This is a genomic window from Burkholderia arboris (assembly GCF_038723655.1).
Lineage (GTDB): Bacteria > Pseudomonadota > Gammaproteobacteria > Burkholderiales > Burkholderiaceae > Burkholderia > Burkholderia arboris.
In genome coordinates this window covers 1,190,621-1,246,425 of the sequence record NZ_CP109822.1, presented here as the reverse complement: position 1 = coordinate 1,246,425, position 55,805 = coordinate 1,190,621, and the positions used below count along the sequence as shown (strand labels likewise).

The 55,805-nt window shown below is 65.2% G+C and carries 56 protein-coding genes (1 of these 56 cut by a window edge); 19 read left to right on the top strand and 37 right to left on the bottom strand.

Annotated elements, in window-relative coordinates; translation table 11 throughout:
- Positions 1-59: 59 nt before the first annotated feature.
- Positions 60-398, top strand: a complete 339-nt coding sequence (locus tag OHZ10_RS22985) for a type II toxin-antitoxin system RelE/ParE family toxin (RefSeq protein ID WP_059237391.1) — start codon at positions 60-62, stop codon at positions 396-398.
- Between the two features lie 3 nt (positions 399-401).
- On the top strand, positions 402-701 hold the full coding sequence (locus tag OHZ10_RS22980) for an addiction module antidote protein (RefSeq protein WP_009692881.1): 300 nt from the start codon (positions 402-404) through the stop codon (positions 699-701).
- Between the two features lie 48 nt (positions 702-749).
- Here the strand turns inward: OHZ10_RS22980 and OHZ10_RS22975 are convergent, their stop codons facing one another.
- The 5 genes from OHZ10_RS22975 to andAc form a co-directional block, all read right to left on the bottom strand.
- Positions 750-2,036 carry a DUF445 domain-containing protein gene (locus OHZ10_RS22975; RefSeq protein WP_342705851.1) on the bottom strand — a complete coding sequence of 429 codons (1,287 nt, stop codon included), beginning with the start codon at positions 2,034-2,036 and terminating at the stop codon, positions 750-752.
- A 107-nt stretch (positions 2,037-2,143) separates the two neighbouring features.
- The gene (gene andAa, locus OHZ10_RS22970; RefSeq protein WP_342705850.1) at positions 2,144-3,364 is read right to left on the bottom strand and encodes an anthranilate 1,2-dioxygenase system ferredoxin--NAD(+) reductase; all 1,221 of its coding nucleotides are present in this window, start codon (positions 3,362-3,364) and stop codon (positions 2,144-2,146) included.
- Positions 3,354-3,680, bottom strand: coding sequence for an anthranilate 1,2-dioxygenase ferredoxin subunit AndAb (andAb, locus tag OHZ10_RS22965; RefSeq protein ID WP_059237394.1), 327 nt, complete (start codon positions 3,678-3,680; stop codon positions 3,354-3,356). Before andAb ends, andAa begins: the two co-directional genes overlap by 11 nt.
- Positions 3,681-3,697: 17 nt before the next feature.
- Entirely contained in the window at positions 3,698-4,174 is a 477-nt protein-coding gene (gene andAd / locus OHZ10_RS22960; protein ID WP_059237395.1) for an anthranilate 1,2-dioxygenase small subunit AndAd, read from the bottom strand.
- 14 nt (positions 4,175-4,188) lie between these two features.
- A complete protein-coding gene (gene andAc / locus OHZ10_RS22955) occupies positions 4,189-5,460 on the bottom strand; it encodes an anthranilate 1,2-dioxygenase large subunit AndAc (RefSeq protein WP_342705849.1) in 1,272 nt (423 codons plus the stop codon).
- Positions 5,461-5,673: 213 nt separating this feature from the next.
- Between andAc and andR the strand changes: the two genes are divergently transcribed.
- Entirely contained in the window at positions 5,674-6,633 is a 960-nt protein-coding gene (gene andR, locus OHZ10_RS22950; protein ID WP_059237396.1) for an anthranilate 1,2-dioxygenase regulatory protein AndR, read from the top strand.
- Between the two features lie 157 nt (positions 6,634-6,790).
- On the opposite strand, the gene OHZ10_RS22945 is transcribed toward andR, so the two are convergent.
- Entirely contained in the window at positions 6,791-7,681 is an 891-nt protein-coding gene (locus OHZ10_RS22945) for a LysR family transcriptional regulator (protein ID WP_059237397.1), read from the bottom strand.
- 91 nt (positions 7,682-7,772) lie between these two features.
- Between OHZ10_RS22945 and OHZ10_RS22940 the strand changes: the two genes are divergently transcribed.
- Genes OHZ10_RS22940 through catC form a run of 3 tightly spaced genes read left to right on the top strand, consistent with a single transcriptional unit; the run spans position 7,773 to position 10,175 of the window.
- The gene (locus OHZ10_RS22940) at positions 7,773-8,906 is read left to right on the top strand and encodes a muconate/chloromuconate family cycloisomerase (protein WP_059237398.1); all 1,134 of its coding nucleotides are present in this window, start codon (positions 7,773-7,775) and stop codon (positions 8,904-8,906) included.
- Between the two features lie 32 nt (positions 8,907-8,938).
- Positions 8,939-9,841, top strand: coding sequence for a catechol 1,2-dioxygenase (catA, locus tag OHZ10_RS22935; protein ID WP_059237399.1), 903 nt, complete (start codon positions 8,939-8,941; stop codon positions 9,839-9,841).
- 43 nt (positions 9,842-9,884) lie between these two features.
- Positions 9,885-10,175: a muconolactone Delta-isomerase gene (gene catC / locus OHZ10_RS22930; RefSeq protein WP_059237400.1), complete on the top strand. Its 291-nt coding sequence runs from the start codon at positions 9,885-9,887 to the stop codon at positions 10,173-10,175.
- Positions 10,176-10,315: 140 nt separating this feature from the next.
- On the opposite strand, the gene OHZ10_RS22925 is transcribed toward catC, so the two are convergent.
- Positions 10,316-11,095 carry an NAD(P)H-dependent oxidoreductase gene (locus tag OHZ10_RS22925; protein WP_174993103.1) on the bottom strand — a complete coding sequence of 260 codons (780 nt, stop codon included), beginning with the start codon at positions 11,093-11,095 and terminating at the stop codon, positions 10,316-10,318.
- An 86-nt stretch (positions 11,096-11,181) separates the two neighbouring features.
- On the opposite strand from OHZ10_RS22925, the gene OHZ10_RS22920 reads away from it, so the two are divergent.
- Together OHZ10_RS22920 and OHZ10_RS22915 are read left to right on the top strand one after the other, a co-directional pair.
- On the top strand, positions 11,182-12,075 hold the full coding sequence (locus OHZ10_RS22920) for a LysR family transcriptional regulator (RefSeq protein WP_059237402.1): 894 nt from the start codon (positions 11,182-11,184) through the stop codon (positions 12,073-12,075).
- Positions 12,076-12,239: 164 nt separating this feature from the next.
- A complete protein-coding gene (locus OHZ10_RS22915) occupies positions 12,240-12,644 on the top strand; it encodes a DUF2471 family protein (RefSeq protein ID WP_059237403.1) in 405 nt (134 codons plus the stop codon).
- A gap of 192 nt (positions 12,645-12,836) precedes the next feature.
- On the opposite strand, the gene OHZ10_RS22910 is transcribed toward OHZ10_RS22915, so the two are convergent.
- Positions 12,837-14,870, bottom strand: a complete 2,034-nt coding sequence (locus OHZ10_RS22910) for an NADPH-dependent 2,4-dienoyl-CoA reductase (RefSeq protein WP_059237404.1) — start codon at positions 14,868-14,870, stop codon at positions 12,837-12,839.
- 75 nt (positions 14,871-14,945) lie between these two features.
- On the opposite strand from OHZ10_RS22910, the gene OHZ10_RS22905 reads away from it, so the two are divergent.
- Positions 14,946-16,028, top strand: a complete 1,083-nt coding sequence (locus OHZ10_RS22905) for an AraC family transcriptional regulator (protein WP_342705847.1) — start codon at positions 14,946-14,948, stop codon at positions 16,026-16,028.
- A 24-nt stretch (positions 16,029-16,052) separates the two neighbouring features.
- Here the strand turns inward: OHZ10_RS22905 and OHZ10_RS22900 are convergent, their stop codons facing one another.
- The 3 genes from OHZ10_RS22900 to OHZ10_RS22890 all read right to left on the bottom strand — a co-directional run bounded on the left by OHZ10_RS22900 (position 16,053) and on the right by OHZ10_RS22890 (position 18,344).
- A complete protein-coding gene (locus OHZ10_RS22900) occupies positions 16,053-16,502 on the bottom strand; it encodes an aconitase X swivel domain-containing protein (RefSeq protein WP_059237406.1) in 450 nt (149 codons plus the stop codon).
- On the bottom strand, positions 16,495-17,742 hold the full coding sequence (locus tag OHZ10_RS22895; protein ID WP_342705846.1) for an aconitase X: 1,248 nt from the start codon (positions 17,740-17,742) through the stop codon (positions 16,495-16,497). Before OHZ10_RS22895 ends, OHZ10_RS22900 begins: the two co-directional genes overlap by 8 nt.
- A 173-nt stretch (positions 17,743-17,915) precedes the next feature.
- Positions 17,916-18,344, bottom strand: a complete 429-nt coding sequence (locus OHZ10_RS22890; protein ID WP_059237408.1) for a MarR family winged helix-turn-helix transcriptional regulator — start codon at positions 18,342-18,344, stop codon at positions 17,916-17,918.
- Between the two features lie 93 nt (positions 18,345-18,437).
- Between OHZ10_RS22890 and OHZ10_RS22885 the strand changes: the two genes are divergently transcribed.
- The 5 genes from OHZ10_RS22885 to OHZ10_RS22865 all read left to right on the top strand — a co-directional run bounded on the left by OHZ10_RS22885 (position 18,438) and on the right by OHZ10_RS22865 (position 24,071).
- Complete coding sequence (locus OHZ10_RS22885) at positions 18,438-19,358, top strand: LysR family transcriptional regulator (RefSeq protein WP_342705845.1); 921 nt, start codon at positions 18,438-18,440, stop codon at positions 19,356-19,358.
- Between the two features lie 81 nt (positions 19,359-19,439).
- Positions 19,440-19,871 carry a MarR family winged helix-turn-helix transcriptional regulator gene (locus tag OHZ10_RS22880; protein ID WP_342705844.1) on the top strand — a complete coding sequence of 144 codons (432 nt, stop codon included), beginning with the start codon at positions 19,440-19,442 and terminating at the stop codon, positions 19,869-19,871.
- A gap of 64 nt (positions 19,872-19,935) precedes the next feature.
- Positions 19,936-21,030 (top strand): HlyD family secretion protein, encoded by a 1,095-nt coding sequence (locus OHZ10_RS22875; protein ID WP_059237411.1) that lies wholly within the window; start codon positions 19,936-19,938, stop codon positions 21,028-21,030.
- Positions 21,031-21,043: 13 nt separating this feature from the next.
- Complete coding sequence (locus OHZ10_RS22870) at positions 21,044-22,618, top strand: DHA2 family efflux MFS transporter permease subunit (protein ID WP_342705843.1); 1,575 nt, start codon at positions 21,044-21,046, stop codon at positions 22,616-22,618.
- Positions 22,619-22,634: 16 nt separating this feature from the next.
- Complete coding sequence (locus OHZ10_RS22865; RefSeq protein ID WP_342705842.1) at positions 22,635-24,071, top strand: efflux transporter outer membrane subunit; 1,437 nt, start codon at positions 22,635-22,637, stop codon at positions 24,069-24,071.
- Between the two features lie 82 nt (positions 24,072-24,153).
- Here OHZ10_RS22865 and OHZ10_RS22860 read toward each other — a convergent pair whose 3' ends face one another.
- Positions 24,154-24,660, bottom strand: a complete 507-nt coding sequence (locus OHZ10_RS22860) for a hypothetical protein (protein ID WP_174993098.1) — start codon at positions 24,658-24,660, stop codon at positions 24,154-24,156.
- Between the two features lie 500 nt (positions 24,661-25,160).
- On the opposite strand from OHZ10_RS22860, the gene OHZ10_RS22855 reads away from it, so the two are divergent.
- Positions 25,161-26,006 (top strand): M24 family metallopeptidase, encoded by an 846-nt coding sequence (locus OHZ10_RS22855; protein WP_063805276.1) that lies wholly within the window; start codon positions 25,161-25,163, stop codon positions 26,004-26,006.
- Positions 26,007-26,034: 28 nt separating this feature from the next.
- On the opposite strand, the gene OHZ10_RS22850 is transcribed toward OHZ10_RS22855, so the two are convergent.
- Positions 26,035-26,928 (bottom strand): LysR substrate-binding domain-containing protein, encoded by an 894-nt coding sequence (locus OHZ10_RS22850; RefSeq protein WP_059237416.1) that lies wholly within the window; start codon positions 26,926-26,928, stop codon positions 26,035-26,037.
- Entirely contained in the window at positions 26,925-27,188 is a 264-nt protein-coding gene (locus OHZ10_RS22845) for a hypothetical protein (RefSeq protein WP_342706021.1), read from the bottom strand. Before OHZ10_RS22845 ends, OHZ10_RS22850 begins: the two co-directional genes overlap by 4 nt.
- Positions 27,189-27,524: 336 nt before the next feature.
- Here OHZ10_RS22845 and OHZ10_RS22840 point away from each other — a divergent pair, with 336 nt between their 5' ends.
- Positions 27,525-27,980, top strand: a complete 456-nt coding sequence (locus OHZ10_RS22840) for a carboxymuconolactone decarboxylase family protein (protein ID WP_342705841.1) — start codon at positions 27,525-27,527, stop codon at positions 27,978-27,980.
- Here the strand turns inward: OHZ10_RS22840 and OHZ10_RS22835 are convergent.
- The 14 genes from OHZ10_RS22835 to OHZ10_RS22770 all read right to left on the bottom strand — a co-directional run bounded on the left by OHZ10_RS22835 (position 27,931) and on the right by OHZ10_RS22770 (position 42,279).
- The gene (locus OHZ10_RS22835; protein WP_063805261.1) at positions 27,931-28,833 is read right to left on the bottom strand and encodes a LysR family transcriptional regulator; all 903 of its coding nucleotides are present in this window, start codon (positions 28,831-28,833) and stop codon (positions 27,931-27,933) included. The two genes, OHZ10_RS22840 and OHZ10_RS22835, sit on opposite strands and share 50 nt — an antisense overlap.
- A gap of 205 nt (positions 28,834-29,038) precedes the next feature.
- On the bottom strand, positions 29,039-29,266 hold the full coding sequence (locus tag OHZ10_RS22830; RefSeq protein ID WP_011355943.1) for a hypothetical protein: 228 nt from the start codon (positions 29,264-29,266) through the stop codon (positions 29,039-29,041).
- Positions 29,267-29,309: 43 nt separating this feature from the next.
- Complete coding sequence (locus tag OHZ10_RS22825) at positions 29,310-29,570, bottom strand: hypothetical protein (RefSeq protein WP_155627214.1); 261 nt, start codon at positions 29,568-29,570, stop codon at positions 29,310-29,312.
- Between the two features lie 848 nt (positions 29,571-30,418).
- Positions 30,419-31,042 (bottom strand): LysE family transporter, encoded by a 624-nt coding sequence (locus OHZ10_RS22820; RefSeq protein ID WP_174993094.1) that lies wholly within the window; start codon positions 31,040-31,042, stop codon positions 30,419-30,421.
- Positions 31,043-31,188: 146 nt separating this feature from the next.
- A complete protein-coding gene (yfcF, locus tag OHZ10_RS22815) occupies positions 31,189-31,821 on the bottom strand; it encodes a glutathione transferase (protein WP_081051937.1) in 633 nt (210 codons plus the stop codon).
- A 144-nt stretch (positions 31,822-31,965) separates the two neighbouring features.
- Entirely contained in the window at positions 31,966-32,376 is a 411-nt protein-coding gene (locus tag OHZ10_RS22810) for a TIGR02594 family protein (RefSeq protein ID WP_059237421.1), read from the bottom strand.
- A 278-nt stretch (positions 32,377-32,654) separates the two neighbouring features.
- Entirely contained in the window at positions 32,655-33,008 is a 354-nt protein-coding gene (locus OHZ10_RS22805) for a hypothetical protein (protein WP_342705840.1), read from the bottom strand.
- A 1,601-nt stretch (positions 33,009-34,609) separates the two neighbouring features.
- Complete coding sequence (locus tag OHZ10_RS22800; protein ID WP_174993092.1) at positions 34,610-35,413, bottom strand: hypothetical protein; 804 nt, start codon at positions 35,411-35,413, stop codon at positions 34,610-34,612.
- Between the two features lie 303 nt (positions 35,414-35,716).
- A complete protein-coding gene (locus OHZ10_RS22795; protein ID WP_174993057.1) occupies positions 35,717-36,127 on the bottom strand; it encodes a hypothetical protein in 411 nt (136 codons plus the stop codon).
- Positions 36,128-36,593: 466 nt separating this feature from the next.
- On the bottom strand, positions 36,594-38,456 hold the full coding sequence (locus tag OHZ10_RS22790; RefSeq protein WP_342705839.1) for a methyl-accepting chemotaxis protein: 1,863 nt from the start codon (positions 38,454-38,456) through the stop codon (positions 36,594-36,596).
- Positions 38,457-38,625: 169 nt separating this feature from the next.
- Positions 38,626-39,294 (bottom strand): OmpA/MotB family protein, encoded by a 669-nt coding sequence (locus OHZ10_RS22785; protein WP_174993088.1) that lies wholly within the window; start codon positions 39,292-39,294, stop codon positions 38,626-38,628.
- A gap of 57 nt (positions 39,295-39,351) precedes the next feature.
- Positions 39,352-40,116 carry a flagellar motor protein gene (locus OHZ10_RS22780; protein WP_059237425.1) on the bottom strand — a complete coding sequence of 255 codons (765 nt, stop codon included), beginning with the start codon at positions 40,114-40,116 and terminating at the stop codon, positions 39,352-39,354.
- A gap of 13 nt (positions 40,117-40,129) precedes the next feature.
- A complete protein-coding gene (locus tag OHZ10_RS22775; RefSeq protein WP_059237426.1) occupies positions 40,130-41,380 on the bottom strand; it encodes a Crp/Fnr family transcriptional regulator in 1,251 nt (416 codons plus the stop codon).
- 236 nt (positions 41,381-41,616) lie between these two features.
- Entirely contained in the window at positions 41,617-42,279 is a 663-nt protein-coding gene (locus OHZ10_RS22770; protein WP_059237427.1) for a glutathione S-transferase family protein, read from the bottom strand.
- Between the two features lie 288 nt (positions 42,280-42,567).
- Here OHZ10_RS22770 and OHZ10_RS22765 point away from each other — a divergent pair, with 288 nt between their 5' ends.
- Positions 42,568-43,923 (top strand): polyhydroxyalkanoate depolymerase, encoded by a 1,356-nt coding sequence (locus OHZ10_RS22765; protein WP_342705838.1) that lies wholly within the window; start codon positions 42,568-42,570, stop codon positions 43,921-43,923.
- A 108-nt stretch (positions 43,924-44,031) separates the two neighbouring features.
- Here OHZ10_RS22765 and OHZ10_RS22760 read toward each other — a convergent pair whose 3' ends face one another.
- The 8 genes from OHZ10_RS22760 to OHZ10_RS22725 all read right to left on the bottom strand — a co-directional run bounded on the left by OHZ10_RS22760 (position 44,032) and on the right by OHZ10_RS22725 (position 51,197).
- Positions 44,032-44,499, bottom strand: coding sequence for a hypothetical protein (locus OHZ10_RS22760; RefSeq protein WP_342705837.1), 468 nt, complete (start codon positions 44,497-44,499; stop codon positions 44,032-44,034).
- Between the two features lie 62 nt (positions 44,500-44,561).
- Positions 44,562-44,699, bottom strand: coding sequence for an HHHH-motif protein (locus OHZ10_RS22755; protein WP_174993086.1), 138 nt, complete (start codon positions 44,697-44,699; stop codon positions 44,562-44,564).
- A gap of 295 nt (positions 44,700-44,994) precedes the next feature.
- On the bottom strand, positions 44,995-45,429 hold the full coding sequence (locus OHZ10_RS22750) for a cupin domain-containing protein (protein ID WP_174993085.1): 435 nt from the start codon (positions 45,427-45,429) through the stop codon (positions 44,995-44,997).
- Between the two features lie 79 nt (positions 45,430-45,508).
- Positions 45,509-46,504: an ABC transporter permease gene (locus tag OHZ10_RS22745; RefSeq protein WP_342705836.1), complete on the bottom strand. Its 996-nt coding sequence runs from the start codon at positions 46,502-46,504 to the stop codon at positions 45,509-45,511.
- Between the two features lies 1 nt (position 46,505).
- Entirely contained in the window at positions 46,506-47,483 is a 978-nt protein-coding gene (locus OHZ10_RS22740; protein ID WP_342705835.1) for an ABC transporter permease, read from the bottom strand.
- Positions 47,484-47,516: 33 nt separating this feature from the next.
- On the bottom strand, positions 47,517-49,073 hold the full coding sequence (locus OHZ10_RS22735) for a sugar ABC transporter ATP-binding protein (protein ID WP_342705834.1): 1,557 nt from the start codon (positions 49,071-49,073) through the stop codon (positions 47,517-47,519).
- A gap of 50 nt (positions 49,074-49,123) precedes the next feature.
- A complete protein-coding gene (locus tag OHZ10_RS22730; RefSeq protein ID WP_174993083.1) occupies positions 49,124-50,152 on the bottom strand; it encodes an ABC transporter substrate-binding protein in 1,029 nt (342 codons plus the stop codon).
- A gap of 127 nt (positions 50,153-50,279) precedes the next feature.
- Positions 50,280-51,197 carry an aldose 1-epimerase gene (locus tag OHZ10_RS22725; protein ID WP_059237433.1) on the bottom strand — a complete coding sequence of 306 codons (918 nt, stop codon included), beginning with the start codon at positions 51,195-51,197 and terminating at the stop codon, positions 50,280-50,282.
- 317 nt (positions 51,198-51,514) lie between these two features.
- On the opposite strand from OHZ10_RS22725, the gene OHZ10_RS22720 reads away from it, so the two are divergent.
- Both OHZ10_RS22720 and OHZ10_RS22715 read left to right on the top strand, forming a co-directional pair.
- Positions 51,515-52,555 carry a LacI family DNA-binding transcriptional regulator gene (locus tag OHZ10_RS22720; protein WP_059237434.1) on the top strand — a complete coding sequence of 347 codons (1,041 nt, stop codon included), beginning with the start codon at positions 51,515-51,517 and terminating at the stop codon, positions 52,553-52,555.
- 392 nt (positions 52,556-52,947) lie between these two features.
- Positions 52,948-55,269, top strand: coding sequence for a PA14 domain-containing protein (locus OHZ10_RS22715; RefSeq protein WP_342705833.1), 2,322 nt, complete (start codon positions 52,948-52,950; stop codon positions 55,267-55,269).
- Between the two features lie 71 nt (positions 55,270-55,340).
- On the opposite strand, the gene OHZ10_RS22710 is transcribed toward OHZ10_RS22715, so the two are convergent.
- Positions 55,341-55,805: the 3' portion of an ABC transporter ATP-binding protein gene (locus tag OHZ10_RS22710; protein ID WP_174993080.1), read on the bottom strand. Its footprint extends 303 nt past the window's final position; 465 of the gene's 768 nt are visible here — the last part of the coding sequence; its start codon lies beyond the right edge, outside the window — the gene reads right to left on this strand; its stop codon occupies positions 55,341-55,343.

Genomic DNA, 55,805 nt, shown 5'->3' with positions numbered 1-55,805 from the left:
GGCGGCCCTACCGTAGCAGCCACGAAACAACCCGCCACCCGCCTCCTCGCATGTGAACCATGGTTGACATACTGCAATCGGTGCCCTACAGTGCGCCTACGTTCAGCGTCCGGACCACCGCCGTCTTCGACGCCTGGTTTGCCGGCCTGTCCGATCGCATCGCCAGGCGCCGCATCCAGGCGCGCATCGACCGCCTCTCGATGGGCAATCCGGGCGACTGGAAATCCGCCGGCTCGCCCATCGTCGAAATGCGCATCGATCACGGGCCCGGCTATCGCGTCTACTACGTCCGGCGTGGAATGCGCTGGGTGATCCTGCTCTGCGGCGGCGATAAATCGACGCAACAGGCCGACATCCGCGCCGCACACGCGATGCTTGCGCACCTCGACATGGAGTGATCGATGGACAAGATCAAGACCCGGCCGTGGGATTCGGCCGAACACCTGAAAACCGAAGACGACATGGCCGACTACTTCGACGCGTGCCTGCAGGAGGCCGGCGACGATCCAGCCTTCATCGCGCACGCGCTAGGCGTGATCGCCCGTGCACGCGGCATGTCGCAGGTCGCGCGCGATGCGGGGCTGTCGCGCGAAGGGCTGTACAAGGCGCTGTCGCACGACGGCAACCCGAGCTTCGGCACGATCCTGAAGGTCATCAAGGCGCTCGGCCTGCAGCTGCACGGCTCGAAAGCGCACGCGTGATGCACGCGTGGCCGGTGTCGCTCGCAGCGCGCGATGCCTCCGGCCGCGTCAATGCAGCCAGCCGGCCGCCCAGCGCGGCACCAGCGACACCAGATACAGCCCGAGCCCGATCAGCCCGCCGACCAGCGTACCGTTGATGCGGATGTATTGCAGATCCTTGCCGATGTTCAGCTCGATTTGACGCGACATCTCTCGCGCATCCCAGTTGCGCACCGTGTCGCGAATATGGCGCATCAGGAAATCGGCGAAATCCGGCGCCATCTCGTGTACGGCGCGCTCGACGTGTTCGTTCAGCGACGCGCGCAGTGCCGGGCTCTCGGCGAGCCGCGCGCCGAGCCAGCCGCCGAGCGTCGCGGCCTGCCGGTGCAGCGCCGAATCGGTACGCGCGAGATCGGCCTTCAGCCACGCGCGCAACTGGTCCCACAGGTCGCGCACATATTCGTTGAATGCATCGCCGTCGCGGATATAGCGCCTGATCTCCTCGCCCTTCGCGATGAATGCGGGATCGTGCTTCAGCCGCTCGGTCAGCCGCACGACCGTCCGGTCGAAACGTTGCCGCAACTCGTGCTCGGGGTCGGCCGCCACGCCTTCGAGCACACGGCTCACCGCGCTCGCGAGCATCCGCGCGCCGTTCTCGCCGAACCACTGCGTCGGCATGATCTTCTCGACCTTCGGATACTGCGTCTTCAGCCAATCGACGATGAAGCCCGCGATCACCTCGCGGTTCTCTTCCTTGTCGAGCACGTCGACCACCTGTTCGATCGCGTCGTCGAGCAGCACCTGGTGGCGGCCGTCCTTCGTCAGCGTGTCGAGAATCGCGCCGGCCGATTGCGACAGGTCGACCCGGTCGATCACCGCGCGAAACGCATCGTGCACGAACGACTGGATCCGCGCGTCGTCGGTCATGTCGAGCGCGAAGCTCATCAGCTTCGTCACGTAGCCGCCGAGCGCATCGGTGTTCGCGGGTTCGCCGAGCCATGCGCCGAGTTTCCGCGCGGGATCGTGCTGGCGGATCTGCGCGGCGAGCGCGTCGGGACCGAGGAATTTCTCGCGCACGAACACCGCGAGGTTGTCGGCGATCTTGTCCTTGTTCTTCGGAATGATCTCGGTATGGCGCGACACGAACGGGATCGGCACGCGGCGGAACAGCGCGACGACCGCGAACCAGTCGGCGAGCGCGCCGACCATTGCGGCTTCGGCCACGGCCTTGACGCCGTCGACCCACGGGCCGCGCGGCAGCAGGATCGTCGTGACGAACACCGCGACGGCGGCCAGCAGCAGCCACAGGGCGCGGCGCTTGCTGCGTTTCAGTTCGAGAGCTTTGTCGGGCGTCATGGAGGACCGGCGGATCGGCGATGCCGCTAATATCCCCGATTTCGCCGCGGCCGACAAACGCGCAGGCGGAGTCGGGATGCACGGCGCACGCGCCGCGCATCCCGTTGCTACATGAACGACTTCAGGTTCACCGCCGGATCGGCCAGCTTCACCGGATCGGGCACCGCCCCTGCCGCGATCAGGCGGCGCGACGCGCCGATGTCGCGCCCGAGGTTCGCCGCGGCCACCGCGACGATCCTGCCGTCGCCGCCGAGCCCGAACACCGTGAATGGCCCGCTCGCCGGATCGCCGCGCACGACGATCGTGCGTTCGCTGCCGAACAGCCCGAGCATCTGCAGGTTGCAATCGTACTGATCGGACCACAGCCACGGCAGCTCGGCATAGGTGTCGTCGGCGCCGAGCAGGTTCGCGGCCGCGACGGCCGGCTGGTTTTCGGCCACCTGCCACGACTCGATCCGCACGTGACGCCCGAGCAGCGGATTGAAGTGCATCGTCACCTCGCCCGCCGCGAAGATCGCCGGATCGGCCGTGCGGCAGCCCGCATCGACGCGGATCCCGTTGTCGACGTCGAGCCCGGCCGCCTGCGCCAGCTCGATGTTCGGCACCACGCCGATACCGACCACGACGATGTCGGCCTGCACGTCACCGCGATCGGTCTCGACGATCGCGCCGCCGCCCGGTGCGCGACGGATCGCGCTGGGCAGCGTCGCCATCTGGAACACCACGCCGCGCGCATCGTGCAACTGGCGCGCATATGCGCCAACCACGTCCGGCAACGCACGCTGCAGCAAACGCGGCGCCGGATCGATCACCGTCACGTCGCAACCAAGCTGGCGTGCCGCCGCCGCGACCTCCAGCCCGATGAAACCGCCGCCGAGCACCGCCACGCGACGACCCGGAGCAAGTTGCGCACGCAATGCACGCGCATCGTCCACCGTGCGGACGTAGTGCGGCACGACGCCTTCGTCGATTGCACCGCCGAACGTGCGCACGCGCGAACCCGTCGCGAGCACGAGCCGTGCGTACGGCAACGTCGTGCCGTCGTCGAGCCGCACCCGCTGCGCAGCACGTTCGATCGCATCGACGCGCGTACCGAGCCGCAGCTCGATGCGTTGCGCGTCGTACCACGCCGCATCGCGCACGAACGCGCGCTGCTCGCCGCCGTCCGTCAGCAGCGCGTCCTTCGACAGCGCGGGCCGGTCGTACGGCAGTACGCGCTCCGCGCCGATCATCACGATGCGCGCCGCCGCGTCGCGTTCGCGCAGCGCTTCGGCCGTGCGCCGCGCCGCGTGGCCGGCGCCGACGATCACGAACGGATCAGCCGACATTGACTTCCACCTGGCCGTCGACGATCCGGATCGGATAGGTCCGCACCGGCTCCGTGATCGGCGCGCATTTCGGCGCACCGGTGCGGATGTCGATCAGCCCCTGATGCAGCGGACATTCGACACAGCCGTCCTCCACGTAGCCTTCAGACAGCCGCGCATGGCCGTGCGTACAGAGGTCGTGCATCGCAAACAGTTCGTCGCCGATCCGGAATATGGCGATCGGCTTCTGGCCGGCGACGCGCGCCGCCGGTTCGTCCTCGGAGAATTCGTCGAAAGCGCCGAGCGGATGCCACTCGGCCAGCGTTGCTTCGGTCATGTCTGTTCCTTGCTTCGTCAGATCGGCGTCGCGAGCAGCGTCTGCACGCGCGACGTGTCGTAGATCACCCGCTTGGTCTTGTAGCGCAGCCCGTCGGGCGTGCGCACGACCGTGTCGTAGTACTTGCCGGCCTGATACACGTTCGATTCGCCGTTGCTGCGCGTCTGCACGACGACGTAGTTGCTCTCGGTATCGATCTCGCCGTCGCGCTCGGCGACGATCGTCAGGCCCGACGTCATGTGCCGGTACGTGTGCTCTTCGTAGATGTTCGCGTGCCGCAGCGACACCACGCGGTCGCGCAGCATCCGCTGGTTCGTGCAGTGGACGATCCCGACCGGCAGCCCGAGATCGGCGTTTTCCTTCGGCACGATTTCGTACAGGCAGTCCTCGGTGAACATCTCCGGCCAGTGTTCGAGCCGGTCGTTGTCGAGGTGCCCGATATAGCGGTTCTGGAGCATGTAAATCTCGAACCACGTCTTCATGTCTTCCGTCATTTTTCGCTCCCGCCTCAATAGCCCATCAGCTTCTGGTAGCCGACCCAGAACTTGCGGATCAGGCTCTCGGTGATCACCGTGTCCTGCTGGTCCGGATTGCCGCGCGACATCTCGATCACCGACGTCGCATCGGCATCGCGCACCGTGCCGCGCTGCACGAGCTCGGTTGCTTCCGTGTCTTCCATCGAGATGTAGCCGGCCGGCCCGACGAGGTTCGCCTGCTTGATGCGCAGCGCGCGCAGTTCGGGCGTGTCGTCCGCGTAACCGAAGAAGTGGAAGATCAGCTCGAAGTTGTCGGGGCCTTTCGGCAGGATCTGCCGTGCGACCAGCGTGTTGTGGATCTGCTGGATCACGAGCTGCGGGAAGATCGGCTGGATATGGTTCGTGCAATCCTCGTCGTATTCCGACACGAGATCGAGGATCGATTCGTCCTCGAGGTGGAAGCCCTCGTCGAACGAACGGATGTTCTGCTGCTTGTACGCGGCCGACGTGTCGTCGTTCGTCTTCGTCACCGTGATGATGCTGTGCAGGCCGTGGTTTGCATCCGGAATCGAGCGCGCCTTCATCCCGACGCGGAAGATGTTGAAGGTCGTATGGAACAGGTGCAGCATGCTCGCGTGATACGGGTCCTTCACGTTCTCCATGTACAGCTTCCAGTTCGACTTCGAATACTGGCGCGTACAACCGAGATACTCGATCGGCTTGTGGAAAATGCGGTCGATCCACGGGCGCATCTGCTCGCCGAGATACTCGGGCAGCGGCGCGACCTCGTCGCTGAAGCTCGCGAACACGAGCCCGCGATAGCTGTCGACGCGCAGCTGGCGCAGCCCGTGCTGCTTCGGGTCGAAGTCGGCCGGCATCCCGGTCATCCCCTTCTGGCCGCGCCGGAACGGCACGCCGAGCAGGTTGCCCTGGTTGTCGAAGCTCCACTGGTGATACACGCACGTATGCGAGCTCGCGTTGCCGCGCGACTTGCGGCACACCTGCGCGCCGCGGTGCGCGCAGCGGTTCACCCACGCCGAGAGCGTGCCGTCCTCGGTGCGCGTGACGACCACCGGCGTGTCGCCGACGAACGTGCTCTTGAAGTCGCCGGCCTTCGGGATTTCGGCTTCGAGCGCGACGAAGTTCCACGTCGGCCCGCGGAAAATGCGTTCCTGCTCGCGATCGTAGACCGCACGCGAGCTGAACACCTTGTATGGCACGCGCGAGCCGTCGTCGTGCGGAAAGGTCACGTCGGATACGTCGCCGCGTGCGGCGAAAACGACGGGCGATTCTGTCTGCTCCATGTCGGACTCCTTGTCGATCCGTTGCGTTGAATGCATGGAGCCGATTTTTGAAAAGCTAATATTCGCCGTCTATCCGGAAAGTGCGATTGCGGCGGTGCAATATCCACTTTCGGCGGATTTCTGCGCTAGCATGGCGGCACACGCGACCCGGCGCACGATCGCGACCCATTCGTCGGATCGAAGCGCACGTCGCCCATACCAAGGCTGAGGCCCATGTCCCCAACGTCGTTCGAGCCGCTCGCGCTGCGCGCGCACCGGCTGTTCGAATCCCGCGATCTCGACGAGACGCGCGAGCGCATCTCGCGCGTGATGCAGCCGCATGCACTGCTGCCGAACGGCCGCGTGCACGGTGCGTCGCACATGGATTTCGTCAGGCTCGGCGGGCTCGGGATCGGCGCGATCGCGTTCGGCGACGCGATGCGCGTGCAGGTCGACGCGGTCGACGGCTATTACCTGCTGATGTTCTGCCTGTCCGGGCATGCCGACGTACGCGCGATGGGGCGGCAACTCGGCGTCGACGGCCAGACCGGCGTGCTGTGCGCCCCAGGCGAGCCCTTCGACGCGGTGCTGTCCGCCGACTGCGAGCAGTTCGTGCTGCGCATCGACGCGGCAACCGTCGGTTCGCTGACCGGCGACCCGCGCGCGACCCTCGACCCCGTGCTGCACATCAGCGACGCCGCACTCGCCGCGTGGCGCCAGCAGTTGATGCTCGTCGCACGGTCGCCCGAACTGCTCGAACGGGCGAATGCGAACCCGCGTGTCGCGTCGCAGCTCGAGCACTTGCTGATCGACCTGCTGATCGAAGGCCATCCGCCATCGGTGCTGCAAGCGTCGCACCGCGACCCGGCGCCGGGCTTCGTGCGACGCGCGCAGGAGTTCGTGAACGCGCACTACGCGCAGCCGCTGCAGCTCGCCGATATCGTCCAGGCCGCCAACGTGCCCGAACGGACGCTGCGCGACGCATTCCTGCAATTCCGCGGGATGAGCCCGATGCAATACCTGCGCGCGACACGGCTCGACCATGCGCGAGAGTTGCTGCGCGGCACGGCGTCCGACCGGCGGATCGCCGATGTCGCGCTCGATTGCGGGTTTACGCACCTCGGGCGGTTCGCGATCGCGTATCGGGAAAAATTCGGCGAATCGCCGTCGGAAACGCTCGACGGGAAGCGGTAGCCGTTACCGTTCGCCTGGCACGCCGCGCGACGGCTTGCCGGCCGGCTGCGACGGAAGCCGGAACGGTATGTCATCGCGCCACCCTCGCCGAATTCGGCGGTGCGCGCGGAAACAGACCGTTAGTTGCGATTTATTGCGTCGACGTCGGCCGTTACCGCTACGCCGCCGGCACGATCATCTCCCGCGCAATCGCGCAGAACGCCGCCGTAGCCGCGCTTTCGCCATGCAGCCGGCGGCTCATGATGATCGGCGACGTCGCGGCCGGCTCCGGCAGCCGCCGGTAGACGACGCCCCTCACCCGCACGCCCTCCACGCTCTCCGGCACCAGCGACACGCCCACCTGCGCGGCGACGAGCCCGAGCGCCGTCTGCAGCTCGCGCACCTCGTGAACGGCCGCCGGCACGACCGCGCCGTCGCGCAGTGCCGACAGTTGCTGGTCGGCGAAGCTCGGTCGCGGTGTGCTCGGGTAGACGATCATCGTCTCGTTCGCGATATCCGCGAGCGTCAGCGGCCGGTCCGGATCGGCGAGCGGATGCCCGACCGGCAGCGCCGCGATCAGCTTTTCCTCGATCAGCGCCTCGCGCACCAGTTGATCGTCGTCGAAGCGCAGCCGGCCGAACCCGACGTCGATCCGCCCGCCCTTCAGCGCGCCGAGCTGTTCGAGCGTGAACATTTCGATCAGCGACAGCTCGACGTCCGGCTGCGCCTCGCGAAACGCGCGGATCACGTCCGGCAGCGCACCATACAGCGTCGACGGCACGAAACCGATCACGATCCGCTCCGACAGCTGCGCGAGCCGCCGCGTCAGCGGGCCGAGCTCGTCGGCCTGGTCGACGAGGCGCTTCGCCTGCGCATAGAACACGCGCCCCGCATCGGTCAGTTTCAGCGGCCGCGCGCCGCGCTCGAACAGCGGCAAGCCGATCTCGTCCTCGATCGCCTGGAGCTGGCGGCTCAGCGGCGGCTGCGTCATGTGCAGCCGCTCCGCCGCCCGCGTGATGTTCATTTCCTCGGCAACGGCGATGAAGTAGCGGAGCTGACGCAATTCCATTTCATGCCCCAAAGGTATGGAAGTAGTCGGAAAGAGTGTTGGACGACGCGGTGCGGGAATTCCTACCATGTGCACCAACAGGAGGAATCGCATGATAGCAACTGCCGCCACCATCGAACGCATCGAGACGATCCTCGTCGACGTGCCGACGATCAGGCCCCACAAATTGTCGGTCGCGACGATGAATTGCCAGACCCTCGTGCTGGTCCGTGTTCGATGCACGGACGGTATCGAAGGCGTCGGCGAGGCGACGACCATCGGCGGTCTCGCGTACGGCGAGGAGAGCCCCGAAAGCATCAAGGTCAACATCGACACGTACTTTGCGCCGCTGCTGCAGGGCATGGACGCGACGCGTCCGGGCGCCGCGCTGGCGCGCGCGCGCAAGCTGTTCCAGGGCAACCGTTTCGCGAAGTGCGCAATCGAAACTGCGCTGTTCGACGCGCAGGCGCAGCGTCTGGGCGTGCCGCTGTCGGAGCTGTTCGGCGGCCGCCGGGTCGATGCGGTCGATGTCGCGTGGACGCTCGCGAGCGGCGATACGCAGCGCGACATCGCGGAAGCCGAAGCGATGCTCGAAGCCCGCCGCCATCGCGCGTTCAAGCTGAAGATCGGTTCGAACGCAGTCGCCGACGACGTCGCACACGTGGTCGCGATCAAGCGCGCGCTCGGCGAGCGCGGCGACGTGCGGGTCGACGTGAATCAGGCATGGAGCGAAACCGATGCGATCTGGGCCGGCGCGCGACTGGCGGAAGCCGGCGTGAGCCTCGTCGAGCAGCCGATCGCCGCGACCAACCGCGCGGGGCTCAAGCGCCTCACGCAGCTCGCGCAGGTGCCGATCATGGCGGACGAAGCGCTGCACGGCCCCGTCGATGCATTCGCGCTCGCGCAGGACCGCGCGGCCGACGTGTTCGCGGTGAAGATCGCGCAATCGGGCGGCCTGCAGGGCGCGGCGAGCGTCGCGTCGATCGCGGCGGCGGCCGGCATCGAGCTGTACGGCGGCACGATGCTCGAAGGCGCGGCCGGCACGATGGCGTCCGCGCAACTGTTCAGCACGTTCGACTCGCTGAAATGGGGCACCGAACTGTTCGGCCCGCTGCTGCTCACCGAGGAAATCCTCGTCGAGCCGCTGCGTTACGAGGATTTCAAGCTGCATCTGCCGGCGACGCCCGGCCTCGGCATCACCTTCGACTGGGCCCGCATCGAACGGATGCGACGCGACGCCCGCTGATCCCCACACGACAACCGAAACCGGAGACACAGATGAACAAGCAAGCCATCGACGCACTGCTGAAGACCTTCGACGACGCCGCAGAGAAACCCGGCAACCCGCGCGTGCGCGCGATCGTCAACCGGATCGTGCAGGACATCTGCTACACGATCGAGGACTTCGACGTGCAGCCGAGCGAATTCTGGACGGCGCTGAACTACCTGAACGAAGCCGGCCGCGAATTCGGGCTGATCGCCGCGGGCCTCGGCCTCGAGCGCTTCCTCGACGTGCGGATGGACGAAGCCGAGGAAAAGGCCGGCATCCAGGGCGGCACGCCGCGCACGATCGAAGGGCCGCTGTATGTCGCCGGCGCACCGGAATCGGTCGGCCATGCGCGTCTCGACGACGGCACCGATCCGGGCCAGACGCTGATCATGCGCGGCCAGGTGCTCGGCCAGGACGGCGCACCGATCGCGAATGCGCTCGTCGAGGTGTGGCACGCGAACCACCTGGGCAACTACTCGTACTTCGACCAGTCGCAGCCCGCGTTCAACCTGCGCCGCTCGATCCGCACCGACGCCGACGGCCGCTACAGCTTCCGCAGCGTGCTGCCGGTCGGCTACAGCGTGCCGCCGGGCAGCAAGACCGAGCAACTGCTCGACCAGCTCGGCCGTCATGGCCATCGCCCGGCGCACATTCACTTCTTCGTTTCGGCGGACGGTTATCGTAAGCTGACGACGCAGATCAACATCGACGGCGATCCGCATCTGTGGGACGACTTTGCGTTCGCGACGCGCGACGGCCTGATCCCGCCGGTCAAGCAGGCCGAAGGCGCGGAAGGCAAACCGTACGGCGTCGACGGGCAGTTCGCGCTGATCGACTTCGATTTCTCGCTGCTCAAGGAAAAGCAGGACGTACCGGGAAGCGAAGTCGAGCGGGCACGCGCGCAGGCCTGAGCGCCCTTCCCGTTCGACGAATCGACAACTCAAGGAGTGCAGGATGCTGTTTCATGTGGAAATGACCGTTCGCCTGCCGGCGGACATGGATCCGGTCAAGGCGGCCACGCTGAAGGCGGAAGAAAAGGCGATGTGCCAGCGGCTGATGAACGAAGGCGTCTGGCGCCATCTGTGGCGGATCGCCGGGCAATATGCGAACGTCAGCATCTTCGACGTCGAGAGCGTGCAGCAACTGCACGACCTGCTGAGCCAGCTGCCGCTGTTTCCGTACATGGAGATGGAAGTGCGGGCGCTGTGCCGGCATCCGTCGTCGATTCGCGACGACGACCGGTAAGCAGCGGTGAAGCGCGGCCGTGACCGACGGCCGCGAGCTGCCCGACCCGGGCGGCCCGCGATGTCTCGCAGGCTGCGCGGGTCGTTTTGCGTTTGGCGGCGATTGCCCGTGCCGTACGGCATCGGCGTGCGCGGCAACCGTCACGCGGTCAGATGCGCCGCAAACCCCACCTTCCCCGGCGCGATCCCGTCCTTCAGCGTCAGCGCGGGAATCTCGTAGTCGCCGGTGTTCTGCTGCCGGAACGGAATCGGCTGCGTGGTCCACAGATCGTCGAGCCGCCGGCCGAGCGCCGCGCGCGTTTCGGCGAAGCGCGCTTCGTTCATCTTGCCCGTCCGGTAGATCACGAACGGCGGCAGCACGTCGAACCCCGGGTAATACAGCACGCCGTGCTGGATCGGAAACAGCACGTCGTCGATCGGCCCGTTGATGCCACGCGGGCTGTAGTGCGACTCCCACCCGCCCGTCGTGACGACCACCATCGCCCGCTTGCCGGCAAACATGCCTTCGCCGTAGCGATCGCCCCAGTGCGTATCGGAATGCTCGCCAACGCCGTACGCGAAGCCGTACGCATACACACGCTCGAACCAGCCCTTCATGATCGCCGGCATCGAGAACCACCACAGCGGGAATTGCAGGATCACCGCGTCGGCCCACTTCAGCTTCTCCTGCTCGCGCGCGATGTCGTCGCTTTGCGTGCCGGCCGCAAATGCGCGCTTCGAGTCGAGCGACGGATCGAAGCGCGCGTCGGGCGCACGATCGGTCACGTCGTTCGCATCGAACGCCGCCTTCCAGTTCATTGCATACAGGTCGGTCACCTGCACCGCGTGGCCGGCCGCTTCGAGATGCGCGACGGCGAAGTCGCGCAGCGCGCCGTTCAGCGAACGCGGTTCGGGATGGGCATACACGATCAGCACCTTCATGTTCGTCACTCCGTGGATTGAATGACTGCAGGATGCCGCTGCCAAAGGTATATTTGAAATGAATTCCTGATATTCCAGGTATAGCCATGAATAATCTCAGACGGCTCGATCTGAACCTGCTCGTCACGCTGGACGTGCTGCTCGCCGAGCACAACGTCACGCGCGCGGCCGAGAAGCTGAACATGTCGCAGCCGTCGGTCAGCGTACAGCTGCAGAAACTGCGCGACGTGTTCGGCGATCCGCTGCTGTTGCCCGGGCCCCGCGGGATGCGGCCGACCGCGCGCGCGGAAGCGTTGCGCGCGCCGTTACGCGATGCGCTCGAAGCGGTCGAACGCGCGGTGATTCCGGCCACGCCGTTCGATCCCGCGACCGCGACGGACACGTGGCGCGTGGCCGCGACCGACTACGGCGAATCGACGATCGTGCTGCCCGCGCTGAATACGCTGCGCTCGGCCGCGCCCGGTACGCGGCTCGCCGTCGTCGAACTCGTACCGCCGCGCATCGAGCAGGATGCCGAACGAAACGGCATCGACCTCGCGTTCCATACAACCGAGGGTTCGCCGCCCGGCATGCGGCGCCTGCCGCTGTTCGTCGAGCGCTACGTGCTGATCGGCCGCGCCGGGCATCCGAAGCTGAAACGGCGCCCGACGCTCGCGCAGTTCGGCACGCTCGAGCACGTGATCGTGTCGCCCGACGGCGGCGGCTTCTTCGGCGTGACGGACGAAGCGCTCGCGAAGGTCGGCGCCGCGCGGCGCGTCGTGCTGTCGGTGCCGCACTTCCTGTTCGTGATGTCGGCCGTTGCGAGCACCGATCTCGTCGCGATGCTGCCCGAGCGGCTGGTGCGCGACGTGCCCGCGCTGCGGGTGGTGGACGCGCCGGTCGAGGTGCCAGGCTATGAAATGTCGATGCTGTGGCACGAGCGCGTGCATCGCGATCCGGCGCATCGGTGGCTGCGGGAGACGATCGCGGCAGCGGTGTAAGCCGTTCGCCGGATCGGTACGGCCGCCCGCTGCGAGCGCCGCGGCACGAAATCCTTCATTCGGGGCTTGAAACCCCGCCAAACACTGTATATATTTACAGTGCTTTTGCACCATTTGACCCGAATTCCGTCATCCACAGACGAACGGACTTTTGTGAGGCGACCATGTTCCAGGCATCCGCATTCGATCCCGAGCAACCCGGCTTCAATCCCGTCCACTTCGAGCGCGCCGCGCAGCGGGCGGTCGTCGATTTGCAGCGTGTCGCGGGCGGCCCCGCGCAACGGGCGCTCGGCCTGCGGCGCCGCACCCATCCTGCGGCCGTCCGCACGATGAGCTGGCAGGCGCTGCTGAACGTCGAAGAGCTGGCATTCTCGAATGCCGGTTTCCTGAACCGCAACGATCCGGCCGTCGTCGACGCGTTCATCCGGCTGCGCGACAGCCGGCTGGTCGCCGCGGACGTCGAGGAACCGGTCGACTGGCGCCGCGACGATGACGACCTGCCGGCCATCTACCTGATCGTCAAGGCGATGCTCGACGCGGAAGAGGAAGAACGGGCCGAAGCGGCCTGACGCGTCATGACCGTTCGCGGTCACGATCTGCCGGAGCCGCGCCGCCACGTTGCGTGGTGACGCGGTCGGCGCTGCCGTTCATGGCGGCCCTGCGTCAGCAAATCGGCGCGCCGGACGGCAGCCGCAAACCGTCGCGCAGGCGGCTCTCCGCCGCGCGACGTCCGTCCAGGCGACCGTCAAAGCCGTCGCCCGTTACAGCCTTGCCGCCAGCCGTGAGCCCTGATCGATCGCGCGCTTCGCATCGAGTTCGGCGGCCAGTTCCGCGCCGCCGATCAGATGCACCGAGCGCCCGGCCGCCTGCAGCGGCGCGAGCAATGCGCGCTGCGGCTCCTGCCCCGTGCAGAGCACGATCGTGTCGGCTTCGATCAGCTCGTGGTCGGTGCGCTGCTCGCCGTACGACACGTGCAACCCGCGCGCGTCGATCCGCTCGTAGTTCACGCCACCGACCATCTTCACCTGCTTCATCTTCAGCGTCGCGCGGTGAATCCAGCCGGTCGTCTTGCCGAGCCCCTTGCCGAGCGGCGCGGCCTTGCGCTGCAGCAGCGTCACTTCACGCGCGGGCGCCGAGACCTGCGCACGCGTCACGCCGCCGCGCGTCGCGGCCGGGTCGGTCACGCCCCACTCGGCCTTCCATTCTTCCAGATCGAGCGCCGGCGATTCGCCGTCCTGCACCAGATACTCGGCGACATCGAAGCCGATCCCGCCCGCGCCGACCACCGCGACCCGCCGTCCGACCGGCTGCTTGCCCGCGAGCACGTCGATATAGCTGAGCACGTTCGGCCCGTCCTGCCCCGGAATCTTCGGATCGCGCGGCGCGACGCCCGTTGCGAGCACGATCTCGTCGTAACCGCCCGCGATCAGGTCGCTCGCATCGACGCGGCGGTTCAGGTGCAGGTTCACGCCGGTCAGCTCGACCTGGCGGCCGAAGTAGCTCAGCGCTTCATGAAACTCTTCCTTGCCCGGCACCTGCTTCGCCATGTTGAACTGGCCGCCGATCTCCGCTGCGCCGTCGAACAGGTCGACGTGATGGCCACGCTGCGCGAGCACGGTCGAGCATGCGAGCCCGGCCGGCCCCGCGCCGACCACCGCGATGCGTTTCGGCTGCTGCACGGGCGTGTATTTCAGCTCCGTCTCGTGGCACGCGCGCGGATTCAGCAGGCACGACGCGATCTTGTTCTTGAACGCGTGATCGAGACACGCCTGGTTGCAGCCGATGCAGGTGTTGATCTCGTCGGCGCGGCCTTGCGCGGCCTTGACGACGAATTCGGCATCCGCGAGCAGCGGGCGCGCCATCGACACCATGTCCGCGCAGCCATCCGCGAGAATCTGCTCGGCCACTTCCGGCCGGTTGATCCGGTTGGTCGTCACGAGCGGAATGCCGACCTCGCCCTTCATCTTCTTCGTCACCCACGCGAACGCACCGCGCGGCACCGACGTCGCGATCGTCGGCACACGCGCCTCATGCCAGCCGATCCCCGTGTTGATGATCGTCGCGCCCGCGCGCTCGACGGCCTTCGCGAGCTGCACGGTTTCGTTCCAGTCGCTGCCGTCCGGAATCAGGTCGAGCATCGACAGCCGGTAGATCAGGATGAAATCGCGGCCGACCGCTTCGCGCGTGCGCTCGATGATCTCGATCGGCAGACGAATGCGGTTCTCGTACGAGCCGCCCCACTGGTCGGTGCGCTTGTTCGTATGCATCGAGATGAACTGGTTGATCAGGTAGCCCTCGGAGCCCATGATCTCGACGCCGTCGTAACCGGCTTCGCGCGCGAGCTTCGCGCAACGCACGAACGCGCGGATCTGCCGCTCGACGCCGCGCGCGCTCAGCTCATGCGGCGCGAACGGCGAGATCGGCGACTTGATCTTCGACGGCGCAACCGCGAACGGGTGATAACCATAGCGGCCCGTATGCAGGATCTGCAGCGCGATCTTGCCGTCCTCCGCATGCACGGCGTCCGTGATCTCGCGATGCCGGCGCGCGGCGGCCGACGTCATCAGCGTGCCGCCGAACGGCTTGGTCCAGCCGGCCACGTTCGGCGCGAAGCCGCCCGTCACGATCAGGCCGACGCCGCCACGCGCGCGCTCGGCGAAATATTCGGCGAGGCGCGGCAGCGTCTTGCGGCTGTCTTCGAGGCCCGTGTGCATCGAGCCCATCAGCACGCGGTTCTTCAGCGTCGTGAAACCGAGATCGAGCGGCGCGAGCAGGTGGGGAAAGGAGGTTGTCATGATGAATCAGCCCAGAGTCGATGCCTGCCATCGTAGGCGCGCGCCGCCTTGAGCGTGAGGGGGCAAACAGCCATAATGCTTGTCATTTCCGGCCAAAACGACATGACCTCCCTTCTCGCCAAAGACCGCCTCGGGCTGCGCCGGCCGACGATTCCGGTTGCCTATACGCGCCTGCTGCTGCAGGCGCTGAGCGCACGCGGTGTCGACCTGGCCGCCGTGCGCGCCGGCACCGGCTTGCGCGATGCGGTGCTGGCCGAACCGGACGCACGCGTCGCGCCGTCGCAATGGGGGCGGCTCGTGCTCAATGCGATCGAGATCGGCGGCGATCCGGGCATCGGGCTCGCGTTCGGGCTGCTGTTGAAACCGACCGTGCACGGCTTTCTCGGCTACGCGACGCTGACCGCGCGGGACATCCGCGAAGCGCTGTCGGTCACGCAGCGCTACTTCCGGATGCGCAATCGCCAGTACCGGCTGACCTATGCGGAAGACGAACGCGGCGCGACGCTCGAACTGCACGGCGTGCAGGCAAGCCCCGTGCTGCAGCATCACGTGATGTTCGAATTCGTGCTGACGGGGCTCGCGCAGAACATCTCGCAATGGGCCGGGCGCGCGTCGCCGCCGATCAAGCTGCAGTTCGCGTGGCCGGAGCCTGCGTATTTCGCGCGCTATCGCGACCAGTTGCCGCCGGTCGAATTCGGCTGCACGGCGAACGCGCTGTGGATCGCGCGCGACGTGCTCGACTGGCCGCTGCCGCTCGCCGACGAAGTCGCGCACCGGCAGGCACTCGTGCAGGTCGAGCGCGAATATGCGCAGGTGCGCCAGGAGGAAGGGGATCTCGTCGAACGCGTGCGCGCGGAGCTGGCGCGCGCGGCAGGCGAATACCCGGGGCCGGAAATGCTCGCCGATGCCTTGCTCGTATCGACGCGCACGCTGCGGCGCCGGCTGGAGGAAGCCGGGTCGAGCTATCGGCAGTTGCTCGACGAAGCACGGTTTCGCGACGCGAAGCAGTTGCTCGCCGCGTCGGATCTGGACTTGAAGACGATCGCCGAGCGCTTGCAGTTCACCGACCCGGCGAATTTCACGCGCGCGTTCCGGCGCTGGGCCGGGCAGACACCGAGTGCGTACCGGGAAGCGGCTGCGGACGCGGCACGCGAGTAAAGCGGAACACTCACATGCGATTCATCAGCCACCAACGGTAATCCGCGCGCCGCCCTCCCCCTCACCCGCCTCGATCCGCACATCGCCCGTCGCGGCGACGATCGCGTCGTACACGTCGTCGCTCACGCACACCACCGGCACCGCGATCGCATACAGCTCGGCGGCCACGATCGCGCCGATCGAGATGATCAGGTCGCGTTCCTTCAGCACGATCCCGACCGGCCCCGTGCCGTTGCGCACGGCTTCCGCGAGCACGCTGCTGCTCGAACTCGAGCCCTTCGCATGCGGCATCACCATCACCTTGCCGGCGAGGCTCGCCCCGGCCTGCGGATGGCCGCGATCGACGATCCTGCCCGCGCCCGAGTCGTAGCCGCCCCAGAAGCTGAGCGGCTTGTCGAGCACGAACGGGCGTGCGCATGCGCTGCCCGGCACGAGCGTGTCGCCCGTCAATTGCTTGCCCGTCGCTTCAGTCATCGAATCGCACCTTTCCTTCGTACGCCGACCGCACGCATTCGCGCATGCTGCCGTATGCCACCGTCACGCCGATGTTCGCGGGCGCATACGACGCCCATTTCCCCGAGTTGGTCATCACCAGCCCCGACAGTTGCTTCATCACCGGCGTGATGTACGTGCAGGTGTCGACGACGATCTGGATGCCGCGCGCGGCGAACTTGCCAGCGAGGCCGGCTTCCTCCAGTTCCCACAGGATGAAGCGGCTCGTGTTCACGTAGAAATCGCAGGCCGGCTTGCCGTCGAACGCGTCGAGCAACGTGTCGAGCGTGCGGAATTCGGCGAGCGAGAAATGCGGCGTGCCGAGCGCCACCGCGACGAGTGCGTCGCCCGCCGCGCCGTGGTTCAGCGTGCGGCGAATCTCGTCGAGATCGGCCATCGTGACGTCGACCGTGCGTTGCGCCGATTTCCCGTGCAACGCGGCGCCGAGCGTCGGCGCCTCGGGCGTCACGCCCACTGCATGGAACAGCGCGACGGCGCCGCTCGATGCGGCGGCCGCGCCGAGCGCCTTGAGTTCGTCTTCGGTGGTGTCCGCCGGCAGCCCGACGATCGCCGGCACGACCGCGCCCGCGATCTTGCCGACAGCCAAGCCGAGCGCGGCGAAGTAAATGTCGCGCGACGGCAGGCGGGTGAAATCCGGCGCGTTGAATACGATCCGCGCCGCGCGGTTCGCTTCGACATGCAGCCCCGCATGCGGTGCGCGCCCGGTGATCGCGGCGGCCAGATCGAGAAAATCGCCGTACCGGCTCGTGCGCGCGCCGAGCACCGAGTTCGCGAACACGATCGCATTCGATTCCGCCCACGCGATCTGCTCGCCCTTCGCGGGACGGTTCTTCAGTTGATACGGCGCGCACGTGAAGCTCGATTCGCAGCCGAGTTGCAGATGCGCGTCCATCAGGCGCTGCGCATCGCGCTGGATCGTGCGATCACCGTGGTACAGCTCGGGATGGATCAGGTCGAGCGACCCGACGTTCAGCGTGGTCGGCACCGCGACCTTCGCGCCGGTGTCGACGAAATACTCGACGAAGTCGAGGCTCGTCTGGCCGTGGTACAGACAGCCGTCGATATGGGCAGACGTAATGTCGATCAGGTGCGGCGCGGACATCACCTGCGCCGTACGCGCGACGATCCGCATCGCGCGCGCGACGCCATCGCCGAAATCCCCGCGCAACATCGCGTCGTCGCGGTCACTCAACTGCAGCATCGGTTGCTCCTCGTGACTCGGGCGGCGGCGCCGGCCCGTGAAATCCGTCAGAGGACTCTACAACTGGAAATAAAAACTGTCCAGATCGACGTCAATCCGGACAGTTTAAAGACCAATTCCCATCACGAGAGACCACCACGATGACCAATGGCTCGAATTCGGCTCCAGTTCGTCTAGCGTTCAGCGGTCAGGTTGAACAGCTCGCCGCGCAACGCCTTCGCACGCTCGCTGCCGAACTGCGTCTCAAATTCGTTCTGCGCCGCCTGCCACGCGACCTTCGCTTGCGCGAACGTGCGCTCGCCGAGCTGCGTCAGGTGCAGCGCATGCGCACGCGCATCGTGTTCGGACGCGGCCGTCTCGACGAAACCGTCGCGCTGCAGCGGCTTCAGCGCGCGCAGCAGCGTCGTGCGGTCCATCACGAGCTTGTCGGCGAGTTCGCTCATCAACAGGCCAGGCCGGTACGTCAGGTTCGCCATGATCGAGAACTGCGCAGGCGTGACGCCGACCGGGGCCAGATGGCGTTCGTACAGTTGCGTGACGAAGCGCGCCGCCTGACGCAGCGCGAGGCAGTGGCACGCTTGGGCAATCGAGGTGTCGTTCATGTTCGGCAATTTATATGTGCATATGCATAAAGTCAATGTACACTCCGCCGTAACCCGAGGCCGGCGGCCGGCCCGCGCGTCAAGGAGACGGACATGGACTACATCGACAAGCTGCGGATTTTCCGGTCGGTGGTGGAGATGCGCAGCTTCACGCGCGCCGCCGACATGCACGGCCTCGCGCGGCCCGTCGTGTCGCGCGCGGTCGCCGATCTGGAGGCGCGCTTCGGCAGCCGGCTGCTGCACCGGACCACGCGCCAGGTGTCGCTGACCGAAACGGCCGAGCGCATCTACGAACGCTGCGCGGCCGTGCTCGACGAACTCGATGCGCTCGAAGTCGAAGCGCAGACGCACACCCGCGAACCTGAAGGCCTGCTGCGCCTCGTCGCGCATACGACGGCCGCGCTGAACCGGCTCGTGCCGCTGATCGCCGGCTTCAAGAGCGCGCATCCGAAGGTGCGCCTCGACGTCACGCTCACCGAGCGCCCGGTCGATCTCGTCGGCGAAGGCTACGACATCGGCATCGTCGTGCCGTACATGCTGACGAGCGAATCGACCGTCGTGCGGCTGGTCGATCGCATTCCGGTCGTGATCGTCGCGACGCCCGCGTACCTGCGCGAACATGCGCGCCCCGAAACGCCGGCCGACCTCGCGGATCATGCGTTCGTGCCGCTGACGCCGTCGCTGCGCCGGCCCGCGCTGTCGTTCCGCGTCGACGGCGACCTGCTCACCGTGCCGTTCCGCTTCGACATCTCGTCGAACAGCCCCGTCTTCAACCGCGAAATGGTGATGCACGACTTCGGCATCGGCGTCGTCCCGAAAGCGCTCGTCCAGGCCGAACTCGCGTCGGGCGCGCTCGTGCAGTTGCTGGCGGATGCCGACCTCGTCGACGCGTTCGTCGAAATCAAGCTCGCCTACGCGAACCGCGTGCTGCTCCCCGCGAAAGTGAAAGCCTTCATCGACTACACGGCCGCCTATTGCGACCGCGAAGGCTGGATCGTCCCGGCGGCCGCCTGATGGCGATTGGTACAGCCACGACACCAATCTGATCCTGCCCCGCCCATCGATTCGCGGCTGCCTGCGCCCTAACATGTGCACATGCACAAGATCACCCTCACCGACGACGATTGCTTTGCGGTCCGGCAAGCCGCCCGCCGGATCTCGCAATTCTACGAGCGCTATCTGTCGCAGGCGGGCGTGACGCCGTCGCAGTACAGCATTCTCGCGCTGCTGCGCGACCGGCCGGGCCTGACGATGGTGGCACTGTCGAGCGTACTGGTGATCGAACGCACCGCGCTGCTGCGCGCGCTCAAGCCGCTCGTCGGCGCGGCGCTGGTGATGGGCCGGATCGAACCGCCGCACCGCCGCCAGACCTTCGCGCTGACCGCGCACGGCGAAACGAAGGTCGCCGACGCGCACGTGCACTGGCTCGCCGCGCAGGAAGCGTTCGAGCGGCGCTTCGGGCCGACGCAGGCGGCCCGCCTCAGAGACGAACTGTTCCGGATCACGCACAACCTGCCGGAACGCTAGCCCCTTCCCCGATCGACGCGACGTCGCCGATCGTTTTGATAAGTGCATATACATAGGTGAATCGATGGAAACGACCCAAGCCGCTGCCGCATCGCGCGAAGCAGCCACAACCGAGCGGCCCGCGAAGCAGCAGCGCCGCGTGCCGTGGATGCGCATCGCGGTAGGCGTCACCGTCGTCGTCGTGGCCGCGGCCGTGCTCGACTGGCTGTTCGTGCTGCGCTTCCAGGAGAGCACCGACGATGCGTATGTCGGCGGCGACGTGACGGTGCTCGCGCCGAAGGTCAACGGCTTCGTCGACAGGATTCTCGTGACCGACAACCAGCGCGTGAAAGCCGGCGACGTGCTCGTGCAGCTCGATGCGCGCGACTACGACGCGAAGCTCGCCCAGGCAACCGCCGAAGTCGACAGCGCGCGCTCCGCCGTGACCGAACTCGAAGCGAAGCAGCAACTGCAATTCGCGGTGATCGGCCAGCACGCGGCGGACAAGAACGCATCGTCGGCCGAACTCACGCGCGCCGCGTCGGACCGCGTGCGCTACCGCGAACTCGTCAAATCCGACGCCGTGTCGAACCAGATCGTCGAGCGCGCGGACGCCGATTACTCGAAAGCCGGTGCGGCCGTCGAACGCAGCGACGCCGCACTGCTCGCATCGAAGCGACAGCTCGACGTGCTCGGTGCGCAGCTCGCCGATGCACAGGCCCGCGTGAACACCGCGCTCGCCGCGCAGCGCGTCGCGGCGCTCAACGTCGAATACACGACGATCCGCTCGCCGGTCGACGGTTACGTCGGCAACCGCACGGGCCGCGTCGGGATGCTCGCGAACGTCGGCGTGCCGCTGCTGACGGTCGTGCCGGCCTCCGGGCTGTGGATCGACGCGAACTTCAAGGAAGACCAGTTGCGCAAGATGCGCGCGGGCGATCGCGTCGACGTCGCGCTCGACGCGTCGAGCACGCGGCTGCACGGCCGCGTCGACAGCGTCGCGCCCGCGACCGGCGCAACCTTCAGCGTGCTGCCGCCCGAGAACGCGACCGGCAACTTCACGAAGATCGTCCAGCGCGTGCCCGTGCGCGTGCATCTCGATCCGCAACCCGGTATCGAACACGTGCTGCGCCCCGGCCTGTCGGCGGTCGTGACCGTGCATACCGACCACGCGAACTGAGCGGGAGACGACGATGACCACCGCGTTTTCCGGCGACCCCGCGTCGCAACCGACCAGACAGCGCGTGTTCGCGTTCGCGCTGATGTGCGTCGGCTTCTTCATGGCGACGCTCGACATCCAGATCGTCGCATCGTCGCTGCGCGACATCGGCGGCGGGCTTTCCGCGAGCCAGGACGAGCTGTCGTGGGTGCAGACCGCCTACCTGATCGCCGAGATCATCGTGATCCCGATGTCGGGCTGGCTGTCGAAGGTGATGTCGACGCGCTGGCTGTTCGTCGCGTCGGCCGTCGGCTTCACGATCACCAGCATGCTCTGCGGGCTCGCGTGGGACATCAACTCGATGATCCTGTTTCGCGGGCTGCAGGGCGCGCTCGGCGCCGCGATGATCCCGACCGTGTTCACCACCGCGTTCGTGCTGTTTCCGGGCAAGCAGCGGCTGATCGCGTCGACGACCATCGGCGCGCTCGCGTCGCTCGCGCCGGCGATCGGGCCCGTGATCGGCGGCTGGATCACCGATCAATGGTCGTGGCACTGGCTGTTCTACCTGAACCTCGTGCCGGGCATCGCGGTGGCTGCGCTCGTGCCGCGTTACGTGCATATCGACGAGCCCGATCTCAGCCTCATCAAGCGCGGCGACTATCTCGGCATCGTGCTGATGTCGGGCTTCCTCGGCTGCCTCGAATACGTGCTCGAAGAAGGCCCGCGCAAGAACTGGTTCGGCGACGATGCGATCGTCATCTGCGCGTGGATCTCCGGCATCTGCGGCTTCCTGTTCCTCGTGCATGCGTTGACCGCCGACGATCCGATCGTCGACCTGCGTGCCCTCGCCGTGCGCAACTTCGGAATCGGCAGCCTGCTGTCGTTCGTGACCGGCATCGGGATCTTCGTGACCGTGTTTCTCACGCCGCTGTTTCTCGCGCAGGTGCGTGCGTTCAGCTCGTTGCAAATTGGCATGGCGCTGCTGTCGGTCGGCGCGTTCCAGTTGCTCGCGCTCTGTGCGTATGCGTTCGCCGCGCGCTACTTCAGCATGCGGGCGCTGCTCGTGTTCGGGTTGATCTGTTTCGGCCTCGGCTGCTACCTGTACACGCCGATCACGCACGACTGGGGCTGGCAGGAACTGCTGCTGCCGCAGGCGTTGCGCGGCATCGGCCAGCAATTCAGCGTGCCGCCGATCGTGACGATGGCGCTCGGCTCGCTGCCGCAGTCGCGGCTGAAATCGGCGAGCGGGTTGTTCAACCTGATGCGCAACCTCGGCGGTGCGATCGGCATCGCGGTGAGCGCGACGATGCTCAACGACCGGCTGAATTCTCACTACCTGCGCTTGAACGAGCACGTGAGCGCCGGGGAACCGCAGATCGCGTCGCTGCTCGATCGGCAAGCTGCGTACTGGGGCTCTGTTGCCGGCAATACGCTGAATACCGCGCAGGCCGGGCTCGCGAACCTGCATCGGCTGATTTATCGCGAAGCACTGACGCTCACTTATGCCGATGCGTATTACGCGCTGTCGCTGTGCTTCGTCGTCGCGCTGCTTGCCGTCGCGTTTTCCAAACCCATTACGTTGAACGCGCCGCCGCCGGACGCGCACTGAGGCCAAGGTCATCATCATGAAAAAGCTACTTCTCGCGCTGGCTGTCAGTGCATTCGCCGCAGGGTGTGCAGTGCAGCCCGCGCAGCATCCGGCGCTGAACGAATCCGTTCAGACGCTCGCACCCACTGCGTGGGACACCGACGTGCCGCGCGCGGACATCGACGCCGTCGCATGGTGGGCGCAATTCCACGACCCCGTGCTCGACAAGCTGATCGCGACCGTGCTCGACGGCAACCTCGATCTGCAGGCAGCGGCCGAACGCGTGAAGCAGGCGCAGGCGCTGACCGTGCAGAAACGCGCGGTGCTGCTGCCCGAACTCGATGCGACCGCGCATGCGGCCGACGCGCGGCAGAATACGCCGCCGCCGCTCGGGTATGTGCGGCAGGCTGGCGCGGGGCTCGCGTTGAGCTGGTCGCCCGATGTGTTCGGCGGCGAACGGCTCGATTTGCTTGCCGCTCAGGCGGAACTCGTCGGGCAAAAGCATGCGGAAGATGCGATGCGGCTCGCGCTCGCGGCCGATGCGGCATCCGCGTATGTCGATCTGCGCTGGGCGCAGCAGGAACTGAAGATCCTGCAGGACAACACGAAGATTCGACAGCATGCGCTCGAACTCACGCGCAAGCGGCAAGCGTTCGGGCTGTCCACCGAGCTTGACGTCACACGTGCGCAGAACCAGCTCGATGCGCTCGAAGCGCGGATTCCGCCGACGCAAGCGCAGATCTCGCATCAGCTCAATCTGATTGCCGTGTACTCGGGGCGCACGCCGGAATCGGTCGATCGGCTCGTGTTGGCGCAGGCCGGGGAGATTCCGGCGCCGCCGGTTGGTGCGCCGGGAACGCTGCCGTCGCAGGCGCTGTTGCGGCGGCCGGACGTGCTGACGGCTTATGCTCAAGTTGAACGGCGTGCGGCGCAAGTGGGCGTGGCGAAGGCCGAGCGGTATCCGAAGTTTTCGTTGAACCTGACGGACGGGATTCTCGCTGCGTCTTATCTCGGGTTGCCGACGTTGACCGATAACCTGTTCAGCGCGGCGTTGAGTGCGACGAGCCCGATCTTCAACGCAGGGCGGATTACCGCGGATATCTCGCAGAGCGAAAGCCGGATGCGCGAGTCGGAACTCGGGTTACGGCAGACGATGTTGCAAGCGTTGCGGGAAGTCGAAGACTCGCGAGCGAATCTCGTCAGTTCGGATGAGGCTGCGCGGAAGCTGGGTAGCGCGCTTTCTGCGTCGGACAAGGCGCTTGGGTTGGCAAATCAGCTCTACAAGGGTGGTGCGACGGATTTTCTGGATGTGCTGTCGGCGCAGGAGGTGTATCTGCGGGATTCGGATTCGCTCAATCAGGTCAAGCGCGAGCATGCGCTGGCGGCGGTGGCGTTGTACCGGTCGCTTGGGGGTGGGTGGAGCAGGAATGAGACGGCGGGTGGGCCGGAAGTGGAGGCTGTGGCGGAGAATTGAGCGCCGGGTTGTGCAGGGTTAGTCGGTCGTCGAATGATTTCGCTACCCCTGCACGATGTGTTCGTCGTGGAGATAGGATGATTCACTTCCTGACGTCACGGGCAGCAAAGTACAAGTCTTTGGTTTGTGCGTTCAGGAGGTACCCGCCGTGAACGTTCTGAAACGACCCGCTTCGCCCCAACCCGTCGAAATCAAAGCTCACGCAGAGATAGCGCTGACGGCCTTCTCTTGCGATGCTCCACTCCGCGAGCGACGGATTGAATGCGGCCGGCTTGATTCCGCCGTTCTTTCCAACGGGCCTGGCCGCGGACAACCGATAGAGTTTTCCAGCGTAGATCAATGCCGGTGTCGACTTCCGTTCCGCGTAGCCGACGTCGGTGCCTTCATGTTTGACGAGATAGCTTGCGTCGAAGCCGCCTGCGTAGTTGTCCTCCTGCAGAACTTCATGCGTATTGATGGCCTCGATCGCAACTGTTGGCGCGACGGACTGCGCAAGAAGGCAGCTTTTAACCAGATCTTCGTTCGGCGCAGCGGCCCTTCCTTGACAGGAAATCGCCATGGCGATCGCAACGAAACCAACTTTTTTCATCGATCCTCGCTCCCACGCATAACGTCAAAGTAATGCCGATCCTACTTCGGAAGGATCGCCCGGCCAATGCCGGCGGCGGCACACACCAGCAAAGCCGGCACAAGGCCGGCTTTGTCGTTGAAGCATATTGCTGCGCATTGTCACGAAGCCGTATGTTGCTTACGTTCGATACTGAAGCACGACCTCCAACCCGAGTTACCGATCCAGCGCCAGCTTCGCGCCGAGCCCCAGCAGGATCGGCCCCATCGCCGCATCGATCGGCTTGAGCAGTTTCGCGTCAAATTCCGTTCACATCTAACGTGAATATTCGTCGTTGGACTCATGGTGCCGCCCGCAACATACTCGGTTCACACAGTGCAATCGGTACTGCATTGACACGAAGCTGCGGCACGAGAAGCCATTGCATCCGTTCTGGATGTCTCGGTCAGATACCGGCCACCGGAATTGCGCTCTCCAGTATCGCAGCATGCTTTCAACCTCAACATACTCGGTGAAACATGATGCAAAACGTCGACTACAACAAGATTTCCATCAAGACGCCCGAAGAGATCGCGATGCTGCGGGTGGCCGGGCGCATCGCGGCACAGGTTCTGCAGGATCTCACCCCGCACATTCAGCCCGGCGTGACTTCGCGTCAGATCAACGACATCGCCTACGACCTGATCGTCAACAAGTACCACGCGGAAATCGACCGGGAAGACCTCTCCGGGTACGACTCGAGCCAGTACGCCTGTATTTCGATCGCCCACAACGAGAACGCCTTCAGTGGCGAGCCTAACGACCTGCCACTGAAGAAGGGGGATTTGTTCGGGGTGGATGTCAGCATCAAGAAGAACGGATGGTGCGGCGATACGCAACGTATGTGGATCGTTGGCGAGGAGACCAGCTCCGAGGCGCGCCTGCTGATGTCCGTCGGGTATCAGGCCATGTGCCTTGGCATCAGCCTGGTTCGCCCTGGCGCAAAACTCCAGGACATCGCACGGCGCGTTCAGGCCTATGTCGAATCCTTCGGCTTCTCCATGCTGCGCGTACCCAGCGGGACGGGCCATTCGACTGGCCAAGTTCATGCGGATGGCTGGCTGATCCCCTACTACGAATCGTCCGTCAACGAAGGAAGGGTGCTCGAGAAGGGCATGGTCATCACGGTCGAACCGTTCATCTGTGCCGGATCGGGGGAAGGCATCCGTTTGAACAACGTGACGCGGGCCGCCCAAACCGCCGACAAGTCGCTGGCCGTCTATTGGGAGCATGTGGTGGCAGTCACCGATACCGGCTGCGAGGTGCTCGACCTGCGCGAAGGCGAAGATATTCGCTTCTACGACGCGAACGCACGCGCCCATCGCTGACGAGGTGCTCGCGCGTGGCCCGCGTGATTCAGTTCATGCGCGCCACCATCCCCTCCAACCATGCCGCGAACTGAAGGATGGCCGCCTGTTTGGGGTTGTCCTCACGCCAACAGAAATAGTAGGCGAGGTTGGAGGGTATTCGGGTCGATCCGACCTGCACAAGTTTTCCATCGCGCAGATATGCCCTTATCAACCGCTCCCTCAGCATCGCAATCCCTTGTCCGGCGAGCGCGGCATGGAGCAACGATGCCGCATCGTCGAACATCGGGCCGTACTTCGGGGTGGCGTCGGTGATACCTGCGGCATGAAAAAACTCCTGCCACGATCGACCGGAAAATCGTAGCAGCGGTCCTTGGTCGAGATCCCAGCCTTTCAAGGCGATCTGCCTGTCGCGAAATTCTGGCGTGCATACGGCGATCACCGAATCGTCGAACAGCTTGCGCGACTGGAAGCCGTTACGCTCGATACTCTTGTGCCAGATACCGATATCCGACTCGTGACCGTCCGGCACTTCCAGCGTGTGACGGACAGCAATCGACAAGTCGAGATTCGGATGTTCGTCGTAAAACAAGTCGAGTGCAGGAATGAGCCAGACGGTCGCGAAGTCGGCCATCACGCTCAGCTTGAGCACCAGTCGCTGCTGCTGCTCCGCGTGCGTGGCCTCCAGCAACGCGAACTCGATATCGGCCAAACCCTTGCGCACCCGCTCTGCGAGACGCGTGCAGGTCGGCGTTGGAATCATCTGCGCCTGCTTGCGCGTGAACAGGGACAAATTGAGCAAGGTCTCGACCTGCCGAATCTGGTGACTGATGGCGCTATGCGTCAGGCTCAGTTCGTTCGCGGCCAAAGTGAAACTCCGGCATCGTTCGGCGGTCTCGAGGGCCCGCAGGGCGGACAGATTGAGGCGAAGTCGTTCATTCATGGGAAACCGATCCAGTTTGCTCGCGCGGCCCGAAGCTCACGCCTGACTATGGCATGGGTGAGCGTGCGCGCGCAGGTCCACAGCAGGAAGATCGCCGGCGACAGGTTCGCCGTGAGTTGAGTGAATGGGAAGCCCACGATGTCGCGCGCACGTAGCCCGAACCATGCAGCTTCGTGCTGGCCGACGGATTCGGCGAGCGTGGCAGTCTCGATCTTGAATTCGTCCGTGCATTGCCGTTTCGGCACTGACTTTTCTGACATCCAACCCTCCGTACAAATGGGAAATTAGCAAATTCCTGCTGTACGCGAAATCAAGGCAGCGTCAGACCGCTGCCGAATCGCTCAAGCAACTTTGCGGACTTCGCCGGCAGATTTGCCGGTTTGTGACGCATACCGCCTCGTTGGAAGCATCATCTGTGTTGAACACGAAACGCCTGACCGGCCCCGGGAATCGCTCGCAACGCGACTCCAGGCGGATGGCCAATTCCCCACTCCCAGTGGGAAATGATCCAACCAGACAGGTGTTTTTCAACGCGCCGCCTCCCCCCACACTGCGTCTGTCCGCCGGCATTTCGGCGCTTCCCGACGAGGTCAACGATGACGCAGCCACTTCTTCCCCGAGACGACACCTATGCACGCGGTCTCGCGTTGTTCGAGCGCCTGCACGGCGCGCATAGCGGCAAGGATCTCGCCGAGTCGCGCGAAACGCTCTGCCCGGATTTCCTGACGATGACGATGCAATGGGCGTTCGCCGGCGTGCTGGACCGGCCCGGGCTCGACCTCGCGACACGCGAGCTGGTCGTGATCGCCAGCTGCGTGACGCTCGGATACGCGCTGCCGCAGTTGCGCGCGCACGTCGAAGCTGCACTGGTCGCGGGCGCGACGCGTGAGCAGATCATCGAGACGATCCTGCAGACGATGTTCTATGCGGGTGGTGCCGCCGTGAACAACGCGCTAGGCGTCGTGGCCGACGTGTTCGCCGCCTCGCCGGACGCCGACGGCCTCAAGACGCCAACTCCGGAACCCCAAAATGATCGAGCGCGAACGCAATGAACGCGCGAAGTTTGGCGGGTGCACCGGTATCGCGCGCGTAGAGCAGGTAAAAATCGCGGCCGCCCGATTCGTACTCGGCCAGCAGCACGCGCAGGCGGCCGGCATCGAGATCGTCCTTGACCAGGCCGAACGGCTGCAGGATCACGCCGCCGCCGGCCAGCGCGGCCTCGCGTAGCGCAGGGCCGCTGTCCACGCGCAGCCGGTACGTGACCGGCACTTCGATCGGCCCGTCGGGCCCGTCGAATCGCCAGCGATAACGCGGCCCCCATCGCGTATGGCCGAGGCAATCGTGATTCAGCAGATCCTGCGGTGTAGCAGGCGTGCCGTGGCGGGACAAATACGCCGGCGACGCGCAGACGACCATCCGGTAGTACGACGGCAACGACCGCGCGACGAGCGACGAATCGGCCAACGGCCCGATGCGAAACGCGAGATCAATGCCATCGCCGACCGGATCGACTGCCGCATCGGTCAGCACAAGCTCGATATCGACACGCGGATACTGCGCGAGAAAGACGGCAACGGCTGGTGCGAGTTGCGTCACCCCGAACGAGATCGGTGCAGCGATGCGCAGGTGGCCGGCTGGATCGCCTCCAAGCGCCGACGCGGCGTCGTCTGCCGTCTCGACCCGATCGAGGATGTCGCGACAGCGCTCCAGGTAAAGGGCGCCGGCCTCGGTCAGATGGTGGCGCCGCGTCGTGCGATGCAGCAGCTTCACACCAAGACGCGCCTCGAGCGCGTTCAGGTGCTTGCCGACCATGCTCGGCGACAGGCCGAGCCGCTCGGCCGCGGTGGTCAGACTGCCGGTATCGACGATCTCGACGAACACCGACATGCTTTCGAAGCGGTCCATGTTGATTTGATGGCGCGAAGAGGAATGGGGCCGGCGAGCGCGATCGCGCACGCACCGCGCCAATCTTCGCACGAATGTGCCCGCAACTCCCCCATCGCGGAAATGCGCCATCGGGCATGCCGGACAGCAAGGCAAAGGGGCCTTCCCCGTGCCTTGCTCTCGCATCCGCGATCGATGCGCGGGACGTCCCGCGCGCCGTCACACGTCAGCGCCAGCCTCGATGCCAGCCGTAGTGCGGATGCCACCATCCCCACCCGTAGTGCGGGTGATAGCGCCACGAATAGCCGGGAGCCGGCATCACGCCGACCGGCGCAACGTAGACGACGCCAGCGGGGGCAACAGCCGGCGGTTCAGCCGGGGCCACCACGCAGCCGGACAGCGATGCGCCCAGCAGCAGTGACGCGACCAGGGTGTAACAGGTTTTCGATTTCATCATGGATCATCCTAACGTCGTGGTCGGGCGCTGCAGCCAGCGGTTACTGCCAGCCCGGATGCCGTGCGCGGTAGTACTCGAGCGCAGCGGCACGCTCCTGCTCGGCTTGCCGAGCCAGTTGCTCCGCACGCGCCATGTGGCCGCCGAACTCGCCGCCGTGTTCCTGCTGGATGATGTGCATTTCCTCGATGGACCGCTGAAGATCGTGCGTGGCGGCCATCGCCTTGTTGTGAAGCTCATCGGCAAATGCGGCATTCGCCATCAAAGCGGCGCACAGAATCACGGGAATGGATTTGAGTTTCATGAGTGCAGTTTTTCCGTCTTGTCGTGAAAGGGATTGTTGCTGCAGTAGTGAACGTCCCGTCCCGACCCACTGTTGACGCTGCATCGCTCAGACTTTGTAAATCTGCATTACGCACTCGTGAGCGGGCTTTCACCCATGCGCCCGGCTTGTGATTTCCTTTCGATTCGCACTCGTGACGTCGCCCGCGACACGACCTGCGCCGCCTGTCCGACGAGGAAATGTTTCCCGTCTGAGCACCGGGCCATCTTGCCGGTCGCACGCTCGACGAGGCCGGCCTTGCGAACGAGACACGGCTTGGAAGGCGGGCGAATCCGATCGCACAGCGACATCGCCAGACTCGGCGGCAACCGGGATGGGAGTTATCAGGGGCGCAGGCCGCTTGTTCAGCGAAGCGCTCTACAGCGTCCAGGGAACGCAAGTGCCGTACTTCTTCGTGCGTAACCGGCGTCGGTATCTGATGTGGTCGTGCTATCCGGAGGCATCGAGGGGGGACACCAGTGTCCCGACTCTGCACCTCCGAACGCCGGGCTACTCAGGGAGTGAAATTGAAGACATTCCCCAATCATTCCCGATCCCGCATACCGACCCGCAGCAGTTTCGCCTTTATCTCGAGAGCCGGTGGTCGACACGCGCAAACACCGGCCGTGTGCTCGCCGTTTCGAACCGCCGACAACAAACGGGCGGCCGGCTTCATCTCGACTATCGAAGCCTGCGATACAACGCCAGCCACGACGACACTCACGATGCGCTTGCGACGGCGTGCCCGAACGGGATCGCAGTGATCAGGCTGGTAGCTGGCGCGGGCCAAATGACGATTGAACCGATAGCACAGCCGATCGCTGCCTTGCTTACCGATCCAGCGCCAGCTTCGCGCCGAGCCCCAACAGGATGGTCCCCATTACCGCGTCGATCGGCTTGCGCAGTTTCGCGTAGCCCGTCTGCACGCGGTTCGTCGAGAACAGCACGGCGACCGTGCAGAACCACGTCAACGAGACGGCAACGACCACGGCCAGCGTCGCGCCATGCACCCACGCCGGTGCGTGTGCAGGCAGCAGCGTGACGAACAGACTGCCGAAGAACGCTGCGGCTTTCGGATTGGTCAACCCGACCAGCAGCCCTTTTCGATACGCGTGCACACCGCCGCGCACAACGGGCTGACTCGCGGATTCAGCCTGTTGCGCGGACTGACGCAGGCCCGATAGCGTCTTGATACCGAGGTAAATCAGATACGCGGCGCCGGCGATGCGAATCGCCTCATACAGCCACGCGAGCTTCGCGACGATCAGCCCGAGCCCGAAAATCGCCATCGCCGCCCAGACCGCATGCGATGACGCAATACCCAATGCAGCCAGAAGGCCCGCACGGCGATTGCCGAGCGCGTGGGACGAAACGGCGATCAGGTCGGGCCCGGGGCTGACGCACGCCAGCAACATCACGCCGCCGACTGCGGCGAGTTGGGGAAGATAGCTCATGGCGGTTCGGGTGAATTCGTCGAGAAGGAAGAAAACCGATCCAATCTGGCATGCCGATTTTCGGTGTGTATCGGACTGCGGGTAGTACGACGTGCCGGCGCGCTGCGCACTCCTCCGCGCCGCCGACACGCCCCTGCTTCTGCGAATTACAGCGGCGGACGCTTCAGCTTCACCCAGCGCTGCACCGACGCCCGCTCCCACTGCGCACGCGCATAGTCGGCGAGGCGCTGCGGCACCGGATCGTCATTCAGCACCAGACGGTTCAGCATCACCGCCAGATCGACATCGGCAATGCTCCACTCGCCGAACAGGTGTGCCGCGCCCGGCGCGAGCAGCTTGTCGGCAGCCGCGAACAGCTTCTGCGCGGCGGCCTGTGCGAGACTCGACAGCGGCTCGCTCGACGGCCCGTAGAACAGCACTTCGGTCGACCGTTCCGAGCGGATCGGCATCAGGTCGCTGCGCAGCCACGCCTGCACCTGACGCGCCCGCGCACGCTGGCGCGGCTCGGCCGGGTAGATCCGTGTGCCCGGGAATGTCTCGTCAAGATACTCGGTAATCGCCGACGATTCCGACAGCGCGAAATCGTCGTGCACGAGCGTCGGCACGCGTTGTGTCAGCGACGTCGCCGCATAGTCCGGCGCGAAATGCGCGCGGTTGCCGAGATCGACGGTCACCAGTTCGTACGGCAGCGATTTTTCCTCGAGCGCGACGAAGACCGACATCGCGTATGGGCTCGTGTATTGCGCATCCGCGTAGAGACGGAGATTACCGGTTTGCACTGCTTGCTCCTTGTGGGTGCGGAGGCCGGCGACGACGGGTTCGCGCGCCGACGGGCTCCGGGTGGGTCAATGCGGTGTGTTCGACAGATTAGCAGCGGCAGGAAAGGTGTCGTTTGCCGTTTTGTGTGTGCTGCCGCTGCGTGGTCATGCGGTGGAGGGCCAGCGATAGGCGATCACTTCGTTCAACGGGTATGCGAGTTCGCGGACTTCTTCCAGCTGGTTGCCGCCGAAAAGGTACACGTGTTCGGTGTCGTGACGGAGGTAGAAGCCGACGTGCCCTTTCCAGCTTGTCGGGTCGTCACGGGTCAGGATCGCGATGCAGCCGTAGACCGGGCGCTCCAACGGGCGGCCCCATTCGAGCCATGAGCGTGCGAGTGCGGAGCCGGTGCCGCGGAATCCGGCGTGTGTCATGCACCAGTTCACGAAGGACGAGCACCAGGAAATTTTGTCGTCGTAGCCGACCAGGTTCGTCTGGTTGTTGTACTCGACGATCCGCGGGTTGATGCTGCCCGGCGGGTGACGGCGGATGCCGAGTTCGGCCAGGGCGACAGGCATCCAGGGTGAGTGGGCGGTCGCTTCCGGGCTGCCCTCGGGGGTCGATCGGGTCACGGCGGTCTCGGAATTTCGGGATATGGGGAATCTTCGCATGAATGCGGGAAGCGGACAGCGCGATTTCGGCGGGCGTGTTTTGGCATCACGGTCCATGTGGTCGTGACACTTGTTGACGGTGGATGTGGATGTAGGCCAGGGCGGTATCGCCCCGGCGGTCAATCGCGTTCTGGAAACGCCTGCATTCCACTCGCTAGAGCCGCATCAAGCAGCCCTTGCAGGTGTTATAGCGGCGACGGTCCCCGATCAGGATCGTGATACGGCTGCTCTCGCAGCGCCAGCTGGGCGTTGTCCGGCGTGATCGTGATCTGCCGGGTGGCGTCGTTGACGTCGAGGTACACGCGGTCGCCCGGCTTGAATCCGAAGATCTTGAAATTGATATCGATCGCCTTCATCCAAGGCAGGTACGGCCAGCCACGCTTGGGAAGATCCGGGTAGTTGCGCAGGACCAGTTCAAACGTCTTTTGCATGTTGACGGGTTTGTTCTTCCTGCGACGTGTCTTACTATTGGCGTCAGCCATTTTCAACTCCTGGTTTGAGTTGCTGGTGGTCAGCGGGTCGTATGGGTTGGCGCCCATGCGGCCCGCGCTTCTTTGTTGCCTTGGGTTTCCCCTTCTTTCTCCCCTCTCGCTGTGTCTTGTTGGGCAAGACGGATTTTTCGACCATCGGTGCGGAGGGAGCTGCGTTCAACTTCCGATGGCGAGAAGCAAGGCTTCATGACCAGTGTAGTTGGGCTGGCATCTCAGAAATGGGGATTTGAGGGGGGCTGGCCAAAGGGTATATAGATGCGCTCGACACGCGGCTCCTTCGAGCGGACTGAGGCAGATGTCGTTGTTAGAGCGAGCTATTCAGGCCCGACAAAACTAACGAGTGGGGCTTGGCAACTTGCATCATTGCTTGATCGAGATCTGATCGACTTTGATCCAACGAAGCAGATGTTTACCCGATGCGTTCACGTAGTCCACGTAAGCCCACCCAGTCGGAGACTGCTTCAGTACAGTTACGACATCATTCTGGACGAGGTAGGCTCGACTTGCGGTCGTGTCGTCTGGGGCTGTGAACAGAGTCGCTTTTGCGACCGACACCGCAGCGGTCGGGCCTTCAACACCCACTCCTTGCTCTACCGGCGTACCTCCAGACGTGGCAGAGCCTTTCGAAAGCGCCGTATCCACCAGTTGCGCATCGAAGCGGGCCCCGTCCGCCTTTAGAGCCGCTGCGATTTTCCGATAGGACTCGCGATTGGCCGAGGAAAGTGGGTCACACCGCAAGAGATTGTCGGCCCCCGAAGCATCGCGCATCAGTGTGGGGGCTGTCCTGCGTTGATGGAGGTCAACTTACTGCTTGCCGAGGGACGATCTCGCGTGAGCATCATCGAAGTTTGGGAATCTGTACTCCACTGGGCACCTTGATTCGGTTGCCATCCTGCTCCGCAAATCTCTCCGGTTTGCTCGGCCGTAATGCAGCCTGTCTTTATCTCAATCATGGAACAGTACTCCCGGTTCAGTACCGCTTCCGTTTGCCCTTGCCCCGTGAACACTGTTCCCTGGTCGTTTCGCATAACGATTACATATTGACCGGAAGGAGCGATATTCCATTTGTTAGGAGGCTCCATCTGCGTTCCGCCACCGGTGCTCGACTCACCTGCTCGTGGTAGCAGGCCGAACGTCGCTCCATTCGGAAACGAGAAAACCGCTTTCTTCCAGACCCGACGGGGCAATGGATCTTGAGGGTTCGCAGCATTGCTATAGAGCACTGCTGCTCCGCCAGGCAATGCAAGGCGTAGAGTGGACTGCGGTTCTGCGCTTGCAAGACCTGACCAAAGCATAGTCATCGCAAGCATAGTTCCGACACGCATGACACGCGTGCATGAGGTACTTGCCCGCAACAACGAAACACGCGGCTTCGTAAGTTCCAACGCTGACTCATCCAAAATGGCATTTCCCAAACTTGGATCAAATGTTGATAACGCTCACGGCATGGTTCACGCCTTCCAGTGCGCCACTCATCGGGTGCCTCTCGGGCAACAGGATACTCATTTTGCTGCACCGCAAGCACAGCGATGAAAGCAACCGGGCGCGGCAGGTCGCAGAACAAGGTTCAAGCGTAACCGCCCGACAAGGCAACGGCCTACCGCTCATAACTCAGCCACCGCCGACGATCTGCTTTAGGTCAACTTCGGTCAGGGTTTCACATTCCCTTGCCTGGAGCCGATGGCCGCAGCAATGCGGCTTTGCGCAGCGACGAGTTGGTCATCCGTGGTCGCCACCAGCCACAGACGCGCCTGCTCCTCGATTTGGCGGTTGTGCTCCTTCAACGGGCCCATCGCGGCAGCGGCCTTCCAGACCACCGGGGCGATTCGGCTTTTCCTGCCTGACGGCGCGCCTACCAGCAGGCAATAAGGTCCCAGCGGGAGCGATACAAACGGCAGTGCCGGACTGGCACGCACGCGCCAGTCGATAAAGGGCGTGTCGCCGATAAGCAGCGGCATGGGCAAGCCGTGGAGCACACTGAAATCATACAGCGCCAGTTGCTCCCGCATGCCGGCGTAAATACTCCGGATGTCGTCGACAACCGCCGCGCGGATCTCGTCATCGAACATTGGTTCCTGCGCGTATCGGGCAAACGCCTTTCGAGCCTCCCGTTGATATGCGCTGAACAGGCCAATCTCCACGCAGTCCTGCACTGCGCGCTGGACATCCGCTACAGAACCGGCTTCCTCCGGCGTACCCAACTGCGCGGCCCGCAAAAACCGGGCAAGTCCAGCCTCCTGGATCGCTGGACCCTCGGCAGATGCATCGTCTTCAGCGTCCTTGCAAAGGGGCACGTAGATATATTTCTCGGCCGCGAAATGCGACTTCTTACCCTCGTCAAACCTGATTTCGCCATCAACGCAGTCCAGATAGCGAGTCCCGATTCGACCATGTTCCCAAACCCAATTTTTCAGGAGCGGGCGTAGTGGATGCAGTCTGTCGTGATCGGTCATGGAGGCCTCCAGGTTGCCCAGTATAGTTCCAAGTTGTCGATCGCTTCGTGGAGGATATGGCGATCAATCGGTCTACTACCGCCGTTGGAACCCGCGCAGCCTCAACAGCTCTGTTCAACCGGATATCCGTGGTCCCGTGCCTGCGCGCTGAGCAGCAAGTGCTCGGCCTTCGCAGGCGTTCACGTGTCGGCCGCGGTAGGTCGACTTGACGCTACCTTGCGGACGTTCGGCTGATCATCTGCACCGAACGTCTGCTGTCAGGCTCAGCGAATAGGCACTCTCGATCCACTGCAGCCACTCGCTCTACGAAATGAGCGATTCGCTGACGAAGACGTTATAAGGCATGGCTTCCGGATCCAGACTTTCAGGCATGGGTATGCCGTTTCCGCAATAGTCGATTTCGACATCGGCTAGATGACCTGACTCGTCGGCAAAGAGCAAAATCTCAATCGACCCCCAGCCTTCCGGTTCCCTCCGATCCCGGAAGTCCGCTTCAAACACCCTTCGATAGGGCTGTCCACTTGAAGCGATGGCAATGGGAGGAACTTTATCGGGCGCGACCAACGACAGGCCAAAGGTGTTGCATCCACACTCACAGAGTCTGACGATCTCTGCATTCAAGAACTGCGCGGCAAGCGCGTCTCGATTTGGAAATGGGCAGCGCTCAAGAATAAACGTAATCCAATAGGCTGCCTGGTTCAGATCGTTTGCCATATTACGTCCTAGCAACATCATCCGTAGACTTGATCCCCGCATTCGCCCTCTTGGCCCAAGCCTTCAAAAGCAAGACCGTCGTAACGAGCAGATTCACCCTCCCGCTATCCGACGTCAAGAACAGCCCATCTGGCCCGGGCGTCGTCCCGTCATCGGCCACAACGCTCTGCACGACACTCCCCGCCTTCGCAGAAAACCCTTTCACGTCGGCCGCATTTTTCTTATCCAGATCCGCCTGATCTTCCATCTTCGCCGCACCAACTTCTGCCGCAACCTTCTCCCGATAAGCCAGATACGACTCCGTCGGCGACCCGACACCCTTCGCCCCACCCCAACCGTCAACCTGGAAATGCGTTTCATTTCTATAGACGTCACCAAATCCCGCGCCAACATGCAAAAACGGCCACCGTGAACCCACGGCAGCCGTCCCTTAGAAACGCCCCAGTTCTAAATCGCGAATCAGCCTTTACTCATCCACCTTGAAAGCCGACACCAGCTTGGTCAACTCCGCCGCCTGCTGCTTCAAACTCGCCGCCGCCGCCGCGCTTTCCTCGACCAAAGCCGCATTCTGCTGCGTCATCTGATCGAGCGACTGCACCGCATCGCCAATCTGATCGATCCCGGCACTCTGCTCCAGGCTCGCCTCGGCAATCTCGCTCATCATCGCGCTCACGCCCTGAACCTGCGAGACAACGTCGCTCATCACCTTCCCCGCCTCACTCACCAGCCGCGACCCGGTATTCACCGTCCCCGCGCTGTGTTCGATCAGCGCCTTGATCTCCTTCGCCGCCTGCGCGCTGCGCTGCGCCAGATTCCGCACTTCCGAAGCCACGACCGCGAACCCGCGCCCCTGCTCCCCGGCCCGCGCCGCTTCCACAGCCGCATTCAAAGCCAGAATATTCGTCTGGAACGAAATGCTGTCGATCATCACGATGATCTCGGAGATCCGCTGCGACGCGTCGCTGATCTGCTCCATCGTCGTCACGACCTCGCCCACCACCTGCCCGCCGCGCGCCGCCGTATCCGACGCGCCGTTGATCATCTTCGCGGCCGTCGTCGCCGTCTCGGTGTTGTTGCGCACCACGGCCGTGATCTCTTCCATTGACGAAGCCGTCCGCTCCAGGTTGCTCGACTGGCCTTCGGTCCGCTCGCTCAGATCCGCATTCCCCGAAGCAATCTGCGCCGATCCGGTCGCAATCGAAGCCGACGCCGCACGAATCCGGTGAACCAGCGTCGACAGCGACGACACGAACCGGTTGAACGCATCCGACAACTGCCCGATCTCGTCCTGGCTCTCGACCGTCATGCGGCGCGTCAGGTCGCCCTGGCCGCTGGCGATCTCCGACAGCAGCGTCGCCGCGCGGCGGATCGGCGCGGCAATCGCGCGGCCCACCAGCCAGATCACGAGCAGCGCAACCCCGAGCCCCACTACCGCCGCAACCAGCGCCGCGCTGCGGATTGCCCGCGTCACCGGCCCAAGCAATTCAGCCTGCGGCACCTCGACGACGACATACGCATTCAGCTCCGGAATGAACGACGTCGCGATGAAGCGCGCGCCGCCGTCACCCTCGTAGCTCAGGTACGCATACGGCTTGCCGGCGAGCAGCGTCGACGACGCATCGCCCGGCAGGCCCTGCTCATCCTTCAGGAAATGCTTGCCGTCGATCAGCGACGTATCGCGATGCATCATGATCGCGCCGTCAGGACGCACGAGATACGCGTAGCCGGTCTCGCCGATCCGGTAGGCCGAGATGCCCTTCGCGAGCGCATCGACGGACAAGCTCATGCATGCCGCGCCGATCGGCACGCCGTCGAGTTCCACGCGGCTGTTGATGAACATCATGTAGCCGCCGACGGTCGCCTCGCGATCCATGTTCACGTCGAACGTCTTGCCCGACGACAGGAAATTGGTCAGCCACTGATCCTTGTCGGTCACCTTCCGCTGCAGGCCGGCTTCGGTGTAGTAGTTGCCGCTCTTGACCGACACCCACTGCACGGACGCCGCCTTCTGCTCGTCCTTCACGTTCTTCGCCAGCTGGATCCAGTTGCGCGTGCCGGCATCGGGTTCGCCGTCGGCTTCCCATTGCAGCACGAACGCATCGCGCGCGAGGATGCGCGACGCGGCGATCGGGCCGGCCATCTGGCGCTGCACGTCGGCGCGAATGCCGTTCACGGCCGTCGGCAGCTCTTCGCGGACGACACGATCGCGCACCGCGTTGCCGATCAGACGGACGCTGAGCCCGCTCGAAATCGCGACGAACACGAGCAGACAACTCGTCATGCTGAGAATCAGCTTGTTCTGAATGGAAAGCTTGCGCCAGAAATGCATGGGGAACCCTCGATAACCGCTCGGTCTGAGCCAGTTTGAGTTATCGGCATGCACGCGCAGAACCTCATCGCTGATTTCAGATACCAATCATGCGAGATTCGTTATGTTGATGACAGGCGGGCATATTCGGCCGCCTATATGTGCTGGAACAACGATCATTAAACGCCGATCAGTATGCAACGAAGATCGTGACACGCCGGTTTCGCGCCCGCGACGCGGCATCGTCACCCGCGACGAGCGGCTGCGTATCGGCCCGGCCGATCGCCGCCAGCCGATGTGGTGCAACTCCGCGCTCGGTCAGGTAGCGCACGACACTCCCCGCTCGCGCCGACGACAGCTCCCAGTTCGATTCGTATTTCGCGTTCGCGATCGGTACGCTGTCCGTGTGGCCTTCGACGAGGATGTCGCCGGTCGCATGATCGCTCAGCGCCTGCGCAATCTGGTTCAGCACCGGCGACGAATCGGGCAGCAAGCGCGCATCGCCGACATTGAACAGGATCTTCGCATCGATCCCGATCTCGACGCCGTGCGGCGCCTTCACCAACGAAATCCGGCCATTCGACTTCAACGAATCGAGCAGTGCGAGCCACGGCGGCGCATGGCCGGGCGTTACCGAATCGGCAGCGCTCGCAGCACCACCAGCCTGCCGTGCAAGCGTCTGGTACCGCGCATCGAGCGCGTTGTATTTCGCGAGCTGCAGCACATACAGCGCGAGAAACAGCACCATCAGCGTCGTGATGAGATCCGCGTACGAAATCAGCCAGCGCCCGGACTGCGCGCCTTCGAGTTCGTCATCGTCGCGATCGGCAGCGGATGCGCCGTCAGTTCGAGCTGTCATGCGGTCGAGCATCCCGGTTCGTCATACGGCGCTGGCACCTGAACAAGCACACGCGCATCAAGCCAGCGATTCCGCCGCACGCCCGCGCACGTCACCGGTCAGGCGCGTCTCGATCGTATGCGGCGACTCCTTGCGCGAAATCGCGAGCAACCCGTCGAGATACAGCTTGCGGAATCGCATCTCGCTGTCGATCTGCGCGCGCAGCTTGCCGTACAGCGGCAGGAACACGAGGTTCGCAAATGCGAGGCCGTACAGCGTCGCGACAAACGCAACCGCGATGCCCGGCCCGAGCTGCGCCGGTTCGAGAATATGGCTCGTCACCTGCACGAGTCCGAGCACCGAGCCGAGAATGCCGAACGTCGGCGCATAGCCGCCGGCCTGCTGCCACACGCGCACGGCCGCGAGGCGGCTGCGCTCGTACGCATCGAGTTCGCGCTGCAACGCATCCTCGAGCACGGCAGTCGACACGCCGTTCGCCAGCAGTTCGAGCCCGCGGCGCGCGAACGGATGAATCCCGCTCACGTCCATCGATTCGAACGCGAGCAGCCCGTCGACTTTCGCGCGATCGCCCCATTCGAGCAGGTCGGACAGGTTCTTGCGATCGACCTCGCGTGCGCGCACGAACGCGAGCCGCAGTTGCTTCACCGCGTCGAAGAAGCGTGCCCACGTGTTCTGGATCATCACCGCGCCGAGCGTGCCGCCGAGCACGATCACGAGCGCCTCGAACTGGAACAGCATCGAGAAATGCCCGCCTTCCAGCGCGAAACCGAACACGATCGCCGCGCCGCCGAGCACCACACCGGCCAGGGTCAACAGATCCATACGCGCCTCCGTCTCACGCATCCGATGCCGATGTCGACGCCACCGGCGCCACGCCCGCCGCAGGCGCCTTCGCCGCACGCACGGCATCCAGCACGCGCTGCTCGATCTCCTCGACCTCGACCGGATCGAGCTTGAGTTCGCGACGCATCACCCACGACACCTCGTTGCGGCGCGCCTCGGTCATCACGGAAAACAGCTTGTCGGCCACCGCGCGATCGTCGAGATTCGCGATCAGCTTCGCGAGGTCGTACGTATCGAACGCGCTGATCACGTCGAACAGCGTGCGCTGGTCGACCCACACGAGATCCTCCAGCGCGCGCACGTCGCCGCCGCGACGCCCGTTGCGCCGCGAAAAGTACGCAACGCCCTTTTGCTCGACGTAGCTGAGCACCTTCGATTTGCGGAACGCGAACACTTCGTCGGCAATCTCGCCGTTCGACAGCTTGTTGAGCAGCAGCGTCTTTTCGACACCGATCAGCGATTCGAGATCGGCGAGTTCGATGAGTTCGAGTTCGCTGTTGATCGACAGGTCGAGATCGTGATCGGCGACCTGCTGCGCGCGATCGATCACGCGCGCCGCATCGAAGGTGACGACCTGGCGCGCATCCGACGAAGCCGCATAGTCGGCTGCGCCGCCGGCGAGGTCGGCCTGCGCGGCTTCGATCGTGACGAGATTGAGCTTCTCCATGCGTCGCAGCATCGCGAGCACGTGCGGTCGCGAATGGCCGGCAATCGCGCGGCATTTGCGGATCACTTCGGCAAGCGGCACCGACGTCTCGGCCGCATGCGCCTGCATCGGCCGCCGCGCCCAGGCATCGCCCGCTTCGCGCGCGTCGGCACCCGCCATCAGCGACAGCACATGCGCGTACGACAGCACGCCCGGCATGAAGTCCGCGTGCGTATAGGTGGCAAGCTGGTCGTCCTTGCGCTTCACGCGGCGAATCATCGTCCGCACGATGTGGCGCAGCAGCGCGGACACGCGCTCGATTTCCTCGTCGAGCATTCCGGCCGGCACGACCGTGAGCTGACAGAATGAAAGCGCCTTCGCGGTATGTGCGCGCGGCTCGGCGGCAAGCAGCGCGGATTCACCGAAGAACTCGCCGCGGCCGAGCGTCGCGACGATCACGCGCTTGTCGTCGCATCGCGTGGACAGCTCGACCTTGCCGTCGGTAATCAGAAAGATGACGGGCTCGCCGGCGAAGCCCTCGGAATAAATGATTTCCCCGGGCGCCGCCGTACGCGTCCACGATTGCTGACGATTCAAGTCGATTCCCCTGCTGCGCTGGTTATTGCGGACTGCGCGTCGCACATCGAAAGCATGCGATCGCGAGTCATCCCCGTGACTCGTTTACGTCATCGGGCTCAACATCCTTTAGGGAATTCATGCTCGGTTCGAACCGAAATCAAGGTAAAACGTTTGCGGGTTGCGCGAGCGCATCGAACGTTCGTTTCGTCCCGTGCACCTGTAGTGAAATTGAAAGCGTGCCGCGATCGCACGCGTCAGAACTCCATGTCGAGTTCGTCGATGTCTTCATGCTCGGCCTTCGCCGCCTCGATCCACTCCGCGACGAACGGATGCGCGAGCACGCGCATGCAGTACTCCGCGACGTCCGGTTCGAGCTTCACGTCGTACGTCAGGAAGCGCGTGACGACCGGCGCGTACATCGCATCGGCAATGCCGATCTCCGCGCCGAACAACCAGGGCCCGCCGTATGCGGCCAGGCACTCGCGCCAGATCGTGACGATCCGCTGGATGTCGTGCTGCGCGCGCGACCAGATCCGGAAGCCGGGGAAATGCGCGCGCAGGTTCATCGGCAGCGCCGATCGCAACGCGCTGAACCCGGAATGCATCTCGCCGCAGATCGACCGGCAATGCGCACGCGCGTGCCGGTCGTCGGGCAGCAGCCGCGCCTGCGGCCGGATCTCGTTCAGGTATTCGGCGATCGCGAGCGTATCCCACACCGTGCTGCCGTCGTGGGTCAGGCACGGCACGAGGATCGACGGCGACAGCAGCAGCAACTCCGCGCGCGACGCGGCATCGATCGGCACGCTGACCGTCTCGAACGCGAGCCCGCTCAGTTTCGCGAGCAGCCAGCCGCGCATCGACCACGACGAGTAATTGCGGCTGCTGATGGTCAGCGTCGTCTGTCCGGTGGATTCCATGTCGCTCCCCTGCTGATTGCCGTTCGTACCCCTGCACCGAAAACGGATGCGTCACGTCGCTACCCGCACCATGCCGGTGCGGCGCATTCGCCGAACTGGCGCAGCGCCGCACATTGGCGCGGCACGCATCGCACGCGAGACCGGCGCGGCAACGCGTCGCCTGCGTCCATCCGTCGTCACGTGCCGCCCGCGCGCCGCGCTCCCGAACCGCGTGCAACGCGCGTGCCAGCCGCACGCTGGCACACGGCTTGCCTCGTTCCTTGCAACACGGCGCAACGAGCGACGGTCATGAATCTGCTTGCCTATCCGTTTTATCAATGGTCTGCCGAATGCCTGCGCCCGGCGCGTGCGTGGGCGGCGGCCACGCGCGCGACGATGTCGCTGTGGCCGCCCGCCACGTCGACGCCGACCGGCCGCATGCTCGACGCGCTGTGCGAACTGCTCGAATGCTGCGCGTTCTCGCATCGGCGTCCGCCGTTCGGGATCGAATCGATCGTCGTCGACGGCGACACGGTGCCGATCGTCGAGGAAGCGGCAGCGGCCACGCCGTTCGCGACGCTGCTGCATTTCCGCAAGGCGCGGCCGGTCGCGCGCCAGCCGCGCGTGCTGATCGTCGCACCGATGTCCGGGCACTTCGCGACGCTGCTGCGCGGCACCGTGCACACGATGCTGGCCGATCACGACGTGTACATCACCGACTGGCACAACCCGCGCGACATTCCGCTGACGGCCGGACGCTTCGGCTTCGACGAATACGTTGCGCACGTGATCGACTTCATCCGCCAGATCGGCCCCGACGCGCACGTGCTCGCGATCTGTCAGCCGACCGTCGCCGCGCTCGCGGCGGTCGCGCTGATGGCGGCCGGCGGCGATCCGGCTCAGCCCGCGAGCCTGACGCTGATGGCCGGCCCGATCGACTGCCGCGTGAATCCGACGAAGGTCAACGCGCTCGCGACGAGCCAGCCGATCGAATGGTTCGCGCATCACCTGATCAGCGTCGTGCCGGCGGGTTTCGTCGGCGCGCAGCGATGTGTGTATCCGGGCTTCGTGCAGGTCGGCGCGTTCATGTCGATGAATCCGGACCGGCACGCGGCGTCGTTCGCCGATCTGTATTACGAGCGCGCGAAAGGCGATCCCACGAAGGCCGATACATTGCGGCACTTCTACGACGAATACTTCGCGACGGCTGACCTCACCGCGGAGTTCTATCTGGAAACGGTCGAGAAGGTGTTTCAGCAATACGCGCTCGCGCGCGGCGAGCTGACGGTCGGCAACAGGCTCGTCGAGCCGGCGGCGATTCATCGCACCGCGCTGTTGACGATCGAAGGCGAAAAAGACGATATCTGCGCGGTAGGCCAGACAGTGGCCGCGCAGGAATTGTGTTCGGGGTTACCGCCGTATCTGAAGACGCACCACGTACAGACGGGTGTGGGGCACTACGGCGTGTTCAACGGCAGCCGGTGGGAAACGCAGATCTATCCGATCGTGCGGGCGACGATCCATGACAACGAGCCGTACGATCGCACCGCGAATGCGGAAGGCGACACGAGCGGCACCCACTACGTGACGCTGCGCGCCCTGCTCGATGCGCGCGCAACCGGAAGCGATGCGGCGACTGACACGCGATCGCATCACGCGCACTGAGCGTGCGCAGCGTTGCAAATAAATCGCCCCGCCGAAGAGGCGGGGCGACGGTTGCCGCTGCGTTCGGGCGACGCGCGAGCGAATGCTCGCGCGCGCCGGCCCTGAGCGTTACGAGCAAGCCTTGCCGTGCGACGCGTGGTAGCCCTTCGCCTTCGCGTCGGCTTCCGACATGTAGCTGCCGTGCTTCGTCTTGCCGTAGTACTTGTCGGTCGAGCAGTGATAGACCTTCGTGCTGTCGTTCGCCCACACCTTGCCCGGGCCGCCGCCCGGCGCTGCGGCTGCCGTCGTCGCGGCGGCGCTCTTCGCGGGAGCGGTGCCCGATGCCGGCGCAGCCGAAGCCGCCGTCGCCGGTGCTGCGGCCGGTGCGCTCGCCGCAGTTGCAGCCGACGCGCCATACCACGTCTTCACGCCCTTGTGGCCTGCACAAGCGCCCTTCTTCGACGCGCCCGAGTAGAACGAGCCGTCCTTGCACAGACCGGTCGTGCCGGCCGGCGCGTTGGCCGGAACCTGCGCGAACGCACCGATCGACATACCCATGCCGGCGACCAGCGCGGCGATCAACATCGTCTTGTTCATGATCCTCTCCTGATTTGCCTGAATGATGAAAGCGTCCGGGTCATCCCCGGGCAAAGCCTCGGTTACCGCACCCAGCGGCACACACGGTGGTGGTGATGATCGAAGTGGCACACGCGGTGCGAATGCGCTTCGGCCAGTGCCGGCACGAGCACGACACAAGCCAGTGCAGTTGCCGTCAGGATCTTCGCGATGCGGTTCATGGTGAAACTCTCCCGGATAGGTCAACCGGCGATCCGGCTGGTACCTCCTTAACGCCTGGCGCCGACAGGCCGTGCACCGTACCGACGCGCAATTGACGATCTTTGACATCGCACCGTCAATCGACGGCCGAAGCTGACGAATGTCTTTCTTTTCTTTCCGGATCTTCAGCTTCTCGACCCTTCGGAATTCGAAGCATCGCGTCGGAGCGAGGGACGCGGATCGCAAGCCTCGGCAGACCAACAAAAAACCGCCCGCAGGCGGTTTGTCGATTGCGTGCACGGGAACGCGTGAAGGCTAAGCCCCCGCCTCGCCCCACGGCGTCGGCGGCGGCACCGCGCACGGCCCGTCGACGTCGATCGACTTGAAATCGGCCGGCCCGACGATCTCCAGGTACTCCATGTCCGGCGAGTAGTCGAACAGGTAGTGGACGATCCCCGGCGCCTGGTGCACGCAGTCGCCGGCAGCCACCAGCGTCTCCTGCTCGCCGTACATGAAGCGCGCCCAGCCCTTCAGCATGATCACGATATGGAACTCGGCCTCGTGACGGTGCCAGCCGGTGCCCGCCACCGGTGCATGATTGGCCCTGACGAGTTGCGCGACGACTTTGCCGTGCGTCGCGGCCGCGATGCCGAGATCGCGATACAGGAAGAAGTCGCGCAGGCCTTCGCCGCGATACGCGGTGTCCTGCGGCCTGACGTGGGAAAACGCGGTGGAAATCGGTGTGCTCATCGTCGTGCTCCTTCATCGAAAGGATCACGCGTGACAAGCATTTAGCGTTCCAGTTTGCGAGCGTACGACACCGTGCGCGTCACCGCTTGCGCTGCTTGCCGGTCAGCAGCGTCTGCGCGATCACCGCGAGCAGCAGGAACGCGCCGCTCGCGAGGTTCTGGTAGTACGGGCTCAACGTGCCGACCTGGTTGATCACGTTCTCGATCACGCCGAGCAGCAGCACGCCCGCGAGCGGGCCGAACAGCGTGCCGACGCCGCCCGTCAGCAGCACGCCGCCGATCACCGCCGCCGCGATCGACTGCAGCTCGTAGCTGTTGCCGGCGCCCGGCAGCCCCGAATCGAGCCGCGACGCGAGCAGCGCGCCGGCCAGCCCCGCGAGCGCCCCGCTCAATCCGTACGTGACGACCTTGAGCCCTTCGACGTTCACGCCGAGCATCCGCGCCGCTTCCTCGTTGCCGCCGATCGCGAACACGCCCGCGCCGTAGCGTGTGTGATTCAGCACGAACGCAGCGGCGAGATACGCGACGAGCACGATCCACACGAGATTGCCGATCCCGAACAGCGAACCGTTCGCGATCGCCGCGAAGAACCCGGGGTTCGCGATCAGCATGTCCTGGCTCGCGAGCACGAGCGACAGCCCTTTCAACCCGAGCAGCGCGGCGAGCGTGACGATGAACGGCGCCATCCGCGCCCGCGCGATCAGCCAGCCGTTCATGAGCCCGACGATCAGCCCGACACACACGGGCGCGGCCAGCGCGGCGCCCCATCCATACGGCGCGGCATACGCGGCAATCACGGTGCCGAGCCCGACGAGCGAGCCGACCGACAGGTCGAACCCGCCGAGGATGATCACGAAGCTCTGGCCGATCGTGATCAGCGCAACGAACGCGGCGGCCGCGACGATGTCGAGCAGGTTCGGCGCGCTCAGGAAATGCGGGAACACACGGCCGGCGATCAGGCACACGAGCACGAGAATCGCGATCGCACCGCGTGCCTGCACGAGACGAACGATCTGCGCGCGTCGCGCGCGGCCTGCGTCCTGCGCGGTGTGCGTGGAAATCGGCGCGGTCGACATGTCAGGCTCCCGAGCGCTGCAGGTACAACGCGCCGAGGATGAACGCGGCCTTCAGGATCTGTGCATACGTGTAGCTGATGTTGTTCATGATGAAGCTGGCATCGAGCAGTTGCAGCAGCAGCACGCCGAACACGGTGCCGACGATCGACACGCGCCCGCCGGACAGCGGCGTGCCGCCGATCACCGATGCGGCAATCGCGTCGAGTTCGAAATTCACGCCGACATAGTTCGGATCGCCCGCCCCGAGCCGCGCGGTCGCGAACAGGCCGGCGAGCCCGGCCAGCGCCCCGCTCGCCGCATAAACCGCGAGCAGCGTGCGGCGCACCGGCACCCCCGCGAGATGCGCGGCATCGCGGCTCGCGCCGACGAGGATCGTGTAGCGGCCGAACGTCGTGTTGCGCACGACGAAGAACACGATGGCCGCGCACACCAGCGCGATCAGCATGACGACCGGCAGCCCGAGAAACGTGCCGATGCCGATGAAATCGAATGCATCGGAAGGCGGCAGGCTCACGCGCGAACCGCCGAGCAACGCCTGTGCAAGCCCCCGCGCGGCAACCAGCAACGCAAGCCCGGAAATCAGCGGATCGATGCCGAGCCGCGCGACGAGCCCGCCGTTGAAGAAACCGACCGCGAGCCCGATTGCGATCGCCGCCGCAAACGCTCCGCCCGTTCCATACGGCAGACACACGGCGATGATCGCGCTCGACAGCGCCATCACCGAGCCCACCGACAAGTCGATCCCGCGCGTCGCGATCGCGAGGTTCTGCCCAAGCGCGATCAGCACGATCGGCGCGGCCTGGAACAGCAAACTGCGTGCGGCAAGCGGATTCGAGAAACCCGGCGTGACGATCAGGTTGAAAACCGCGAGCGCGACGAACGCGAGATACACGCTGTGATCGCGCGCCTGCGCGAACAGCGAGCGGCGCGACGTGCGGCGTGCCTGGTCCGGTTCGCTCATCAGGTTGGCAAGGTTCACGCTTTCCTCATCCTCAGGTCGATATCCGGCGTACTACGCCTGGTTCGCGAGCAACGCGGTCACGTCGTCGGGGCTCGCGCCGCGTGTCGACAGCTCGCCGCTCGTCGCGCCTTCATGCAGGATCACGAGCCGGTCGGCCAGCTCGAGCAGTTCTTCCATCTCCGACGACGTCGCGACGACGGCGAGCCCTTCATCGGCAAGCCGTTTGACGAGATCGTGCACTTCCGCCTTCGCGCCGACGTCGATGCCGCGCGTCGGATCGTCGAGCAGCAGCACCGACGGCTCGGTCGACAGGCAGCGCGCGATCAGCGCCTTCTGCTGGTTGCCGCCGGACAGCGTCGAGATCGGCGCGCCTGCATGCGACGTCTTGATGCCCAGCTCGCGGATGTAGCGTTCGACGAGCGCCTCCTGCTTGCGCACGGAGATGAAGCCGAAGCGCGCGATGCGCGGCAGCACGCACACGACGATGTTCTCGCGCACCGACAGCTTCGAAAAAATGCCTTCCGAGCGGCGATCCTCGGACAGGAACGCGAGCCCCGCGCGAATCGCACGCGCCGGGTCCGCGCCGTTCAGCGCCTGGCCACCGACGCGCACCGCGCCGCCATCCGGCAGTTGCGCGCCGAACACGGCCTTGAACGTTTCGGTGCGGCCCGCGCCGAGCAAGCCCGCGAGCCCGACGATTTCCTTCGGCGCGACACGGAACGACACGTCGCGCAGGCGCGTGCCCCAGCGCAACTGATCGACGGCGAGCGCCGGCTCCTGCGTCGGATCGGCGGCGGCGGCTTCCGCCTGTTCACGCGGGCCGTGCGCACCGACCTCGCGGCCGAGCATCGCCGAAATCAGCGCCATGCGCGGCAGCCGCCCGGGTGTATCGCTGCGCACCACCGCGCCGTCGCGCAGCACGGTGAGCCGGTCGCACATCCGGTAGCACTCGGACAGACGATGGCTCACGAGCACGATCGCGATGCCGGTTGCACGCAACTGATCGACGACACCGAACAGCACTTCCACTTCCGCACCGCTCAGCGCCGAAGTCGGCTCGTCGAGAATCAGCACGCGCGCGCCGAGCGACACGCCGCGCGCGATCGACACCATCTGCTGCTGGCCGAGCCCGAGCGAACCGACCTTGTCGGCCGGATCGACGTCGAGCCCGTAGCGCTCGACGATTTCGCGCGTGCGCGCCAGCATCGCGCGGCGGTCGATCCACGGGCCGAAACGGCGTGGCTCGTGACCGAGAAAGATGTTCTCGGCCACGCTGCGTTCGGGGATCAGGTTGATTTCCTGGTAGACCGCGCAGATGCCCGCGCGCTGCGCGGCACGCGGGCTGTCGAACGACACGGGCGCGCCATCGACGCGAATCGCGCCCGCATCGGGCTGATGAAAGCCGGTGAGGATCTTGATCAGCGTCGACTTGCCGGCACCGTTCTCGCCCATCAGCCCGTGCACCTCGCCCGCGCGCAACGTCAGCGACACACCATTGAGCGCACGCACGACGCCGAACGTCTTGCCAACGCCGTGCGTCTCGAGCACGACGGGTTTGCCGCCGGCGCCATCGTCTGCGCCGGGTCCGGCGGGAAGCGTTGCATCCATCGCGCGCCTCGCGTTCGCGTGTGAGCGGTTGCCGAGCGGTTGCCGGCCGGTCAGTAGACGAGGTTCGCTTCGAGCGAATGCTTGGCGTTCGCCTTGTCGTACAGCGCGTCGTCCATGATCTGCTTCTGCGCGACCGGCTTGCCGGCGAACCACGCCTCGAGCGACTTGAACGCGAGCGGGCCGAAGCGCGGATTGGTCTCGACGCTTGCCGCGGCCGAGCCGTTCGCGATCGCGGTGACGAAGTCCTTCGTGCCGTCGATCGACACGACCGTCACGCCGCGCTGCTTGCCGGCCTGGCGCAACGCGGTCATCGCGCCGAGCGCCATCGTGTCGGCCTGCGCGTAGACGGCGGTCACGTCGGGATGCGCGAGCAGCACCTGCTCCATCACCTTCTGCGCTTCGGTGGCCGACCAGTTCGCGGTCTGCGACGCGACGATCTTCATGTTCGGGAATTTCTTCAGGCCGTCGGCGAAACCATCGGTACGCTGGCTCTCGACGGTATTGCCGTAGCCGCCCTGGATCTCGGCAATCGCCGCTTTGCCGCCGGTCGCATCGGCGAGCGCCTGCGCGGCGCGCTGCCCTTGCCGGAAGAAATCGGAGCCGAGGAACGTGATGAAATCCTGGCACGGCGTGCCGGCCGTCTGCCGGTCGATCGTGACGACCGGGATGCCCTTCGCGCGCGCTTGCGCCAGCGCGGGCTGCAGGCCGGTCGAATCGTTCGGTGCGACGATCAGCGCCTGCGCGCCCTGGTTGATCATGCTTTCGATATCGGCGACCTGCTTCGCCTGGTTCGCGTTCGCATTCGTATACAGCAGCCGCTTGACGCCGGCCGCCTTCGCCGCGGCACGCACCGACGCGGTTTCGGTCGCGCGGAACGGGTTCTGCTCGTTCTCCGACTGCGAGAAACCGACCACGAGATCGGTCAGCTTCACGCTGCCCGGCTTCGGATTCGTGCAGGTCTGCGCGGAACTGGACCCGACCTTCTGCGCATTGTCCTGCGCATGCGCGATCGCGACGCATCCGAGCGTCACCCCCATCGTCACCACGATACGTTGCAGCTTTGCACGGCTCGGCATCATCGTCTCCAGGTATTGTGATCGGCCCGCACACCGTGGCACACACGGTTGGCTTCGGCGTCACGAATTAATATTATTACTCGATATTATCGCCTGCCCGACTCGGGATAATCCCGTACCACCGAACCCGTCAGGCAGGGCCCGGCGTCCATTGCAACATCGCCTGCAGCGACTCGCCCGGCGCCAGCACGCAGCCGCCGACGAGCGATGCGGATTCCTTTGCATTGAAGCTGTCCGTCGTATTCGTGACGGGTTCGACGCACAGCGCGTCGGCGCCGGCCGGCGCATACACGACGAGCTGGTCGAACGGCCGCTCAGCCCGCAGCACGACCTGCCGGCCGCGCTCCGGCCAGATCACCGCCGCTTCGCGCGACCAGCCGACGAAATTGTTGTCGAGATCGAATGCGTCGGCCGGCATCCCGTTTCGCAGCGCGCCGACGGCCGGATGATCGCCGACGCGAACCGGCAGCACGTCCGCATCGGCGTGCCACATCGCGTCGACGTGCGCTTTCACGACGGTGTGCGGCGTGCGCAGGTAATACGGGTGATGGCCCATGCCGAACGGCATCGGCAATGCGCCGAGATTGCGCGCGAACAGCGTGATCGACAGCACGCCGCCGTCGAGCCGGATCGATTGGCGCGCCTCGTAATGGAATGGCCAGTCGCCCGGGCGGCCGGGCTCGGGACGATGCTCGAAGCGCAAATCGACCTGCGCTTCGCCGCACCGTTCGACCGCCCACGGGCGCCGCCAGCCATGACCGTGCAGCGCATGACGATACGTATCGTCCGGGCCGGACAGGTCGATCGTGCGGCCGTCGAATTCGAACTTCGCGTCGCGGATGCGGTTGCAATACGGAAACAGCGGAAAGCTCGCGAAACGGAGCGGATCGCCGCTCGCGAGCGCCGCGCCGGTGGTCGGCCGGAACCAGTGCTGCGGGCCGTCGGGCCCTGCTTCGTAGTACGCGGCGATCGATCCGCCGGTGTGCGGCGCGACGCACACGCGGGTCGAGCCGCTGGCGAGTTCGATCAGGTCGGCGTGGCGGGGCATTCCCATCGGCATCGATCATCCCGGGATGAAGCTGACGATCCCGCCGCCGGCGTGCAGCATCCGGCCGCGGGCATGTGCGGCAAAGGATGGCACGACGCGGCACACGTGGTCAATAATATTTGTTGATATTATTATCTGGGCATCGAGGACTCCGGGCCAGGCACTCGTAAAGCTTGATTGCCGGCCCGAATGGCCGATGTTACCGTCGGGGCAGATTGATCCGACCCGCTGTTCATTACCGATTTTATTTGCCCATCATCCTGCCGAGGCCGGACCACGCTCCTACCGTGAAACGCTCTACTCAACGTCGCCCCACGATGACCGACATCGCCAAGCTTGCCGGCGTGTCGCAATCCACCGTCTCCCTCGTGCTGAACAACGCGGCGGGCACCAAATTCTCCGATGCCACGCGCGAGAAGGTGCTGAAGACCGCGCACGAGCTCGGCTACCGCTTCCTGCCGCGCGAAGTGGCGATGACGCACAGCGGCGAACGCGACCTGATCGTCTATCTCGCCGACGAAATCTCGACGAGCCCGCACCCGGTCGTCAACATCGACGGCGCACGCGACGCGGCCTATGCGAACGGCAAGCTGCTCGCCGTGTACTCGACGCACGGCAACGTCGACATCGAACGCCAGGTGCTCGACGCGGTGCTCGCGATGCCGAACCTGCTCGGCGTCGTCTATGCGACCGTCTATACGCGCAAGGTCACGCTGCCGGCCGAACTGCTGCGCGTGCCGGCCGTGCTGCTCAACTGCTATACGACGGACAGCGGGCTGTCGTCGATCGTGCCGGCCGAAGTCGCGGGCGGGCATGCGGCCACCGAATACCTGCTGCGCGCGGGCCACCGGCGCATTGGCTACGTGAACGGCGAACCGTGGCAGGACGCCGCGAAGGATCGCCTGAAGGGCTATCGCACCGCGCTCGCGACGGCCGACATCCCGTTCGCACCGGAGCTCGTGCGCGACGGCGACTGGGGTTCCGATACGGGCTTCGAGCAGACGCTGTCGCTGCTGCGCGAGCCGCACCCGCCCACCGCAATCTTCTGCGCGAACGACCTGATGGCGATCGGCGCGATCGAAGCCGTCAAGCATCTCGGGATGCGCGTGCCCGACGACGTGTCGGTGCTCGGCTACGACGACCAGGAAATCGCGCGGCACACGCACCCGCCGCTGTCGACGATCGTGCTGCCGAACTACGAGCTCGGCCGCTGGGCGGTCGAGATCCTGCTGCAGGAAGAGCAGAACCGCGCGGTCGGAATGCCCGTGCGCCGCCGCGCGATCAAGCTCGACGGGCCGCTGGTCGAGCGCGGATCGGTGCGCACCGTCGAGACGGCCGCGCAATCGGCCAGCGCGTAAGTACCCCGCCGGCCTTCGCCTTCCCGCCGAACACCCGAAGGCGCGGCACGTTTGCCGCCCGCGCGCCTTGCCGCGCGCATACCGCGCCGCCCTTCCCGTCCCGCTTGCCCTTGGCCCCCGCCAGCTTCAGGGTAAACACCATCACCAAATTATTAGTAATAATTTCAAAGCATTTCTATACTTGCGTCGGCATCGGGCAGAACCCCGAGCCGCGACACAGCAACACGACGAGACGGTGACCGGAAGCGAATGCGCGCGAACCCGCCGCGCTGCCCGCTCCGCCCGTCCGCACACCACACGCCTACCGTTCCGCGACGCATCCTGTCCGGACACCGCTGCATCCGCATCGAGTCACCAGTCGTCCGCTTCTCCTCATTCATCCGGAGTCCAGAATGACTATCACGTCTCGTCTCAAGCCCGCCGCGCTGGCGGTCGTCGTGCTGCTGGCATCGTGCGGCGGCGATGATTCGTCCGCCCCGTCCGCATCGGCACTCGCCGCGCGTGCGTCCATCGATGCCGCATCGAGCGACAGCGCCGCTGCCGCCAACGCCGCTGCATCCAGCGACTTCATGAACATGGGGCACGGCGGCCCGTCGCATTTCCCGAACCAGCTCGTCACGCTCGGCCTGCCCGGGCCGACGCCCGCGCTGCGCGTGTCGTCGCGCGGCGTGCCGCCCTACGCACCGCCGGCACCGCCCGTGGCAACCGACACGCAAACGCTGACGCTCGCCGATTTCGATACGTACGGCCCGGCCTGGACGAGCGGCGGCACCAACACGATCCGGATCGACGGCACGAGCACGGACGGCGCGAAGCTCGTCACGAACGCGCAGCATCCGGCGTACGGCCACGCATCGTACGAAGCGGACGTCACGATCGGCGCACCGGCACCGGGCGCCAATACCGCGAACGCGGGCTTCATCGTGCACGTGACGAACCCGACGGTCGGCACCGACGCGCTGACGGGCTACTACATCGGGCTCGATGCGGTGCGCCACGTGGTGCAGGTCGGCCGCGAGCAGAACAACTGGACCGATTTCATCGACTATCCGGCGCCCGCGGTCGTGCCGGGCAGCACGCATCACCTGAAAGTCGTCACGCGCAACAACGCAATCGAGGTGTATGTCGACGGCACGCAGGTGATCAGCATCAACGACGCAACGAGCGGCCTGACGACCGCGCTGCGCGCGGGTGCATTCGGGCTGCGCCGCTTCGGTGCGAGCGTCGCGTTCAGCAACGTGACCGTCAGCCGCTTTCCGGACGTCGCACCGAAGACCTACGATTTCTCGCGTGTGGTCGGCGCGGTGTACAACCCGTGGAATGCCGTCAACGCGATCGATTTCTGGCAGAACTACGACCCGGCGATCGTCGACCGCGAGCTCGACTACGCGCAGACGTACGGGATGAACACGATCACCGTGTACCTGCACTACCTGAACTGGGTCAACGATCGCGACGCGTTCCTCGCGAAGTTCGACAGCCTGCTCGGGATCGCCGCGCGCCACGGGCTGAAGGTTGCACCGATCTTCTACGACGACTGCTGGCACGTCGATCCCGCATACGGTCCGCAACCTGCGCCAATCTTCGGCGCGCACAACAGCCGCTGGGTGCAATCGCCCGGGCAGTCGGTCGAGCAGCAGTACCTGCAACCGGTCGCGGCCGGCGCGCCGACCACGTACAAGCAGGATCTGCAGCACTACATCGCCGATTTCGTGTCCGCGCACCGCAACGATCCGCGCATCCTGTACTGGGAACCGATGAACGAGCCCGGCTGCAGCGGCAACGGCACGCTGCAGCCGACGCGCGCGCTGATGATGAACGACGCGCGCATCGCGATCCTGAACGCGGGCGCGACGCAGCCGATCAATTCGCCGAACGTGCAGGAGCCGGAAGGCGACTACTTCTCCGACTTCCATGCCTTCCACCCGTATGCGCTCAATGCGACGACGCCCGACTATTCGCGGCCGCCGAGCCTGCTCGACAGCCTGAATTCGGAAACGCTGCAGCGCGGCTGGCCGGGCGGCCAGGCGGGCCAGACGATGGCCGGCATCGCATCCACCTACGGCGGCAAGACGGGCTTCCTCGTGTGGGAACTGATGATCGGCCGCACGAATACGCGCTTCCACTGGGGGCAGACGGCGTCCGCACCGGCGACCGTCGAGCCGGCGACGCCGTTCCAGGGCACGCTCTACCCCGACGGCCACCCGTGGAGCACGGCCGAGGTGCAGGCGCTCGCGAGCGCATTCAGCTCGCGGCTGCGCGTGCTGAACGCGACGTACTACAACGACACGACGTTCACGACGCCGGTGTTCTCGTCGATCACGCCGCTGGTGGATTTCGACCTGAATACCGAGCGCGGCACCGATTCGCCTGACGCGTCGAAGGGGATGAATGCGACGAACTATGCGATCCGCTGGACCGGCGCGCTCGATATTCCGAAAGCCGACAACTACACGTTCAGCGTGACGAGCGACAACGTCGCGCGCGTGTGGATCGACGGCCGCAAGGTGATCGACAAGGAACAGCCGGGGCTCGCGACCGCGAAGGGCCGGATCCACCTCGCGCAGAAGCGGAACGTGCCGATCCGCGTGGAGTACGTGCATGCGAGCGGGCCGGCCAGCATGCACCTGCAATGGTCGAGCCCGGGTGCGGGCCGCGACAATCTCGTGCGTGTCGCGCAGCGGCCTTTGACGGATGCGCTTGCGCAACAGTAGGCGTCGTTCGCGTCAGCGCCCGTGAAGCCGCAACGGCATCACGGGCGTCGACGCAAAACCCGCACGCGTGGTTACTTCAACCGCCCCGACAGGAATTGCCCGAGCCGTTCGCTCTTCGGATTCACGAGAATCTCCTGCGGATTCCCTTCCTCCTCGATCTTGCCCTGATGCAGGAAGATCACGTGATTCGACACGTTGCGCGCGAAGCCCATCTCGTGCGTGACGACGACCATCGTGCGGCCTTCTTCGGCCAGCTTCTGCATCACCTTCAGCACTTCGCCCACCAGTTCCGGATCGAGTGCCGACGTCGGCTCGTCGAACAGCATCACTTCCGGCTCCATCGCGAGCGCACGCGCGATCGCGACGCGCTGCTGCTGGCCGCCCGACAGGTGCGCCGGATACATGCCTTCGACGCGCGACGCGAGGCCGACCTTCTCCAGATACTTGCGCGCGCGTGCGACCGCTTCATCCTTGCCGATCCCGAGCACGGCCATCGGCGCCTCGATCACGTTCTCGAGCACCGTCATGTGCGCCCA

Excerpts from the sequence above, each read along its gene's own strand:
- OHZ10_RS22985 (WP_059237391.1), top strand. The coding sequence starts at position 60 with ATGGTTGACATACTGCAATCGGTGCCCTACAGTGCGCCTACGTTCAGC.
- OHZ10_RS22980 (WP_009692881.1), top strand. The coding sequence starts at position 402 with ATGGACAAGATCAAGACCCGGCCGTGGGATTCGGCCGAACACCTGAAA.
- OHZ10_RS22975 (WP_342705851.1), bottom strand. The coding sequence starts at position 2,036 with ATGACGCCCGACAAAGCTCTCGAACTGAAACGCAGCAAGCGCCGCGCC.
- andAa (WP_342705850.1), bottom strand. The coding sequence starts at position 3,364 with ATGTCGGCTGATCCGTTCGTGATCGTCGGCGCCGGCCACGCGGCGCGG.
- andAb (WP_059237394.1), bottom strand. The coding sequence starts at position 3,680 with ATGACCGAAGCAACGCTGGCCGAGTGGCATCCGCTCGGCGCTTTCGAC.
- andAd (WP_059237395.1), bottom strand. The coding sequence starts at position 4,174 with ATGACGGAAGACATGAAGACGTGGTTCGAGATTTACATGCTCCAGAAC.
- andAc (WP_342705849.1), bottom strand. The coding sequence starts at position 5,460 with ATGGAGCAGACAGAATCGCCCGTCGTTTTCGCCGCACGCGGCGACGTA.
- andR (WP_059237396.1), top strand. The coding sequence starts at position 5,674 with ATGTCCCCAACGTCGTTCGAGCCGCTCGCGCTGCGCGCGCACCGGCTG.
- OHZ10_RS22945 (WP_059237397.1), bottom strand. The coding sequence starts at position 7,681 with ATGGAATTGCGTCAGCTCCGCTACTTCATCGCCGTTGCCGAGGAAATG.
- OHZ10_RS22940 (WP_059237398.1), top strand. The coding sequence starts at position 7,773 with ATGATAGCAACTGCCGCCACCATCGAACGCATCGAGACGATCCTCGTC.
- catA (WP_059237399.1), top strand. The coding sequence starts at position 8,939 with ATGAACAAGCAAGCCATCGACGCACTGCTGAAGACCTTCGACGACGCC.
- catC (WP_059237400.1), top strand. The coding sequence starts at position 9,885 with ATGCTGTTTCATGTGGAAATGACCGTTCGCCTGCCGGCGGACATGGAT.
- OHZ10_RS22925 (WP_174993103.1), bottom strand. The coding sequence starts at position 11,095 with ATGAAGGTGCTGATCGTGTATGCCCATCCCGAACCGCGTTCGCTGAAC.
- OHZ10_RS22920 (WP_059237402.1), top strand. The coding sequence starts at position 11,182 with ATGAATAATCTCAGACGGCTCGATCTGAACCTGCTCGTCACGCTGGAC.
- OHZ10_RS22915 (WP_059237403.1), top strand. The coding sequence starts at position 12,240 with ATGTTCCAGGCATCCGCATTCGATCCCGAGCAACCCGGCTTCAATCCC.
- OHZ10_RS22910 (WP_059237404.1), bottom strand. The coding sequence starts at position 14,870 with ATGACAACCTCCTTTCCCCACCTGCTCGCGCCGCTCGATCTCGGTTTC.
- OHZ10_RS22905 (WP_342705847.1), top strand. The coding sequence starts at position 14,946 with ATGCTTGTCATTTCCGGCCAAAACGACATGACCTCCCTTCTCGCCAAA.
- OHZ10_RS22900 (WP_059237406.1), bottom strand. The coding sequence starts at position 16,502 with ATGACTGAAGCGACGGGCAAGCAATTGACGGGCGACACGCTCGTGCCG.
- OHZ10_RS22895 (WP_342705846.1), bottom strand. The coding sequence starts at position 17,742 with ATGCTGCAGTTGAGTGACCGCGACGACGCGATGTTGCGCGGGGATTTC.
- OHZ10_RS22890 (WP_059237408.1), bottom strand. The coding sequence starts at position 18,344 with ATGAACGACACCTCGATTGCCCAAGCGTGCCACTGCCTCGCGCTGCGT.
- OHZ10_RS22885 (WP_342705845.1), top strand. The coding sequence starts at position 18,438 with ATGGACTACATCGACAAGCTGCGGATTTTCCGGTCGGTGGTGGAGATG.
- OHZ10_RS22880 (WP_342705844.1), top strand. The coding sequence starts at position 19,440 with ATGCACAAGATCACCCTCACCGACGACGATTGCTTTGCGGTCCGGCAA.
- OHZ10_RS22875 (WP_059237411.1), top strand. The coding sequence starts at position 19,936 with ATGGAAACGACCCAAGCCGCTGCCGCATCGCGCGAAGCAGCCACAACC.
- OHZ10_RS22870 (WP_342705843.1), top strand. The coding sequence starts at position 21,044 with ATGACCACCGCGTTTTCCGGCGACCCCGCGTCGCAACCGACCAGACAG.
- OHZ10_RS22865 (WP_342705842.1), top strand. The coding sequence starts at position 22,635 with ATGAAAAAGCTACTTCTCGCGCTGGCTGTCAGTGCATTCGCCGCAGGG.
- OHZ10_RS22860 (WP_174993098.1), bottom strand. The coding sequence starts at position 24,660 with ATGAAAAAAGTTGGTTTCGTTGCGATCGCCATGGCGATTTCCTGTCAA.
- OHZ10_RS22855 (WP_063805276.1), top strand. The coding sequence starts at position 25,161 with ATGCAAAACGTCGACTACAACAAGATTTCCATCAAGACGCCCGAAGAG.
- OHZ10_RS22850 (WP_059237416.1), bottom strand. The coding sequence starts at position 26,928 with ATGAATGAACGACTTCGCCTCAATCTGTCCGCCCTGCGGGCCCTCGAG.
- OHZ10_RS22845 (WP_342706021.1), bottom strand. The coding sequence starts at position 27,188 with ATGTCAGAAAAGTCAGTGCCGAAACGGCAATGCACGGACGAATTCAAG.
- OHZ10_RS22840 (WP_342705841.1), top strand. The coding sequence starts at position 27,525 with ATGACGCAGCCACTTCTTCCCCGAGACGACACCTATGCACGCGGTCTC.
- OHZ10_RS22835 (WP_063805261.1), bottom strand. The coding sequence starts at position 28,833 with ATGGACCGCTTCGAAAGCATGTCGGTGTTCGTCGAGATCGTCGATACC.
- OHZ10_RS22830 (WP_011355943.1), bottom strand. The coding sequence starts at position 29,266 with ATGAAATCGAAAACCTGTTACACCCTGGTCGCGTCACTGCTGCTGGGC.
- OHZ10_RS22825 (WP_155627214.1), bottom strand. The coding sequence starts at position 29,570 with ATGAAACTCAAATCCATTCCCGTGATTCTGTGCGCCGCTTTGATGGCG.
- OHZ10_RS22820 (WP_174993094.1), bottom strand. The coding sequence starts at position 31,042 with ATGAGCTATCTTCCCCAACTCGCCGCAGTCGGCGGCGTGATGTTGCTG.
- OHZ10_RS22810 (WP_059237421.1), bottom strand. The coding sequence starts at position 32,376 with ATGCCTGTCGCCCTGGCCGAACTCGGCATCCGCCGTCACCCGCCGGGC.
- OHZ10_RS22805 (WP_342705840.1), bottom strand. The coding sequence starts at position 33,008 with ATGGGCGCCAACCCATACGACCCGCTGACCACCAGCAACTCAAACCAG.
- OHZ10_RS22800 (WP_174993092.1), bottom strand. The coding sequence starts at position 35,413 with ATGACCGATCACGACAGACTGCATCCACTACGCCCGCTCCTGAAAAAT.
- OHZ10_RS22795 (WP_174993057.1), bottom strand. The coding sequence starts at position 36,127 with ATGGCAAACGATCTGAACCAGGCAGCCTATTGGATTACGTTTATTCTT.
- OHZ10_RS22790 (WP_342705839.1), bottom strand. The coding sequence starts at position 38,456 with ATGCATTTCTGGCGCAAGCTTTCCATTCAGAACAAGCTGATTCTCAGC.
- OHZ10_RS22785 (WP_174993088.1), bottom strand. The coding sequence starts at position 39,294 with ATGACAGCTCGAACTGACGGCGCATCCGCTGCCGATCGCGACGATGAC.
- OHZ10_RS22780 (WP_059237425.1), bottom strand. The coding sequence starts at position 40,116 with ATGGATCTGTTGACCCTGGCCGGTGTGGTGCTCGGCGGCGCGGCGATC.
- OHZ10_RS22770 (WP_059237427.1), bottom strand. The coding sequence starts at position 42,279 with ATGGAATCCACCGGACAGACGACGCTGACCATCAGCAGCCGCAATTAC.
- OHZ10_RS22765 (WP_342705838.1), top strand. The coding sequence starts at position 42,568 with ATGAATCTGCTTGCCTATCCGTTTTATCAATGGTCTGCCGAATGCCTG.
- OHZ10_RS22760 (WP_342705837.1), bottom strand. The coding sequence starts at position 44,499 with ATGAACAAGACGATGTTGATCGCCGCGCTGGTCGCCGGCATGGGTATG.
- OHZ10_RS22755 (WP_174993086.1), bottom strand. The coding sequence starts at position 44,699 with ATGAACCGCATCGCGAAGATCCTGACGGCAACTGCACTGGCTTGTGTC.
- OHZ10_RS22750 (WP_174993085.1), bottom strand. The coding sequence starts at position 45,429 with ATGAGCACACCGATTTCCACCGCGTTTTCCCACGTCAGGCCGCAGGAC.
- OHZ10_RS22745 (WP_342705836.1), bottom strand. The coding sequence starts at position 46,504 with ATGTCGACCGCGCCGATTTCCACGCACACCGCGCAGGACGCAGGCCGC.
- OHZ10_RS22735 (WP_342705834.1), bottom strand. The coding sequence starts at position 49,073 with ATGGATGCAACGCTTCCCGCCGGACCCGGCGCAGACGATGGCGCCGGC.
- OHZ10_RS22730 (WP_174993083.1), bottom strand. The coding sequence starts at position 50,152 with ATGATGCCGAGCCGTGCAAAGCTGCAACGTATCGTGGTGACGATGGGG.
- OHZ10_RS22725 (WP_059237433.1), bottom strand. The coding sequence starts at position 51,197 with ATGCCCCGCCACGCCGACCTGATCGAACTCGCCAGCGGCTCGACCCGC.
- OHZ10_RS22720 (WP_059237434.1), top strand. The coding sequence starts at position 51,515 with ATGACCGACATCGCCAAGCTTGCCGGCGTGTCGCAATCCACCGTCTCC.
- OHZ10_RS22715 (WP_342705833.1), top strand. The coding sequence starts at position 52,948 with ATGACTATCACGTCTCGTCTCAAGCCCGCCGCGCTGGCGGTCGTCGTG.